The 57,671-nt window shown below is 34.9% G+C and carries 46 protein-coding genes (1 of these 46 running past the window's edge); 4 read left to right on the top strand and 42 right to left on the bottom strand.

All coding sequences use genetic code 11. From position 1 onward, the window contains the following. On the bottom strand, nucleotides 1-159 hold a 159-nt coding region (locus BM183_RS12265), incomplete at its 3' end, for a transposase (protein WP_170847991.1). A gap of 570 nt (nucleotides 160-729) precedes the next feature. Between BM183_RS12265 and BM183_RS12270 the strand changes: the two genes are divergently transcribed. Continuing rightward, nucleotides 730-1,269 (top strand): ECF transporter S component, encoded by a 540-nt coding sequence (locus BM183_RS12270; RefSeq protein WP_091687170.1) that lies wholly within the window; start codon nucleotides 730-732, stop codon nucleotides 1,267-1,269. Here BM183_RS12270 and BM183_RS12275 read toward each other — a convergent pair. The 31 genes from BM183_RS12275 to BM183_RS12425 form a co-directional block, all read right to left on the bottom strand. Then, entirely contained in the window at nucleotides 1,266-1,568 is a 303-nt protein-coding gene (locus tag BM183_RS12275) for a hypothetical protein (protein ID WP_091687171.1), read from the bottom strand. The genes BM183_RS12270 and BM183_RS12275 overlap by 4 nt on opposite strands. Nucleotides 1,569-1,725: 157 nt before the next feature. Then, on the bottom strand, nucleotides 1,726-2,610 hold the full coding sequence (locus BM183_RS12280) for a ribokinase (RefSeq protein ID WP_091687172.1): 885 nt from the start codon (nucleotides 2,608-2,610) through the stop codon (nucleotides 1,726-1,728). Between the two features lie 380 nt (nucleotides 2,611-2,990). Continuing rightward, complete coding sequence (locus BM183_RS12285) at nucleotides 2,991-4,598, bottom strand: glycoside hydrolase family 13 protein (RefSeq protein WP_091687173.1); 1,608 nt, start codon at nucleotides 4,596-4,598, stop codon at nucleotides 2,991-2,993. Nucleotide 4,599: 1 nt separating this feature from the next. Continuing rightward, the gene (locus tag BM183_RS12290; protein ID WP_170847992.1) at nucleotides 4,600-7,620 is read right to left on the bottom strand and encodes a glycoside hydrolase family 31 protein; all 3,021 of its coding nucleotides are present in this window, start codon (nucleotides 7,618-7,620) and stop codon (nucleotides 4,600-4,602) included. 11 nt (nucleotides 7,621-7,631) lie between these two features. Next, nucleotides 7,632-9,512, bottom strand: a complete 1,881-nt coding sequence (locus tag BM183_RS12295) for a glycoside hydrolase family 15 protein (RefSeq protein WP_091687175.1) — start codon at nucleotides 9,510-9,512, stop codon at nucleotides 7,632-7,634. 101 nt (nucleotides 9,513-9,613) lie between these two features. Beyond that, nucleotides 9,614-10,894, bottom strand: coding sequence for an ABC transporter substrate-binding protein (locus BM183_RS12300; RefSeq protein WP_091687176.1), 1,281 nt, complete (start codon nucleotides 10,892-10,894; stop codon nucleotides 9,614-9,616). A 47-nt stretch (nucleotides 10,895-10,941) separates the two neighbouring features. Beyond that, complete coding sequence (locus BM183_RS12305; RefSeq protein ID WP_170847993.1) at nucleotides 10,942-11,787, bottom strand: carbohydrate ABC transporter permease; 846 nt, start codon at nucleotides 11,785-11,787, stop codon at nucleotides 10,942-10,944. Further along, nucleotides 11,780-12,652, bottom strand: coding sequence for a carbohydrate ABC transporter permease (locus tag BM183_RS12310; protein WP_091687178.1), 873 nt, complete (start codon nucleotides 12,650-12,652; stop codon nucleotides 11,780-11,782). Before BM183_RS12310 ends, BM183_RS12305 begins: the two co-directional genes overlap by 8 nt. A gap of 237 nt (nucleotides 12,653-12,889) precedes the next feature. Further along, entirely contained in the window at nucleotides 12,890-13,915 is a 1,026-nt protein-coding gene (locus BM183_RS12315) for a LacI family DNA-binding transcriptional regulator (protein ID WP_091687179.1), read from the bottom strand. A 313-nt stretch (nucleotides 13,916-14,228) separates the two neighbouring features. Next, the gene (locus tag BM183_RS12320) at nucleotides 14,229-14,678 is read right to left on the bottom strand and encodes a hypothetical protein (RefSeq protein ID WP_091687180.1); all 450 of its coding nucleotides are present in this window, start codon (nucleotides 14,676-14,678) and stop codon (nucleotides 14,229-14,231) included. A gap of 148 nt (nucleotides 14,679-14,826) precedes the next feature. After that, entirely contained in the window at nucleotides 14,827-16,758 is a 1,932-nt protein-coding gene (locus tag BM183_RS12325; RefSeq protein WP_091687181.1) for a beta-N-acetylhexosaminidase, read from the bottom strand. Nucleotides 16,759-16,859: 101 nt separating this feature from the next. Further along, nucleotides 16,860-17,375, bottom strand: coding sequence for a cache domain-containing protein (locus BM183_RS12330; RefSeq protein WP_091687182.1), 516 nt, complete (start codon nucleotides 17,373-17,375; stop codon nucleotides 16,860-16,862). Nucleotides 17,376-17,474: 99 nt separating this feature from the next. Beyond that, a complete protein-coding gene (locus BM183_RS12335; protein WP_091687183.1) occupies nucleotides 17,475-17,957 on the bottom strand; it encodes a VanZ family protein in 483 nt (160 codons plus the stop codon). A 282-nt stretch (nucleotides 17,958-18,239) separates the two neighbouring features. After that, on the bottom strand, nucleotides 18,240-19,928 hold the full coding sequence (locus tag BM183_RS12340) for a sigma 54-interacting transcriptional regulator (RefSeq protein WP_091687184.1): 1,689 nt from the start codon (nucleotides 19,926-19,928) through the stop codon (nucleotides 18,240-18,242). Between the two features lie 337 nt (nucleotides 19,929-20,265). Beyond that, entirely contained in the window at nucleotides 20,266-20,754 is a 489-nt protein-coding gene (locus tag BM183_RS12345) for an L-2-amino-thiazoline-4-carboxylic acid hydrolase (RefSeq protein WP_091687185.1), read from the bottom strand. A 56-nt stretch (nucleotides 20,755-20,810) separates the two neighbouring features. Further along, the gene (dhaL, locus tag BM183_RS12350) at nucleotides 20,811-21,458 is read right to left on the bottom strand and encodes a dihydroxyacetone kinase subunit DhaL (protein ID WP_091687186.1); all 648 of its coding nucleotides are present in this window, start codon (nucleotides 21,456-21,458) and stop codon (nucleotides 20,811-20,813) included. A gap of 13 nt (nucleotides 21,459-21,471) precedes the next feature. Beyond that, the gene (gene dhaK, locus BM183_RS12355; protein ID WP_091687187.1) at nucleotides 21,472-22,458 is read right to left on the bottom strand and encodes a dihydroxyacetone kinase subunit DhaK; all 987 of its coding nucleotides are present in this window, start codon (nucleotides 22,456-22,458) and stop codon (nucleotides 21,472-21,474) included. An 81-nt stretch (nucleotides 22,459-22,539) separates the two neighbouring features. Beyond that, complete coding sequence (locus tag BM183_RS12360) at nucleotides 22,540-23,247, bottom strand: ABC transporter ATP-binding protein (RefSeq protein WP_091687188.1); 708 nt, start codon at nucleotides 23,245-23,247, stop codon at nucleotides 22,540-22,542. Beyond that, entirely contained in the window at nucleotides 23,231-24,010 is a 780-nt protein-coding gene (locus tag BM183_RS12365; protein WP_091687189.1) for an ABC transporter ATP-binding protein, read from the bottom strand. Before BM183_RS12365 ends, BM183_RS12360 begins: the two co-directional genes overlap by 17 nt. A 62-nt stretch (nucleotides 24,011-24,072) precedes the next feature. Next, nucleotides 24,073-25,119 carry a branched-chain amino acid ABC transporter permease gene (locus BM183_RS12370; protein ID WP_242960983.1) on the bottom strand — a complete coding sequence of 349 codons (1,047 nt, stop codon included), beginning with the start codon at nucleotides 25,117-25,119 and terminating at the stop codon, nucleotides 24,073-24,075. 4 nt (nucleotides 25,120-25,123) lie between these two features. Beyond that, entirely contained in the window at nucleotides 25,124-25,999 is an 876-nt protein-coding gene (locus tag BM183_RS12375; RefSeq protein WP_091687190.1) for a branched-chain amino acid ABC transporter permease, read from the bottom strand. A gap of 163 nt (nucleotides 26,000-26,162) precedes the next feature. Continuing rightward, the gene (locus BM183_RS12380) at nucleotides 26,163-27,320 is read right to left on the bottom strand and encodes an ABC transporter substrate-binding protein (RefSeq protein WP_242960984.1); all 1,158 of its coding nucleotides are present in this window, start codon (nucleotides 27,318-27,320) and stop codon (nucleotides 26,163-26,165) included. A 63-nt stretch (nucleotides 27,321-27,383) separates the two neighbouring features. Beyond that, nucleotides 27,384-28,664 (bottom strand): L-cysteine desulfidase family protein, encoded by a 1,281-nt coding sequence (locus BM183_RS12385; RefSeq protein ID WP_091687191.1) that lies wholly within the window; start codon nucleotides 28,662-28,664, stop codon nucleotides 27,384-27,386. Nucleotides 28,665-29,222: 558 nt separating this feature from the next. Then, nucleotides 29,223-30,941 carry a methyl-accepting chemotaxis protein gene (locus tag BM183_RS12390; RefSeq protein ID WP_091687192.1) on the bottom strand — a complete coding sequence of 573 codons (1,719 nt, stop codon included), beginning with the start codon at nucleotides 30,939-30,941 and terminating at the stop codon, nucleotides 29,223-29,225. Between the two features lie 408 nt (nucleotides 30,942-31,349). Beyond that, nucleotides 31,350-32,276 (bottom strand): transketolase family protein, encoded by a 927-nt coding sequence (locus BM183_RS12395; RefSeq protein WP_091687193.1) that lies wholly within the window; start codon nucleotides 32,274-32,276, stop codon nucleotides 31,350-31,352. Next, nucleotides 32,264-33,109 carry a transketolase gene (locus tag BM183_RS12400; protein ID WP_091687194.1) on the bottom strand — a complete coding sequence of 282 codons (846 nt, stop codon included), beginning with the start codon at nucleotides 33,107-33,109 and terminating at the stop codon, nucleotides 32,264-32,266. The genes BM183_RS12395 and BM183_RS12400 overlap by 13 nt, the downstream gene beginning before the upstream one ends. Before the next feature lie 61 nt (nucleotides 33,110-33,170). Then, nucleotides 33,171-33,887: an ABC transporter ATP-binding protein gene (locus BM183_RS12405; protein WP_091687195.1), complete on the bottom strand. Its 717-nt coding sequence runs from the start codon at nucleotides 33,885-33,887 to the stop codon at nucleotides 33,171-33,173. Further along, a complete protein-coding gene (locus BM183_RS12410; RefSeq protein WP_091687196.1) occupies nucleotides 33,880-34,641 on the bottom strand; it encodes an ABC transporter ATP-binding protein in 762 nt (253 codons plus the stop codon). Before BM183_RS12410 ends, BM183_RS12405 begins: the two co-directional genes overlap by 8 nt. Further along, nucleotides 34,634-35,632, bottom strand: coding sequence for a branched-chain amino acid ABC transporter permease (locus BM183_RS12415; RefSeq protein ID WP_091687197.1), 999 nt, complete (start codon nucleotides 35,630-35,632; stop codon nucleotides 34,634-34,636). Before BM183_RS12415 ends, BM183_RS12410 begins: the two co-directional genes overlap by 8 nt. Further along, complete coding sequence (locus tag BM183_RS12420) at nucleotides 35,633-36,502, bottom strand: branched-chain amino acid ABC transporter permease (RefSeq protein WP_091687198.1); 870 nt, start codon at nucleotides 36,500-36,502, stop codon at nucleotides 35,633-35,635. A gap of 177 nt (nucleotides 36,503-36,679) precedes the next feature. Then, nucleotides 36,680-37,912 (bottom strand): ABC transporter substrate-binding protein, encoded by a 1,233-nt coding sequence (locus BM183_RS12425; protein ID WP_091687199.1) that lies wholly within the window; start codon nucleotides 37,910-37,912, stop codon nucleotides 36,680-36,682. A gap of 449 nt (nucleotides 37,913-38,361) precedes the next feature. Between BM183_RS12425 and BM183_RS12430 the strand changes: the two genes are divergently transcribed. Further along, a complete protein-coding gene (locus tag BM183_RS12430) occupies nucleotides 38,362-40,140 on the top strand; it encodes a sensor histidine kinase (RefSeq protein WP_170847994.1) in 1,779 nt (592 codons plus the stop codon). Then, nucleotides 40,121-41,671 (top strand): response regulator transcription factor, encoded by a 1,551-nt coding sequence (locus BM183_RS12435; protein ID WP_091687201.1) that lies wholly within the window; start codon nucleotides 40,121-40,123, stop codon nucleotides 41,669-41,671. The genes BM183_RS12430 and BM183_RS12435 overlap by 20 nt, the downstream gene beginning before the upstream one ends. Before the next feature lie 304 nt (nucleotides 41,672-41,975). Here the strand turns inward: BM183_RS12435 and BM183_RS12440 are convergent, their stop codons facing one another. From BM183_RS12440 to BM183_RS12455, 4 genes are all read right to left on the bottom strand, one after another. Further along, complete coding sequence (locus tag BM183_RS12440) at nucleotides 41,976-43,874, bottom strand: alpha-amylase family glycosyl hydrolase (protein WP_091687202.1); 1,899 nt, start codon at nucleotides 43,872-43,874, stop codon at nucleotides 41,976-41,978. Between the two features lie 54 nt (nucleotides 43,875-43,928). Then, nucleotides 43,929-44,804, bottom strand: a complete 876-nt coding sequence (locus tag BM183_RS12445) for a carbohydrate ABC transporter permease (RefSeq protein ID WP_091687203.1) — start codon at nucleotides 44,802-44,804, stop codon at nucleotides 43,929-43,931. Between the two features lie 11 nt (nucleotides 44,805-44,815). After that, nucleotides 44,816-45,706, bottom strand: a complete 891-nt coding sequence (locus BM183_RS12450; protein WP_091687204.1) for an ABC transporter permease — start codon at nucleotides 45,704-45,706, stop codon at nucleotides 44,816-44,818. A gap of 96 nt (nucleotides 45,707-45,802) precedes the next feature. Beyond that, on the bottom strand, nucleotides 45,803-47,560 hold the full coding sequence (locus tag BM183_RS12455) for an extracellular solute-binding protein (protein ID WP_170847995.1): 1,758 nt from the start codon (nucleotides 47,558-47,560) through the stop codon (nucleotides 45,803-45,805). A gap of 413 nt (nucleotides 47,561-47,973) precedes the next feature. On the opposite strand from BM183_RS12455, the gene BM183_RS12460 reads away from it, so the two are divergent. Next, nucleotides 47,974-48,999, top strand: coding sequence for a LacI family DNA-binding transcriptional regulator (locus tag BM183_RS12460; protein WP_091687206.1), 1,026 nt, complete (start codon nucleotides 47,974-47,976; stop codon nucleotides 48,997-48,999). 516 nt (nucleotides 49,000-49,515) lie between these two features. On the opposite strand, the gene namA is transcribed toward BM183_RS12460, so the two are convergent. The 6 genes from namA to BM183_RS12490 form a co-directional block, all read right to left on the bottom strand. After that, nucleotides 49,516-50,541, bottom strand: a complete 1,026-nt coding sequence (gene namA, locus BM183_RS12465) for an NADPH dehydrogenase NamA (RefSeq protein WP_091687207.1) — start codon at nucleotides 50,539-50,541, stop codon at nucleotides 49,516-49,518. 27 nt (nucleotides 50,542-50,568) lie between these two features. Beyond that, complete coding sequence (locus BM183_RS12470) at nucleotides 50,569-51,504, bottom strand: magnesium transporter CorA family protein (RefSeq protein ID WP_170847996.1); 936 nt, start codon at nucleotides 51,502-51,504, stop codon at nucleotides 50,569-50,571. A gap of 183 nt (nucleotides 51,505-51,687) precedes the next feature. After that, nucleotides 51,688-52,446 (bottom strand): CpsB/CapC family capsule biosynthesis tyrosine phosphatase, encoded by a 759-nt coding sequence (locus BM183_RS12475; protein ID WP_091687209.1) that lies wholly within the window; start codon nucleotides 52,444-52,446, stop codon nucleotides 51,688-51,690. 338 nt (nucleotides 52,447-52,784) lie between these two features. Continuing rightward, a complete protein-coding gene (locus BM183_RS12480; RefSeq protein WP_091687210.1) occupies nucleotides 52,785-54,536 on the bottom strand; it encodes a methyl-accepting chemotaxis protein in 1,752 nt (583 codons plus the stop codon). Between the two features lie 164 nt (nucleotides 54,537-54,700). Beyond that, nucleotides 54,701-56,413: a methyl-accepting chemotaxis protein gene (locus BM183_RS12485; RefSeq protein WP_091687211.1), complete on the bottom strand. Its 1,713-nt coding sequence runs from the start codon at nucleotides 56,411-56,413 to the stop codon at nucleotides 54,701-54,703. A gap of 291 nt (nucleotides 56,414-56,704) precedes the next feature. Beyond that, nucleotides 56,705-57,671: the 3' portion of a methyl-accepting chemotaxis protein gene (locus tag BM183_RS12490; protein WP_091687212.1), read on the bottom strand. The gene runs 746 nt beyond the window's last position; the window shows 967 of its 1,713 coding nt (coding positions 747-1,713); the start codon falls outside the window, past its right edge; its stop codon occupies nucleotides 56,705-56,707.

Genomic DNA, 57,671 nt, shown 5'->3' on the forward strand with positions numbered 1-57,671 from the left:
TTCAATTATTTCTATCCCTTTCCTTTTACACAACATACTCAATATGTTCGCTACATCTTGTTTTATTTGTCCATATACTATCTGTCTCCTGTATTTTGGCGCAAAAACAAGATGGTATTTACATTCCCACTTCGTGTGTGATAAACTATTCTTATCCATTTTGGATACCTCCTATGCTATTTTTGTGTGGTTGGCGAACCTACACTTAGTATAACATAGGAGGTTTTTAAACTTGAAGCTAAAGCTAATTGGGAACACACCTGCATAGCAGGTGGTTTATTTTTATTGTGACACAACAAAAAGACCTTTCCGGTAACCGGAAAGGTTTTGTATATATCCAAAATACAATTCACATTCATAAACTATATGAGGAGACACTATATACATTCCTACGCCAGCATTATCCGGATCAGGTACGAAGTTGTTTTCACACACTTCAGGGTTAAAACATTGTGGTAGTTTACTCTCAGCCTAATTCATTAGGCTCCCCTTGTTTCGTAGAAAGTGTAACACAATACCCTTTTTGTGTCAAGGTTTACAGCTTTGAAATCTGGCTCTTTTTAAAATATCTATTTTGGCACTTTTAACAATGCCAAAATTGTTTTATAGTATCAGCAAAGAACAGTGGCTGAATAAAAAAAGCTGGAGAATAGGTTATTCTGCCACTTATACTCCTGTACAAATTGCATCAATATTAAAAAGCGTTAAATCGCTGGAATCGAGGTCAATATGTATTCAAAAAAGACAAAAAAATTAGTCATCGCAGCACTAATGGCCGCAATGACATGTATCGCAACTATGATAATTCAATTCCCATCACCAGTTGGTTATATCCATATCGGAGATGGCATCGTACTTGTATCAGGTATGATTCTTGGCCCCATATATGGAGGAGCCGCTGCCGGTATTGGCTCTATGTTAGCTGACCTTTTATCCGGGTATACCAGTTTTGCACTAGCTACCTTTATTATAAAAGCTCTTGCAGCCATTACTGCACATCATATATATCAATTATTATCCCGTCATTTCAACAATAAGAAGAATAGAATCATATCTGTCATTGTTGCAAGTGTTGGTGGTGGAATTATTGTTACTTCGGGATATTTTATCTTTGAAGGGTATATTATGGGATACGGAGTAGCAACTGCTGCAGCCGGTATCCTTTTCAATATGGTACAAAATATATTCGGTATTATATTATCTATCATATTAATGCCGATACTCATAAGACTTCCAGAAATCAAGTCTGTTATGAATTTGGAAAATTAAAGGAATAAAGAACCTTTAATCGTTCCCATAACTACATCCATTACTCCTGTTTTCTCCTTAACAGGTGCAAAATTTTGATAAAAAACAATTTTTTCATTTGTCTCTTTTTCGAAATTTTCTTTCATTTCGAATATTTTGTAAATATGCTTCTCATATTTACAATATGTACTTACTAAATGAGGATGATTCAATGAAATTCCATTTTCTAACATTTTGTTGATTTTCCTCTGGTAGTAAGTAATCCATCGGTATTTTATCTCCATTAGAAACAATGACTTAACCTTCTGATGTTTTACCATGGATTTCTCCTTTCCTACTCCTTCTCATCCGTATACAAAAATCATTTGTATATGAAAATATTAGCACATATTGTGTAGAATAGGAACCCTTTGAAAGCTTGAAAATATCGCGAATTTCAGCTTTCTTCGACAGTAAAACATAGGAAAACAGTTAATCTTACATGAGACGATTTTCTACTTCATCTTTTGCAGGAATAGAACTGGAGGCACCTTTTCTGGTTACCGCTATGGAGGCGGCAAAAGAACCTATTTTAAGGGCTTCTTCTATAGATTTTCCTTCTATAACGGAAGCCAAAAAGTAACCTGTGAAAGTATCACCTGCTGCTGTTGTATCCACCGCTTTTACTTTAAAGCTCTCTCTAAAATACCTCATTCCATTTCCGCTGTACATAACACCGTCTTTACCTAAAGTCAGCACCACTTCTGCGCTGGGATACTTACTTTCCATCACATTCAGTATATCCTCCGGCTCTTTCTCTCCGGTAATCTGATATCCTTCAATTTCATTCATTAAAAACATGGAAACTTTACTTAAATCGCAAGCCTTTACTTTTTCATTAAAAGGTGAGGGATTAAGTACAATCTTCATTTTCTTTTCATATGCTTTTTCAATAATTTGATCCAAAAGGTTAATTTCATTCTGCAGCAGAATCATGTCCCCTTCTTGAAAATAATCAAGAACTTCCTCAATATGTTCTAACGTATTTAAACCATTAGTACCAGGGAATAGGATAATGCTGTTTTGTCCCTGTTTATCTAATTGAATGATAGTATGTCCGCTTTTTCCTTGTACTTTAGATATATAGCGATAATCAATTTGATTCTCTTTACACATATCAATGAGACTTTCACCGTCTTCCCCAACCATTCCGGCATGATAGACAGATACACCAGCTTTTGCCAAAGCAATGGACTGGTTAAGTCCTTTACCTCCGCAAAATGTCTCCATACTATTGGAGGATAATGTCTCTCCCGGTAAAACCATATGATCTACGCTATAAACATAATCATAATTTAATGAACCAAAATTCACTAATTTCATCAGCACTACTCCTTAATTTTACTAATTTATTTCTACGTTTAATTATGCTTCTATCTTACTCTTAGAGTGGTATAAAGTCAATTAATATGAACATATTCTACCATGAATCAACTAAAAATCCTTATATTATTGAACCTATTAATGTGAAGAATAATTACTCCTCATCGCTCCGAACTAAAACTTATTTCTCTATTTATCCTCAGTTATTTAACTCTTATCATCAAACCAAATAAAGGATGCCGTAATACTATATCTCCGGAATATGAGATAATATATTTTGCGGCATCCCTTTTTAAACTACCATTAAAATCGTTTACTAATGTTAGAATTATGATAGCTGATAGTTTATTGGTACTTTTACATATTCAGTAAGTATTATCTTAAATTGACTTATAGAACATAATTGCTTCATATGGTCTTAAGACATCTTTTACAGTTCTATTTAGGGTATAATTGGTTAATAACACCCTGTCATATTCCGTTGCTATCTCTGATAATCCTTTACATTCTATTTCTTCTCCCGTAAAGTTTGCTACCACCCGAAGTTCTTCTGTTTCACTTTTTCTAGTGTATGCAAATATATTACTATCCTCTTCATATAACAATTCAAAGTCACCAACGGTAATAATTTCATAATCTTTTCTGATTTTAATTAATTGTTGATAAAAGTTAAAGATGGAATTCTCTTGTTTTAATGTGTCTTCTACATTAATTTCTGTATAGTTTGGATTTAATTTAATCCACGGAGTTCCTGTTGTAAAACCAGCGTTTTCCGAAGAATTCCATTGAATTGGAGTTCTGGCGTTATCTCTGCCCTTTGCATAAATACCAGCCATAATTTTCTCCATGGACCAGCCAGCTTCCTGTTTTTCTTTTACCATATTAATGGTTTCAATGTCCTTATAATCTTCAAGAGGGAATTTTACATTGGTCATACCTATTTCTTCACCCTGATAGATATAAGGCGTACCTTGCATTCCATGTAATACAAGTCCTAACATCTTCCCACTTTCAATGCGGTAAGTTGTATCATTACCCATACGAGAAACAATTCTTGGTTGATCATGATTAGACCAGAATAAACTATTCCAACCCTTTTCATGTAATGCTTTCTGCCAGATCTTAAACACTTGTTTTAATTCATTTAATTCCAACTTCTTTAAGTCCCATTTGCCATTTCCTTTGATTTCTTCTAAGCCTAGATGCTCAAAACCAAAGCACATGGTAAGCTCTTTTCTCTCTTTGTCGGAGTATAGCGGTGCACTTTGTGGGGTAGCAAATGAGGTTTCCCCTACCGTGAATACATCCCTGCCCTCAAAACAGGCTTTGTGCATCTCTTGAAGATAGATATGGCTCTTTTCACCAAACATTACGCTTTCTTCTGGAATCTTGCCAATCAGATCAATTACGTCCATTCGAAAACCATCAATGCCTTTATCTAACCACCAATTAATCAGACGGTACACTTCTTTTCTGACCTCTTCATTATCCCAATTTAAATCAGGCTGACGTTTACTAAATAAGTGATAATAATATTCATCCGTTTCTTCGTTATATTCCCATACAGAACCACTAAAAAAGGATTGTTGATCTGTAATGGGCTTATCTTTCCAGATGTAGAAATCATGGTATTTACTATTTTTATCTTTCCTTGCCTCTTTAAACCATTGATGTTCATCACTTGTATGATTTACAACTAAGTCCATAATTAATTTAATGCCTCTGCTATGAAGCTTATCTAACATCTCTTCAAATTGTTCCATAGTTCCAAAGAGAGGGTTAATTTTATAATAATCGCTGATATCATAACCGTTATCATCCATTGGTGATTCATATATTGGTGTTAACCAGATTACATCCACACCCAATTCTTTTAGATAATCTACTTTTTCAATAATTCCACCGATATCACCGATACCATCTCCATTGCTGTCTTTAAAACTCATAGGATAGATTTGATATACAACTGATTTTTTCCACCAATCCATATTAGATATCCTCCTTATTTATCTTAAAATTCTCATTCTCAATTTCAAAATTCCATTTTGATTCTGCCTTTTTAAGAACAATGATCTCATGTACATTGGCTTCTATCGTATATTCTCTTGGACCTTCAAATTCTTCTTTTGTAAAGATATGAACCCATTTACCCCTGGGAACATATACCGTTCTTTTGGTAGCTCCTTCTGTTACGATTGGAGCAACTAATAAGTCCTCACCAAATAAGTACTGATCAAAGATGTTCCATACCTTACTATCCTGCGGAAAATCTAATAATAATGCTCTCATAAGAGGAATTCCTGTGGAGACAGAAATCTCTGCCTGCTCCATAATATATGGTATAAGAGCCATTCTGAGTTTTGCATAATAACGATAGTCCTCAATTACATAAGGAGCTTCTCTTCTTTCTGCAATATTCCAAGGAGTTCTATCCTGATTAAATTCTGCTTTACTTTCTGCGTGATATTGCATAATTGGACAGAAAGTTGCCATTGCAGTGGAACGCACGAAGAGTTCTGCACTTGGAATCTCACCACTAAAACCTGCTAAATCCCAGCCCCAAAATGGAACACCGGAAAGACCAGCATTTAAGCCTGCACATAGATTTCTCTTAAAGGCATCAAAGGTAGATTTCTCATCTCCGGCCCAGTGTGCCGGACTTTGGGCAGCGCCGGTAAAGCCTGCACGGCTAAATACAATGCCATCTCTTGCTTCCTTAATATAATCATAATTTTTTTGAATATATAATTTGGGATATTCGTTTCTCATTTCTTTTCCTGTATTACCATCTGCAAAGCATACATCATCACCGAATACGAATTCTCCTCCATCTGTCTTAAATCCATCAATTTCAATATCTTTTACCAGATAATCTCTTTTTGCAAACCACCAGTCAGTTGCCTCTTTACTTGTATAATCGAATAATAAGCTATCGGTAAACCAACCTTCCGGCATGCGAAATGGTGTTCCATCAGGATTCGTTGCACAATACCCATTCTCTAAAGCGTATGCTTCATCGTTATCCTTCTGAATATGATGAAGGGAATTAATATATTTAATAATGGGAATCTGCCAAAGAATACATTTTAATCCATTCTCATGAAGATAGGATACCAATCCCTTTGGATCAGGCCATCTACCCCACTCTGGGAAATGGAAGTCCTTATAACAAAGTGCATCACCGCCATCATTTTCTTTATAGACAGCATCATTAAAGATATAATACGTAGCTTCATCACTCCAAGCTTCAATTACTAATACTGTGGAAGGAATATCATATTTCTTTGTTAATTCTACCTGTTTTCTAACTTCTGCATCACTATCCCAATTGTTACTTGACATCCATGGCCCAAATGCCCACTCAGGCAACATAACTGGTTTTCCTGTTAGGAGACTGAAACTACTTACTACCTCCTTCGGATTACCAATAAAGCAATATAAAGATAATTCTTTCATTTGCGATTCTATGGTATAAAAATTATGTTTTGTCTTACATAAATCAAACTCTGTATAGCGATTGGTCGGTATATATATACCGTAACCCTGAGAGCTCAAGAAATAAGGCATTGGAAAATAGGTTTTAATTCCTTGATCCTTATACTGATTATATACATACACATCTACTAGGTTACCACGTTGATTAATATGATTGTAACGCTCACCAAATCCGTAGAATCCCTCTTCCTTTGATGACTTAATCTGGATTCCGTAAGAAAATGGTTCGTTACCATTTGTCCACATATATAATTGTTCAACTCCTAATTTGAATTCATTAACCAGGATATCAAAAGCACCATTTCCACGGTTTACGAATGTTATTTCTCCATTCCCTTCCTGAATCATAGGCGGTTTTACCTTGGATATGTCAAACTTAAATTGGTTCCCTACTACTGTCACCACACCATATAACTTATTTCCTTCATTGGTGTTTAACTCAACGATTGAATTGGAATCATTATTCACTATAACATCTGTAACAACTTCCTTACTTAGCACTTGGAACGTAAATTCATTGGAATTGAAACCTTCTGTATGGAACTGATAGGTTACCGTTGTCTTTCCTTTAAATGCACCTAAATTAAATCTATAATTCTCTGTATCCTCAATAAATTCACCAATTATAACTTCCTTATGTCCCTCACTGGTAACATAGCTTAGGGTAATCTCTGATTCATATCGAACCGGCCAAGTTACTGCATATACCGTTACGTTATCCCCATCCTTCGGAAACCACGGTGTTCTTTCGTAATTCTGGGATTCATAACGATTAAAATTACCAAGTGGCACATGGAAGATAGGAGTATCCTTTAAGATACCAGCTAATTTCAATTTTGTTGATACCAAATCTCTTACTGCATTTGCAAATGTACAGTCTCCATCAACTCTTGCCAAATACATCTTTGCTCTTTTATAATCTGATTTTTCTGTAAGATACCAAGCCAGTAGAGCATTATAGGCTTGATGTTTTTTAGGATTCATTTCTTTTAGTGATTCTACTAATACTAAATCCTCTGGATTGAATAATCCAAATGGTACACAAACCCAAAGAAGGTCTATGGTTACCTCTTTACCATGACGAACACTTACTAATTTACCGGCATTGGTATAGTTTGCATAAGCATAGTTTTTCATCTGATTGATGCATTGTGTTATAGTTTGATTTTTTAGATATAAGTTACTATTGTATAAACTGCCATAAGCCATACCTACGATTGATGTATAATAATCTTCCTTCTCATCTTCCAATAGAGAGAAGCCTGGTTTATCCCAACAGCTTAAAATATCTTCTTGTAATTGTTTTAATACTTCCATGTTTTTTGTAACAAAATTCATGTCATTTGCTTCTCTAACATATTCAAATGCTGCAAATAGTAAGAAACACTTGTCCTGGTAATCTAGATTGTTCCTCTGAAATAGTTCTTCAAAACGTTTTGGGATACCATCTAATCTCCTACTAACGCATGCTTCCAATAGCTTAATTAATGTAACCTTCATCTCTAAATTTATCATAAGAAGCCTCCTTATCTGTAATAGCTGGCAACAAATTCTGCACATGCCCAGGTTAACGGATTAATAAAGCTAATGGATTCATCATTGGCATCCACTGCTTCCGGCATTAAACCATATGCATTGGCATGATTCTTTGCCCATAACATTTTCTTTCGATACTCCGAAGCTTCGCCATGTACCTTACAATATTCAGCACAAGCTAAAGTATTGAATAACCATGGCCCATGATGATATTCTTGTTCCGAATAACCAATACCATCTTTAAAAAAGCTTGCATGTTTTAAGAAATATTCATGTGTCTTTTTCATATTTTCATCATTTGGATAACCATAGATGGGACCAAAGTATTGTGGAGTATCATATTTACAAACGACCCTGTCATGGTAATTCACATATCCATAATCGTATCGTTCAAGCTCTTTATTAAATGTTGTTTGTATTCCTTGATAGATCTGTTCACATAATTTCTGACAACGTTTTTCATACTCTTTATTCTCAAAGACCACAAATAATTCCTCCATTGCCTTTATTCCACCATAGATAAACATGTTAGAGGAAGTAATAAATGCTGCACCGAATACACCTTCATTTACACCTCCCTCAGGTCCTACCATGCCGTTCTTATGTTCTGAATTTTCGATTACAGAAACTAATTCCTGCAATAATTCCTCAGAAGCTAAGATCTTACCGGTTCTTTTATAGAATTCATATACAATTCTTCCAAAATATCCGATGGAATCAATTTGATGGCTTACATTGTTATTGGCTCCTTCATTAGGTTCTCCAAGTCCATCATAACGCTGATAAAATTCCCCATTTGATTTACGTTTTCTCTTGATTAAATATTGTATAATTTCTTCACATTCCTCATAATGACCTGCAAGTAAAAAGCCTCTTGCAACCATAATGGAATCTCTTGCATAATAACATGGCATTTTATTGGAATAATAGTGACCAGTTAAATCCGCTGGGATAAATCCATTCTGGCAGACTGCCTTCATAGCAATTCGGTTTCTTGTTACGAAATCCAGGAATTCCTCATCATTATCATTTTTATGGATGGAAGCCACTTCCTGTACTCTTTTATTACCTTTTGCTAACCATCGTTTCCAATACTCTTTCGCTTCAATAGCTACGTATTTAAAATCTAAAGATTGTAAGTCATTGATTAATTCTTCTTTGGTATCTGCAAATACTAATGCCCATTGAAAAGTAATGGATTCTCCTGCTTTAAGCTCATATTCTTTTCCTTTTACACAGCCTACACGACAATTCGTATTAATACCTTTTATCTTTTGATTTCTATTTTTCACATCCAGAAATGTCTGGTAGGAAAAATCAGTGGGAGAGTCTTCTACAATATAGTTCTCATTGGATTCACAGGTGGCCATCCCTATGTACGCCTCTCCAGTCTGAATACAGAGGGCATCATCTGTAAGTACCTCTCCAAGAATAGGTTCCTCATTTCTAACTGCAATGTACCCAAAACAACCTATCTTTTTGGCTTCACTTGCTTTATTTGAAACGGTAGTTTCAAAAACTACACGATTATTTCCATAAGCATAAATAATATCTGTTTTTTCAAGATTATCCTCTTCTAGTATAAAGTTGTCTGTATAACGAAATCCATCCAATACCTCTGTTCTCTCAGGTACCAGATGATGTGGATGTGTATATTCATTCCATTTGCGGTTTCCGAAATAGAGTCTATCGTTAACTCGTATCATGCTCACTGCTGATTGTAACAAATCATGCTTATAATTTTTATAAAATAAGTGATAAATACCAGTTCCATTAATATCTATGATTCCATTGTTAACAGTATAGATAGCCGCAACGTTTTCATTTCCCACTAATCCAACACCGGTATAAGGTTTTCTGTCCATTTTCATTCTGCATTCCTTTTCTTTATAACAATTATTTTAATGCAAGAAAGGATGTCGTTAAACACAACATTTTGATTGTATTATGGACACCCTTTCTAACTAAAGATCTATTTTACTATCTTTTCAACTTTTGCCTGTGCTTCATTTAACCCTTCTTCCACAGTAACTTGTCCAATAACCGCTTTACTTAATTCTTCGTTGATTTTATCTTGAACACGAGAATAATTTAATACTGTTGGAGGTACAATACCTGTTTCTAAGGCTTCAAAAATTACTTCGCGGCTTTCTGGCTTCTCAATATTTAAGAAAGATTCTCTTACTTCTTCATTATCTACTACTGGTAAATCCCAGCCTGATTCCACTCTAAGCTTAGTAGCCGTAGGATCCACAGACATAAACTTGATGAATTTCCAAGCTGCATCTGCATGTTTTGTATTGGCACTTGCAACAATGCCATCTACAAATACGTGATGTACCTTATCTGTATTAGCAGGTTCAAGAGCGATATCCCAGTTAAATGGAGCATCCGCGAATACTCCAAGCATCCAGCTACCGGTTCTAAGCATAGCAATCTCTCCATTTTTAAACATATCTTCTGGAGATTTACCGCTCATTTGCTCTGGTGTAGGTTGAACATTGTATTTGTTCATTTTATCTATCATCCACTGAACAGCTTCAATATTTTCTTTTGAATTAATGGTTGGTTTTCCCTCTGCATCGAATAAAGAACCACCATTTTGTGCTACTGTTTTATATAATTCGTTATATTGTACTGGAGAATATGTTCCATAAACACCGTCTTTTGTTAAAGCCTGCGCTGCTTTTAGCTCATCCTTCCAAGTCCAGTCTGGTTTCGGATATTCTAATCCGGCAGCATCGAATAAATCCTTGTTGTAGTACATAACTACGTTGGAGAATTTTTCGGTTAAACCATAAAGCTTATCTTGGTATTTGAAGTGATCAATTGCACCTTTTGTCAATACACTTTCATCAAATGTTTCATCTGATTTTGCTATTTCAGTAACGTCTTTTAATACACCGTTATTTGCATATGTTACGAAGTTTTCATAATTGATTTCGAAAACATCAGGTAATGTCTTAGATGTTGCTTGAGTTTGTAATTTTGTAAAATAATCATTGAAACCAATTACTTCATATTCTACATTAATATTTTCATTTTGCTTTTCAAACTCATCAATCATAGCTTCCAAATCTTTAATATGATCTGGGCCAGCAGAGTATGTAGCATATTTAATCGTCACTTCTTCATTGGAAGTATTCTTTCCATCATCCACCTTTCCAGATTCATTGGTCTTTCCGCAACCGGTTAACATTGTTGTTGCCACTAGTGTAATCCCTAATAATGTTGCTGCTAACTTTCTTTTCATAATCTTTCTCCTTTACATTTTACTAAAAGTTTCATAAGTACCAAATTTTATTTTATTCCGGTATTTTGAATACCTTCAATAAAATACCGCTGTGCAAATAAGTAAACAATAAGAATTGGAATAACACTAATCAGTGTTGCAGCCATTAATTCACTCCAGTTCACATACCATCTACCTTGAAGCTGTGATAAGAATAATGGCAACGTCGTATGGGTATCATCAGAAGATACTAACAACGGCCATAAAAAATCATTCCATGCAGCCATAAATCCCGTTACGGCCAATACGGAGATACCTGGTTTTGCTAATGGCAGCATAACCTGAAAGAATACTCTGATAAATCCGGCTCCATCCAAACAAGCCGCTTCTTCTAACGCTTTTGGTATGTTGGCAAAATGCTGTCTCATTAAAAAGGTCCCAAATGCGCTAAACATACCAGGTAATACTAAAGCCGTGAATGTATTAATTAAATTCATTTTATTCATCAATATATACTGTGGTATGATTGTTGCTTGAATAGGTATCATCATGGTAGCTAGATATAATAAGAATATTTTATCTTTGTGCTTAAAATCTATCCTAGCAAATACAAAACCAGACATGGAACAAATCAAAATCTGTCCTAATGTAGTAACAATTGCTACAAACATACTGTTAAATAAATATCTACCTGTATTATAGGATGTAAATATGTTTTTAAAGTTATCCAATGACCATGCATTTATAACATTTTTAAATGTCATATTATATGTGATATCTTGGTTGGTAAACGCAACTATTGTCATCCATACAAATGGAATAATCATAACAATTGCTCCAAGAATTAACATAATATAGACAACTACATTGTTTTTCTTAGTTTTCATTTTCGATTCCTTTCCTGCTTTATTCATAATGAACCCATTTCTTTTGCATGACATTCTGGAAAATGGTCACTAGTATAATGATAATAAAGAGTACCCATGACAATGCAGTTGCATAACCCATTTGCTGGTATTGAAAACTATTTTTATAAATCTCAGTAACCATAACTGGTACCAGATCCGCAGTGGGCTCTCCAGAGGTCATGACCCAAATTTGATCAAAAACTTGGAAAGAACTAATTATAGTAATAATAAGGGCATAAAACGTGGTTGGAGATAATAAAGGCAATGTAATACTCTTAAACTGCTGCCATTTACCTGCACAATCAATTTGGGCTGCTTCGTAATAGCTACTTGAAATTCCTTGTAAGCCACCAAGGAAAATAATTGCTAAGAATCCAATATCCTTCCAAACTGTTGTTATGATAATTGCAGGCATAACATAACTTGGATTTTGTAACCAAGCAGGCCCTGTCCCACCAAAGAAACGAATAATTGTATTTACTATTCCGAATTCCGGATTAAGCATTCCTTTCCATATCATAGATACTGCTACCCAAGAAGTAATAACCGGTAAAAAGAACAAGCCTCGAAAGAATGTGACTTTTTTGATTTTACTATTTAGCAGTATTGCCAATCCAAGTGATAGAATTAGTACTAGGGGCAAATATCCAACAATAAAGAATAAGGTATTCTTTAAAGCTAAATAGAATCTTTCATCATGAAGGATTTCTATATAATTTGCTAACCCTATTAATTGGGGACTACCAAATAAATTCCAATCCGTAAAACTAATATAAAGTGAATATAGCATAGCCCCAACTTTAAATACTAACAGTCCTAATAAACTGGGCAATAAGAATGCGATAATAATTTTTTTCTTTGACTTATACATTTTAACCTCGATTCTGACGCTTTAGCGCTTTTTAATTACGATAGCAATTTGTGCCCCAGCACAAAAGCTTGTTTTTTCAACCTAGCTCCCATCGCATGCAGCATCTGCTTGCAGATGTGGCATTGCCACAAATCAGAGTGTGAATTATGCATTTCAATAATTCACACTAACCTCCATGGTGAACCGTTTAACCAATGTAGAAAAAAAAACTTAAAGTTTTTTTCTTTTGTAATGTTTCTACTCAGCGCTTTTAAGAACTTTTGTTGTATCTCTTTTTATTATTTCGCAACTCATTAGAGTTTCTTTTTCCTTTTGTGAATCATGAATGATATTTAGAATAATTTCACCAGCCATTTCGCCACGTTTTGAAATATTCTGTCCTACAGTTGTCAGTTTAGGATACATAATTTTAGCTTGATATGTATCATCAAAACCTATTATGGAAAAATCATCTGGAATCTTCTTTCCATCCAGTTGTAAATAATTCATAATACCAAAAGCCAATATATCCGCAGTTGCAACCACAGCAGTAATATCTGCCTGAGCCACTATCTTTTGAGACACACTAAAACCATATTCATAAGTGACATCACCTTGAAAGATAAATCTTTCCTCAAAGGGAATGTTATTCTCTTTTAGCGCTCTCTTATATCCATCCAGTCGTTTGCTCAGCAACACACTTTTATCAATTTTACCGGTCACTAAAGCAATCTTCTCATGACCATCCTGAATTAAAAGATTCGTTGCCATAAAACTAGCTTCCTCATCTCGTAAATTCATTTTGTAAAAATCTTTATGTGTAATGTAAGAATCAATTAATAGTGTAGGAACTTTATAGCTGCCCAAAATCTGAAGCATTTTATCATTATCGATACCAAATACAACAGCACCATCCAAATTCCACTTCATCATCATATCCGCAAAGCAATTATCACTGTTAACGACCCTTAAAACTATACTATAGCCAGCATTACGTAAATAATACTCAATACCGGATATGAACTCACTGTAGAATGGGTTTTCAAAGATCATTTTTTTACTAACATCCATCTGTGGAATAATGACGCCAATTAACTTAGAACCTTTTCCAGCTAAGGACTTGGCACTAAGACTTGGAACATAGCCTGTTGCTTTAATTGCCTCCTCTACTTTTCTTACCATCTCAGGTGAAACTTTACTCACTCTGCCATTGATGACATAAGATACAGTTGCTTTCGATGTCCCACATATTTGAGCTATATCATTAATTGTTACACGTTTCATATTTATTCCTCCGAAGGTTAACCGTTTAACTCTACATCAATAATATACAACATTTCGATAAAAAACACAATAATAACTTTAATATTTTATTTCAATTGTTATAAATGCACATTTAAAATATGATTATTTGTATATTATATATAGCAATTATTATTTTTTAACTGTTCTTTTTAACATATTCTGTTAATAAGCTCATATAGCATAGTGGGTATAATCTAAATACAGCGAAGCTGAATTCAAGAGTTCCATTAAAATGAATAATGAAATTCTTCTAAATTCAACCTCGCTGTATTTAGTTTCACATAAAATATATCTATTCCTGAGTATGATTTTTTATATTGTCTATGGTATTAATGTCTGAGCTGTCATCTGTATCATCATGGGAAACATCTGCTTCCTGCTCTGCATTATCTTCTCCATTTTCTTCAGCATTCTCTCCAGTATCATCATAATCCTTTGCAATATCAGCGTCTGAATCCTCTGTATCCTCTTTTTCTTCAATACTTTCAACAGTAGGTTCGTTTGGTATTTCTTCCGCTATTTCATCTGTCTCCACTGCATTGTCTCTTTTCATCTTAAATAAGTCTTTCGTTGAAAGTATAATCAAGGTAATTCCCACAATTACAAATAATATAATAAACGCAATTCCCACTGTTTTGTTGCCTGATGTATCCAGTTCGCGCCATAAAGATGTTGATAAGTAAATCAAGTACATCCCGACTATAATTCTAAATATCCTATTCACCTTTAAGTCTTTATGCATATTTTTACCTCACTGTATATTTAATTATAGCTTATGTATCTTAGCACAATAACTTGTAAGTTACAAGGTCTTTTTCATATAATGCTTTATAGAATGCTGGTTGTGTGGCTTTTCCGAAGCAATTGCAGCTTTATTTCAACAAAAGAATTTATCTGTGCCGATAAATACCCGGCTCTCTTAAATAATGGCACAAAGAAGTCATCACATCTCGAATGCGGTACAATTCACTCTCTTTATTGCCAGCTCTCCATAGCTTTTCATATTTTATCAGCCACTTTTCTGTTTGAGCTGCTAAACTTATAGCTTCCTCTCTTAATTCACGATTTTCTAAAGCTTTTTGACCCTCTGGCTCAAAATAGAACTTTTTAATCATTAAGCCAATATGCTGCCAAAGTTTTACCAGCTTTGCCATATGTACTGCTTCCTCCAAATCTCTCTTTCTTGAGAAATTTAGTTTGCTGTACACCTTACCTTTATAATCCTCCAGTTTATCTAATAGAGATTCTAATTCCTCCAGTATGGATCTAAAAAATGAACAATCCGGTTCCTCAATAAATTCATGAGCAGCACCATAAGAGGTATTACCAAAAGAAACATCAAAATACCACTTCATTAAATGTTCCCAAGTAATATGCATTTTATTAGATATATCTGTAAGAAGCGAAAACAGGTTAAGGTGATCCATATCCTCATAGCCCAGATGAGGACTGATTGCCTCGTGGTAGCTTTGAAGAGAATCACAGTTTGAATCTTTGGGGTTCCAAGACATTGCTGCCCCCAGGATTAAGCCCTGTAAAGAGGTACTTAGACAATTGATACTGCCAAAGTCTCCCCAATCTGTTACAAGAACGCCATCCGCTTTATATTTTTCTCCATATCGGATAAGTTTTGTTATATTTTGAAATGCTCCCTCATAATCATTAAGGGCACGGTTCCATCCTATGGTCCCGGGGCATACATACTGAACTACCCCGGCTTTCATAAAGGTATATGTATCATCCTCTGTAACCTCAGGGTCATAATTCCAGTTCATGCATATAACGTCTTTGGGAAGCTCTTCTAAATATTCCGGGTGCTTTATAATCATATCTCCGAAAAACATGACTTTCTTTCCCATCTCTTCCACAATACTCATGACTTCCTTCAGGAAATTAACATAGAGTTCTGTGCCCCCTACTTGCTGTGCCAGTTCCTTATTCTTTCCTTTTCCAATATCAAAGGTTTCGTCTCCGCAAATATTTACGATTGGGGAACGAAACAGGGGAACGAAATTCTTCAGCATATTTCTAACTAATTCTATGGATTCCGGATTGGTGCAATCCAGTGTGTGATGCAGTTGGCGTTTCATCCAGTCATAAGGTTCATTTGGATAATCTTCATACTCACATAAATGTTTATAGGAATCACTTTTTAAGATTTCATATAAATGCCCAAAAGTAGCAATACAAGGTACTAATTGTATCATGTGTTCCTGACAGTAGGCATCCAGGGCGATAATATCCTCTCCCCTTAGGCCGTCCTTACCCACATTAATTTCCGAAGTAAATTCAAACATAAAGGTATGCTCTATATATAATTGAAGCATATTTACCTTAAAATCCGAGGCAAGATCAACAATCTCAAACAGATATTCCAGCTTTGGCACCCTGCCTCTTGTAATATCAATCATCCATCCCCGGTTACTGAATGCAGGCTTATCTTTAATTGTAATAACAGGCAGTTTATTTTTATATTTTACAATAAGCTGTTTTAAAGTTTTAATGCCATAATACAGACCTTTATATTGGCCTTTGATGATAATATTATTATTGTTTATAACAAGTTCGTAGGCTTCCTCTGATTCAGCAGCTACTTCTTCCTGTATTAGAACAATATTCTTTCCATTCTTTACAGGTATTGCACTAATTATAACTTCTACTCCAATTTCATTATAGATAATATCTCTTAAATCAATTAACCATTTTTTCTTCCTTGCCTTATCTTCTTGAATGCTAATAACAGTATCTTCTGTAATGGCAAAATGTCCATCCACTACCTCATAAAATTGAGGACTTGGAACCAGGCCGGGGTATTTAATCATCTTAACCTCTATTCCGTGCTTTAGCACAATTTAATAATGACAGTAATTTTGTAAAGCCGCAAATTACCGGTTGAAAAACTTGTTTTTCAACTATCCTCCTTTCAAATAGTAGTTGAAAAACTATCAAGTAAAAGCCCAATAGCGCCCATAGTACTATAATATTCTCCAAAAGATTTACCCTTTAATGCTATAGCCTTCTGATACCAGGGCGAAGATTTTATCTCCGAAGTTGCCTTCATATAATCCATGTTATCCAATATTGTTTCATTTTCTCCATAAATTCGAATATCCGATATATCAGAATAGGTCAATTCAAATTTATTCAGAAGATTATTTTCAGAATAACTATGAAATACTTCAAGGGGAGATTGAAAAGCTGTCTGCATCACTGTTTTAATTTTCTCATCAGATATAGCAGCATTCTCAATAGTATGAATGAATTGAAGTGTTTCCTCAATCCTGCTTTCAACACGGGCAATCTCTGCTTTTGCTTCTTTTAGTGATTGTTCATAAGCCATTTTACGCATACGAACTGTTAATAATATGCCAATAAATAATATAGGCAACAAACTGGCTGTTCCAAAAGCAAATAAGAAACTTCGACCTGTTTTTTTCATTCCTTTTCTCCCCAACCCCAGAAATAAAAACTTTATTGTAATTCTCTTCTTATAAACTCCAATTAATTACCATTAGTATAACATCAATGGTTTGGTGAATCAATGATAATCCCTGTCTTTTCTAAATTTCTTACTAATAATATAGAACAATAAACATCCTAAAAAAGCTCCTGTTCCATCAATTAAAACATCCGTCACCTGACCTGATCTGCCCGGAATAAATAGCTGATGGAATTCATCTGTTGCAGCATATAATACTGCTATTACTTCTGACCATAATATTAAGGAAATTCCTCTCTTATCATATACATAAAGCCAGTAGGAAAGAGCTATCGCTAACACGGCGTACTCTGTCATATGGGCTGCTTTACGTATTAAGGTCTCCAGCAATTCTAGCCAATGGATTCTCTCTTCTATTGGTAATTCTAAACTAAATATTTTCTCATTAAGTGAAAAGATATTCTCAATAATACCGCCGCTTAATTTTGAAGATTCTGCTGCCTCCTGATGAGAGAAATAAAAAATAATGCACATTATGATAAGTGCTGGTATTACTGATAAAATTCTATATTTTTTCTTCATGTCTTTTTTCACCTTAGTATAAAAACTTAATTTAATGTATGCAATAAAGCTATAATAATCTAATTGATAATAATAATAATTTAAATTATAACATAATACATTTGCCTGAAACAAGAATTTGTACTTAAATTAATATTAATGCAATAAAATTCTAATATTGATCATATCAATAATTTACATTCTAAAGAAATTAAAAAAGAGCTGTAGTATTTAGTCATTTGAAAGTGCAGTAAAACAACTCTTTCAATATATGACATATTCTACAACAGCTCTTTTTGTTCTCTATAACCCATACTCCGTCATCTTCCGATATAACGTAGCACGGCTGAAACCGAGCATTTGCGATATTTGGGTTTTATTATAACCTTCTAACAGCAAATCTTTTATTCTCTCTTTTTCCATATCACTGATGGATACAATCTCTTCTACCTCTGTTTTTAAAAGGCCCATGTGTTCTATATCTTCACCAGTGACGTTGCCATTATTTCTTATTACTATCTGCTCTAATACTTTTTCCAATTCATTAATATTATCATTCCAATTATATGTACTTAATAATTTAATTGCAGAATCAGATAATACAATATCTTCTTTCCGATATTTTGTTTGATAAAACTTAAAACCGGATTTAATAATATTCCGAAGGCCTTCTTTATTGTTATTAAAGGAAGGTATTTCTATTAAGTTTTCTGCAATACGGTAATAAAGTTCATCTAAGAAGACTCCTTGTTTCACCAATTGAAGCAAATCTTGTGTTGTGGAGAACATTAAACGAACATCACTGCAAACTTTGGTTATTCCATAATTACGAATGGTTCTGTTTTTTATAAATTCCATTAGCTTTTTCTGTAGATATATTGGAAGGTGTTCAACATTATGCAATAGTATAGTTCCACCGTCTGCCTTTTGTAGTTCACCAAATTCATCAAATACATAAGGTTCAAAAAGATCCCTATAAATATTGTCACAGTATACTGTAATTAATCCTCTTAAGTTACGGTTGGAATAATTACAGATAGCCTTTGCCAACATTTCATTTAAATTTTGATTTTTCCCATGTATTAATAGGGTATCATTAGTAACCGCTATGGTTTTCGCATGTTCTAAAATATCACTAGGAAACAAATAATCCTTTAACCACTGAAAAGTAACAAGTGAACCCTTTCCGGCAGCACTTGCATCTTGAAGTAAATCATTGGTAGATCGGAAGATAAACATCACTTGGTATTGGGAGCCTTTCGTACGCACAAGCTTACATGAAGCACAGCCATAAAATGTACGATTTCCAAGATCCAATAGTATTTTTTGATTATTAAAAGTATTCCTTGTTTCAAAAAAATCTTCAAGTAACTTATGGGGTAATATATTTTGAAGTTGTTTTCCATTAATGTTCTGATCAAAATTCATACTTGAATAAAATTTTCTATTAGCATATTGAATAATTCCAAAATTATCAGTTAAAACAATAGCATCAGAGATAGTATCTAAAATTGCTTCCCGTTCCTTTATGGTATTCTTTATTTCAAAATTTTCGTTTTTATTTTTCAGCTTCCCAACTAAAACTGCAGCCATATTTTCTATAAATGCTATAGAATAATCTATATCCTGAAATATTGAAGATATCCTGTGTTTTGGTAAAATCATAGCAATTGCCCCAATTACCCTATCCTCGTAATAGATAGGCACACCGATAAAACCAACAATTTGGCACTTATCTATTTCTTTGCATTTTTGACAGATATAGAAATCTCTTTTATCGGCAATAACTACCTTTTCTTGTTTTACTATTACTTGTCCAATCATAGTATCCATTCCGATTTCAGAGTACTGACTAAAATAACGAACCGTTTCACCTATTACATTAAAGTTGTTATCCACTATTAATACGTCAGCATCTACTCTCTTAGAGATTTCATTAGAAAATTCTATTACTGAATCTTTGATACTACCTAAAAGTGTAGAAATAATCATACTAACCCTCCATGCTTCCAACACCTGCGAATTTGGGCGCAAGCATAATATTTGCAAAGCGAATTGTTTTACAATTCACTTTGTGAAAAATCTTGATTTTTCACACTTCTCCCTTTTCTTTCCCATAATAACTATTATATTATTATAGCACAATACAGAATTTTGATAAATAATTACCAAACCTTTTTTATATTTATACATGTGTAATTTTGATACTTGCCGTAGTATAAAGGAGAATACATATATTCATTTTAATAGATAATTTCGAATTATATGCATTCTCCTCTTAATATACTAACAATACGTCAAATATGTATACATTAAATACTATAGCTTATTATTTTTTATCTACTTTCTTAAAGCATACTTCACAGATGTTGTCACCTTTTGCAATAGTTTTTCCTAAATGGAATTCAAAGTTATCAAATGTACTAGCGATACCTCTATCACCATCCATAGCGATATCACATAACATTGCGATTTCTTCTTCATCATCAGTTAATTTCTTCCATGCAGCAACTAATGGACAGTAATGGAATTCAATGTTGAATTCGTCTTCTGTTAATGTAGTATCCATTTCGAAGATATTTCTTACATTATCAGATATAAATTCTGGTGCAAATACTGCAAGATCATCTGTCTTTGTATATTTGTTATTACCATGGAAGCATCCGCAAGCTGTGATTGCGTCTCTTGCGAAATCATAATCTAAACCTCTTTTTTTCGCTTCCTGAACTAAATAATAGAACCAAGTTGCTCTGTGTTCAATGGCATCTCTTAAATCTTTAATATGTTGTCCTCTGTCACTTGCTTCATTCTTAATCATAGTTAATGTCTCCTTTTACTTATATTTTATATTACACTACTTTGTAGTTATAATCGTTATTGTAATTTTTCTAATGCATAATCCATTAAAGTTGATATTTGATAAGACATGGTCACTGCTCCCGGATCTAAATGTCCTAATCCTTTATTAGCCTGATAAGTAGCTCTGCCACGTACCGCTTCCATATTCTTTGTATTTTCTGCACCATCTACAGAAGCTTTCTTTACTAATGCAAGGGTTTCTTCTTCAGATAATCCTTTTTCAATGGACTCTTTAAAACAGGTAACTGCAGGATGCAAGCTGTCAATCATAGTTTTCCAACCAGGTTGTGCATTACCTCTTGCCATAATTGCATCCAGCATTGCAGCAAGAACATCACACAAGTCTTTACTGGTTATAACATCCTTATCTTTTAAAGTTTTAGCAGCACCTAAGTAAGCACTTCCATATAATACGCCTGATGACCCACCGATAACAGACATCATAATTTTGCCGATTTCTTTAAACTCCTCAAATAAGTTCAGAGTCTCTAGTCTATCTGCTTCTTCTACCAGTTTTTCAAAACCCATATTAATGTTGCTCCAATGGTCTCCATCACCGGTTGCAGAATCTAATTCTGTTATATAATCTCCATTTGCATGGATTAATTCATAGGCTCTTTTGATATATTCCACATAATCTTTGCTGGTCAATTGTAATGCCATACTGTAAACCTCCTTATAAAACCTTTAATGCAGGTGTATCGCACGGTGCATCCAGTAATTCTTTTAATTCATCATCCAGTTTCATTAAAGTTAAAGAGCAGCCTGTCATATCTAACGCTGTCATATAGTTTCCAACAAATGTTCTATATACTTTAATATTCTTTTCTTCTAATAACTGCTGTACTTCATTATTTAAGATGTAAAGTTCCATTAATGGAGTGCCGCCTAAACCATTAACCATAAGTGCAACTTCACTATTGCTGTAATCATAGTCTTCCAAAACCTTATTTAATAAAATTTCAGCTAATTCTTTGGCAGTTTTTACATTAGTACGTTCCACTCCAGGTTCACCGTGAATACCCATACCAATTTCAATTTCATCTTCACCTAATACAAATCCTGGCTTTCCAACTGCAGGTAATGTACATGGAGTCATAGCCATTCCCATACTTCTAATATTGGCGATAGCCTTTTCTGCTGCTGCCTTTACTTCTTGCAGATTTGCTCCTGTTTCAGCTTTTGCTCCGGCTATTTTATGTACAAATACAGTTCCTGCAATACCTCTTCTGCCGGTAGAATAAGTACTGTCCGGCACTGCAACGTCATCTTTAACAACAACGGTTTCCACTTCAATGTCATCCATCTCAGCCATGTCTTTAGACAAGCCGAAGTTCATAATATCACCGGAATAGTTCTTAATAATCATAAGAACACCTTTACCTGAATTGGTCTGATTAATTCCTTCAATAATACGGTCCGGACTTGGAGAGGAGAATACATTACCTGAAATAGCAGCATCTAGCATACCTTTTCCAACATATCCTGCATGTGCCGGCTCGTGTCCTGCTCCGCCACCGGATATAACTGCCACCTTATCTGATTTTTCTCTTCTTGTTATGACTTCTAACTTTTCAATGTATTTTAAACTTGGATATGCTTTTTCCATACCCCGTAAAAGTTCACTTACTACATCTGTTGGTTTATTAATTATCTTCTTCATAGGAACCTCCTGTTTTATTTACTTTCATGAATTGTTTTAGGATTCTTCGCCTTCGGCTCTATTAACATGATGTCATATAAACTAGCCTTGACCCAAATAAGCCTTTTTAACTCTTGGATCATCTGCAATATCTTTTGCAATGCCTGACATAGAAACCTTACCATTTTCAAGAACATAAGCACGATGAGATACAGACAGAGCCATGTTTGCGTTCTGCTCAATTAATAGAATGGTAGTTCCCTGATTATTTATTATTTCAATCAAGTCAAAGATTTGTAGAACTATGTTAGGAGCTAGACCTAAGGAAGGTTCATCTAACAGTAAGAGTTCCGGATTGCTCATTAAAGCACGTCCAATGGCTAACATCTGTTGTTCACCGCCGGATAGAGTTCCTGCAACTTGTTTAATTCGTTCTTTAAGTCTTGGGAATAATTCATAAACTCTTTCAAAACCTTCTTGTATCTTAGTTTTATCTTTTATATTATAAGCACCTAATCTTAAGTTTTCTTCTACAGAAAGGCCAGGAAAAACTTCTCTTCCTTCCGGAGAAACACTGATACCTTCCTTGGAAATGTTGTATGGAGGCATATTGGTGATCACTTTATTCTTAAAGGATATGCTTCCTTGCTGGGAACGGACTATACCACAAATGGAGTTAATTAAAGTTGATTTACCGGCACCATTGCTGCCAATAAGGGAAACGACTTCTTTCTCCTTAACATCCATGGTAATACCTTTTAATGCATGAACATTTCCGTAATAGGTATGTAAATCATTTATCTTCAGCATTTTTTCTCCCCCTTCCCAAGTAAGCTTCAATTACTCTTTCATTGTTAGCGATTTCTGCGGGCAGGCCACTTGCAATAGGTTTACCGTGGTCAATTACGTAGATTCTGTCTGAAATATTCATAACAACGCTCATATCATGTTCAATCATGATAATGGTGTATCCTTTTTGTTTTAAGGAACGAATGAATTGCAATAATTCCTCTGATTCCTGTGGATTCATGCCTGCTGCCGGCTCGTCTAACAAAATCAGCTTTGCTCCTGTAGCAATTGCTCTTGCAATCTCCAACTTTCTTTGATCTCCATAGGGCAGATTCTCTGCATAATCATCTCGATAATGATCCAGTCCAATGGATTTTAATATTTCAATTGCTCTAAAAACTTTTTCATCTTCCTCTTTCCTAAACTTAGGGGAACGAATAACGCTTTCTAATAAATTATATTTTGTCCTTATATGTGTGCCAACTAATACATTTTCTACAACACGTAAGTCCTGGAAGAGACGAATATTTTGAAAGGTTCTTGAAATACCACTTTTCACGATTTGCTGGGGTTTTAAATTATGGATTGGTTTTCCATCAAATATGATTTCGCCTTCGTCTATTTTATATACTCCTGTAAGCATGTTAAAAACTGTCGTCTTACCAGCACCATTTGGTCCAATAATGCTGACAATTTCACCTTCATTTACTTCAAAGCTTACTTTATCTACTGCTACAATACCACCGAATCTTTTTGTTATACCATTAACCTGTAAATATGCCATATTTTCATAGCTACTGATAACAGCTAGCTCTCCTTTCTCAATACTTTTTTAAATGAAACCTCTTATGAAGGTGAATTTTCTAAATCTTGCAACCTCTTTTTCACATTCTTTGAAAGCTTATATGGCATCTGAGATTTCCATCCAAGTAAGCCTTGAGGACGAAAACGCATCATGAACACTAGGATTAAACCATATACAACAAAACGATAATCCATTAACTTTCTAGAAACTTCAGGGAAAGAAATCAACACAGCTGCCCCAACAAACATTCCTCTTACAGTTCCCATACCTCCTAAAATTACGATACTTAAAATTAAAGTTGAAATATCAAAGGTAAAGGAGTTTGGATCCACGTATCCGATTAACGTTGCATAGAATGCACCCGCCACTGCAGATATAAAAGCAGATAAAACAAATGCAAGAACTTTATAATAGGTTACGTTAATACCCATCATTACACCGGCCATTTCGTCTGTTTTAATCGCTAAAAATGCTCGGCCTGTTTTTGAATTAATGAGAACGATACAAAAAATAGTGATTAATGCTACTAAAGCCAGCATCATATAATATAGACCATTGTTAGCTAAAGTCAGTTTTATTCCGAATATTTCAGGCTTTGGAATACCTTTAACTCCAAGAGTTCCATTGGTAACAGAATCCCAGTTCATTAAAACAGTTCTAACAATTTCACCAAATCCCAATGTTACTATAGATAAATAAGTTCCTGTCAATCTTAAGGTCGGAAGACCTAAAAGGATTCCAAAAACAGCTGCTAATAATCCTCCTAAGATTGCAGACGGTATAAAATTCATACCGGACTTTATGGCTATGATAGAAGCAGTATAAGCTCCAATGGCTACAAAGCCTGCATGTCCTAAAGATACAAGTCCTGTATAACCGGTCAGAATATTAAGTCCCAGACCCAACATAATATAGATACCTATTTTAATAAGAATATTCATTATGTATTGACTGAATCCCAAATGGGGTACTACTAACAGTATAACAATACTAATGATTCCAATAGGTAGTTTGTATTTACTAATAAATGTTTCTAAATTGTAAATAAAGCCTTTACCAGATTTTTCAGATACCATTTTTTTCACCATATCATTACACCTTAGTTATACCTTTCTTACCAAATAATCCATTTGGTCTAATTATTAAAACGAGAATTAAGATAATAAATGCTGTACAATCTCGGTAGGAAGATCCAAATACTGTTGCTGTTATAGATTCGGAAATACCTACAATTAAACCACCGATTAAGGAACCTGGTAAACTACCAATACCGCCTAATACCGCTGCAGCAAACGCCTTTAGACCTGCCATATATCCCATAGTAGGATATACGATCTGATAATATCCACTGATCAGGACACCAGCTATGGCTGCTGAAACACCTCCTAGGAAGAATGTAAAAGATACTATGAAATTTACATTAATTCCCATTAGATTGGCGGCTTTTGCATTCTGCTGTGAAGCACGCATAGCCAAACCAATTTTTGTTTTATTTACGATTATTACAAGGACTATCATTAGTAATAGAGAAACGAGAAACATAAAAATCTGAGAAGAATTGATTTGAACGGAGCCTAAGTTTACTGTTCCATAATCAAATAATCCTGGAAATGGTTTCTTCTCACTGCCCATAAAAGCGGTTAATAAGTTTTGAATGATGTTAGAGATACCAATTGTTGTAATTAATGACGCGATTGGTATAGAATGTTTTTTTCTTAAAGGTTCTAGTGCTGTTTTATCTATTGCAATTCCTAGTAAACCTGTTAATAATAAACTTAAGGCAACAGCAGGAATTATTCCAAAGTTCATTCCAACAAACAGTAATGCCATATGGGCTCCGAAAGCATAGATAGAACCGTGAGAAAAATTAACTAGCCGTAATATACCAAAAACGAGAGAATAACCAACCGCAATCAACGCGTAAGCCATTCCAATTGACAGCCCATTAAATATTTGTTGTATAATCATTTTTCCACAATTGCAGGAAGCCTCCTGTCAATATACTCCTTTCAAGCAAAGTTAAATTAAGTAATTTATTCGAGCAGAAGCGGATAGTGGGTTGTTTTTGAGGGAATGAAGGTATCCGCTCCGCTCTTTGTAAACTTACAAAATGCAGTAAAAATATACTTAATTACTTCATTTGAACAAATTTACCGTTTTCAATAGTAACTTTAACGAATTCTTTCTGAACATCACCATTTTCATCGAATTTCGTATCGCCAGCTACACCTGGATATTGAACCCCGGTTAAGGCTTCTCTTACTTTAGCAGAATCTGTTGTTCCTGCTTCTTGAATAGCTGTTAATAACATACCAACTGAATCATAAGCCTGAGAAGTTAATGCACTTGGTTCATTTCCGAATTTTCCTTTGTATTTTTCTACATATGCCTGGATTGTTGGATCTTCAGAACCTGAGAAGAAAATAACAGGGAATCCAACACCTTCTACGTCTTCTCCACCTAATTCAATTAATTGCTGACTATATGCATTGGAGAAACCTACAATTTTGATATCAGGATTTACACGTTTATATTGTTTTGCAACTGGAGCAACTAAATTGTACATACCAGCACAAATTACAACATCTGCACCTGCTTCATTTAATTTTGTAATAGCCGGGCTGTAATCATCAGAACCTTCTACTACTTCTTCATGAGCAACAATTTTAACTCCATCGCCCTCAAGTTCTGTTGCTAAATCTTTGATAACTTGAGCTGTACCGGTACCCCAGTCAGTTTTAATAGATATAATACCAATGTTTTTCTTACCAAAATCATTTACAGCAATATCAAGACTGGCTTTTGCTTCTGTACTGATTACTGTATTATTTCTGAATATGTAATCACCGATACCGGAGTAATCTTTATGTGAAGCTGAAGGAGAAATTTCAATAATATTATTCTCATTGTAAACAGGAGCTGCTGTCATACAGACACCGGATGCAAAATGTCCGATAACACCTATAATATCTTTTGAACTTACAATTTTTTGAGCTATAGTTGCAGCTTCTTCTGAAGAGTTCTTATCATCGTAGGGTACAATATCAATTTGTTTACCTAGTACTCCACCTTTTGCATTCCACTCTTCAGCCATCATATTGGCTGCATTCAGGAAACCTTGTCCATACTCAGCGTTATCGCCTGTCATAGGGGCAGCAACTGCGATTTTAATAGTGTCAGCTGATGAACCTGTTTCTTTGGATCCTTCCTTTTTACCGCACCCTGCAAGGAGGGAAATTGTCATTGCGGAAATCATCGCCAATGATAAAACTTTTTTCATTTTTTTCATAAAACACACCTTCCCTTTTTATATTTTCCCAATCTTTAGTAACCTTAATGTTTCCTTTACAGATTATTTTTCAACCATAATCTTTAAAACTACATCATCTGTTTCTCTCATACCCTCCTTTGCCAGTCTGACTACTCCATCGACTGTTCCTTGTATGTTATCTTTAACTATGCCATCACCTGGAGCAAATGCCTTACCTCTTAAAGACATCATAGTTGCTACAATTGCTGCATCTACACTAGAGGCAATTTTTGCTGCGCAAGAGGATTTTGCACCATCACAAATGATACCTGAAACATTAGCTAAAGTATTGGTAATGGTTTGTGAGATCTGTCCCAAATCTCCTCCGTAAAGATATGTGATACCAGCTCCTGCACCTGCTGCTGCACTAACTGCACCGCAGTAAGCTGATAGTCTGCCGATTCCCGACTTTTGATAAATTGCTATCAAATTGCTGATACATAATGCACGATAAATCTTTTCATCAGAACAGTCTAATTTCCTTCCGTATTCTACTACTGGTAAGGAAGCTGTCATTCCCTGATTACCACTTCCGGAGTTAATTACTACCGGCAGTTCGCAACCGCTCATGCGGGCGTCAGAACCTGCTGCAGGCATTGCCTTTGCACGAACTTTAATATCATCACCATACACCTCTAAAAGAGTGGCCCCAACATTGGCCCCGTAGGGACGTCTCAAACCTTCCTTAGCGATCGCAGTATTATATTCAATTTGCTTTGCAAGGACTTCTTCTACTTCTGAAATATCTACAATATTAGCAAATTCCACTATGTCTTCAACATTTAATAAATCATAGTTAATATCACTGTCTTCCTCGGCTTCCACATCATGAGGAACATCCAGAAGAACTTCGCCGTTTTTTTCAACACGAACGATTCCAGTGTGGGTATGTATGGTTTCAACTAAGGAGTAATTATTCCCTTTGTACATTTTAATAATGATATGAAGTTTAGCAGGAGACTCCAGAATTTTTGTCTCACAAATATTCTGTTCCAATAATCTTCTGGTTTCTTCAACATCATCTTCTTTTACATTACTTAAAACTTCCAACCCCCTTGTAGGATCTCCGCCAACTGCACCTATAATAGAAGCTGCTTCGATACCTTTTAGGTTCTTGGTAGTGGGTACAATAACTCCCTTAGCGTTTTTAATAATGTTACCACTGCATTCTGCAACTATTTTATCCGGAAAATCACCTAAGATTTCTCTTGCCTTAGCCGCTGCATAAGCAATGGCTATTGGCTCAGTACAACCTAATGCAGGAACCAACTCGCGTTTTAAAATACTAACATATGTAAAATACTGTTCTTGTGTTATGCTCATACTATTGCTCCTTACAAAGTATTTATAAAAGTGTGTCATTTTGATATATGTTTCTCTCTATGTACAAATTATAACATATCACTAATTTTTTTCAAGTATTTCGACACAAATTATGCACATCCAACAACTTTTCTACTGTATTATACAAATTAGCTATTGTAGAACGGAGGTTTTTTGTCAATTATATATAAATAGTTTCAAAATTAATGTACTATTCTGAAACACATGAATAAAACAATCCTTTATACCCTTTTTAAATTTTTAAATATTATTCTGTTTTTTATATTAATAAAGCAAATTTTTATTACTTTGTACAACAAAAATGGTCATAACTGGTAAACCCCTGTTAAATACAGCCTTTCACCACTTATTAATACTTATTTTTGCATTATATTTCTTCCTGATGTTACACTATCCTATATTTGTGTATCATTTTAAAACAGTGTATATTTCAATAGAACTCTTGTAACAAAAAAGGTGCCTGATACGTTAAATTTCAAGCGTTAATCATGCACCAATATTTTTTTATTAGAATTATATTTATATCATTACATTAAGTTACTTCTTAATCTTAAATTTTAATACCGTATCGTTTAATATCGCTGCAAGTTCTGCCTGACTTTGGGTTGTGGACGCTACCTGCTGTATCGCTATGGAAGCTTCACTTAGGTTATTTTTAATAACTTCTGCTTCTTCATTAGATTTTTGTGTGGTTACCGCTATATTTTGTATAGCTGCACTTACTTGATCAATAGAAGCTGCTAGTTCTTCTGTCATGGCTGCAATCTCTTCAGACATCTGGCTGGTATTATCAGAATCTTTATAATACTGCTTTCCAACATTTCCGAATTCTTCAAATTTAAGATCAACATTTTCGTTAATGAACTTTAAGGTTTCATTACCGTTTAAAGATAAATTTCCAAATGCTTCCTGTACTTTTAATATTGTATCCTGAATAGCAGATACTGCCTGTGAAGACTGTTCAGCCAGCTTCCTTATCTCATCTGCAACTACAGCAAAACCTTTCCCCTGCTCTCCTGCTCTTGCAGCTTCTATAGCCGCATTTAAAGAAAGTAAATTCGTCTGCTCTGCTATACTTGCTATGGTTTCTGCCATAACACGGATATTATCTACTACTTTTCCATCTTCAATAGCTTTTAATACCTTCTCACGTTTTTCAGCATATAAAGCTCTAACCTCTTCGATGGCTTCAGTTCCTTTTCTTTCAACTTCCCTTGCCCTTTGTTTCGCTTCGCTGGCATTACTGCTGCCTTCTATTGCTTTATCGGATAATACATTAATACTGGAGTCAACTTCTTCTACAGAAGCAGTTATTTCTTCTGAAGTTGCACTGGTATCTTGAATACCCACTACTATATGTTTCACTGCATTATCTATGTATTCAACTTTTGCAGTAATTTCTTCAGCAGTAGCAGAAAGTTCTTGACTTGAAGCACTCATTTCCTGAGAATTTTCCATAATTAGTTTTACTAAGTCACTTACATTATCCTGTGCTTTATTTAATGCAGCACTAGTTTGTCCAAACTCATCTTTTCTCTTCATGATAATAGGAACAGAGAAGTCATATTGAGATAATCTGGTGGCAAGTTCTCTAATTTTGACCAATGCGGAGTTTATATTGTGTATCATAATAAAACTTACAAATAATGCAACTAATACTCCTATTACTCCAGAGATTGTCATTATCATGTTGGAACTTACATATATACCTTGGTTTTCCTCATTAAATGCTTTGGCGTGATCAAAATTAGCTTGAATCATAGTATCTAAATTAGTCATCATAGCTACTCTGACCGCAGATAGTTTTTTATAGCTTTCTACTGCGTTAGTGTAATCACCGCTATCCAGAGATCTTCTTATGGCTAGCCTTTGATTTCGATACTCTTCAAACTGACTTTGGAAAATCGGAAGGATTTTTTGTTCCTTCTCTGTTAAGTATAAAGATTGATAACTTTCAAGAAGCTCCATGATCTGGGATGTATTGGATTCAATCTCGTCTAATAATTTAGATTTAACTGACTCATCTTTTACATATATAAGCTTCAAAAAATTGCTTTCGATTTCCACAAGATTTATATTTATTTCTTTTAGTTTACTGACTCCATGTACTTTATCCTGATACATATGCTGTGAGTTATTTGCTACCCTTTCTAAAGCACTGGTGGCATAAAACCCGATTATAAAAATGATCACAGCTAATATAAGGTAAGAAAAGATCAACTTCGTTCTTACCTTTAAATTATTAAAAAACTTCATAATTATGTCTCCTCCTATAATGTTTTCACTTTTTTACCCCTGATTATTATGAAGTAAAAATAAAATGTTCGTATGAGATAGCATACAAACATAAACTTTGTAAGGATTTTAAAATAAAGAGATTGGATTTACATAGTACAAAATGACATTTATACTAAAATTTTACACTATTTTTTACCATATTGCAATCGTTTTCGACAATTATTTTCCATTTTTGTTTTATTTTTAAACTAAAAGCGATTTTTATTGACATTAAAGTAAAGGCTGTTACAAAACAAGGAACCGTCAATCTTCAGGTTAAAGATGACGGTTCCTTGCTTGTTACAGCCTCTTGTGGGTTATTTACGAAGCTTATTTATATAAGGTTTATTTGTGGGCTATATTTTATAAATCCTCTATTCATTCTTATTATTGTAAAAATTTTATAATATCTTCATATACACTTTTAGAATCCAGCCGGTAACACTCCAATAATTCCTCCGGAGTTCCTGACTGACCAAATTGATCCTGTACTCCAAGTTTCTTTATTCTATAACCGCCTTCTTCCAAAAGCACTTCTGCTACAGCATCACCAAGCCCGCCTATTACAGAATGTTCTTCTAAGGTAATAACATTTTTGCATTTTGCTGCATAGGTTTTTACAATTTCTTTATCTATAGGTTTAATTGTATGGATATTTATTATTGCTATATCTATTCCATCTGATTCTAACCTGCAAGATGCTTTTAAAGCGCTGTCGACCATGGTGCCGCAGGTAAAAATTACTGCATCTTTACCATCTTTTATTACATTGGCCTTACCGATCTCAAATGGCATATCCTTATATACTGCTGTTGGCATTCTGGACAATCTTACGTAAACAGGGCCCTCTATTTCTGCTGCTGCTTCGATGGCTTTGTAAGTTTCATTGGCATCGCAGGGAACGATTACAGTCATTCCAGGCAATACACGCATAAGTGCAATATCTTCTATTGTTTCATGGCTGCCGCCGTCTCCCCCTAAGGTGATTCCGGCATGAGTCATAGCCAGTTTTACATTATTACCGGGATAACAGATTGAGTTTCTTACCATTTCATAAGCTCTTCCGGTTCCAAACATGGCAAAGGTGCTTATAAAAGGAATAAATCCTGCATCTTCCAGTCCTACTGACATACAAGTCATATTCGCTTCAGCGATTCCCACATTAAAAAATCTTTCCGGATATTTCTCAGCAAAATTACAGGTCATAGTTGCATGAGACAGATCCGCATCTAATACGACTATTCTTTTATTTTTTTCACCAAGTACTGCAAGGGCTTCACCATATGCGGCTCTGGTTGCAATTAGATTTGACATTTTAACCTCGATTCCGGTGCTTTAGCACCTCCCAACTCTGTTAATGCTTTTTCCAGTTCTTCATCATTTAGAGACTTTCCATGCCAGCCTACAACATTCTCCATAAAGGATACGCCTTTACCTTTAATGGTATGGGCTACAATACATTTTGGTTTTCCATGAAAGGGTGCATCTAAAGCTTCTATAATTTGTTCCAGATCATTGCCGTCTGCTACATCATATACGGTAAATCCAAAGGATTCATATTTCCTTCCAATATCGTCCACCCCCATAACCTGTTCACAAGAACCATCTATTTGTAAACCATTATTATCAACAATAACAGTCAAATTGTCTAGTTTATAGTGACTGGCAGCCATAGCCGCTTCCCACACAATACCTTCCTGCAGCTCTCCATCACCAAGCACTGCATATACATGAACACCGTTATTTAATGTTTTTGCCCCCAGAGCCATACCCGTTGCCACAGAAACTCCTTGTCCCAAAGAACCGGTTGAGGCATCCACCCCGGAAAGTTTTTTCTTATCGGGATGTCCTTGCAGGGGGCTATGGAGCTTACGTAATGTTTTTAGCATTTTCTTGTCAAAATATCCTTTATCCGCTAATACAGCATATAGAATAGGTGCTGCATGTCCTTTAGAAAGTACGAAACGGTCTCTGAAGGGATCTTTTGGATTTCCCGGGTTTATATTCATTTTGTAATAGTATAGAGATACCATAATTTCTACCATAGATAAAGAACCGCCGGGATGTCCGGAACCAGCTTCATAGATTTCATTTAAAGTATCCACTCTTAATTGGTTACATTTTTCTTTTAAACTTACTATATTCATCTTTAGCTCCCATCTGCGTGCTTTAGCATTCCAGCCCTTTAGCACATTTAATACATACTAATTATTTTTTACCTAAATAACTGGCCTGTATTGTTTCATCATTCATAAGATCTTTTGCAGAGCCGCTGGTAACGATTTTACCGGTTTCAATCACGTAACCTCTGTGAGCGATCTGCAATGCTGCTTTTGAATTCTGTTCAACTAACAATACGGAGATACCGTCTTTATTAATTGCTTTTATAATTTCAAATATTTCTTTAATAATCAGTGGTGCAAGTCCTAAGGATGGTTCATCCATCATTATGATTTTAGGCTTTTGCATAAGTGCCCTGCCTACTGCCAACATCTGCTGCTCACCACCGGACAGGGTTTTGGCACTTTGCTTTTCTCTTTCTTTTAATCTTGGAAACAAACCATAAACATAATCCAAATCATCAGAAACACCTTTATCTTTTCTTTTATAACTTCCCATCATTAGATTTTCACTTACGGTTAAATTACCAAAGATATGCCTTCCTTCCAAACATTGGGCAAGACCTATAGATGCTATTTTATGAGGTTTCAGGCCGTCGATCCTTTGTCCCATAAAATATACTTCACCGGAAGTTATTTTACCAAGGAGGCCGGAGATAGACCGTAAAGTTGTAGTTTTACCCGCTCCGTTACCTCCAACCAAAGTAACGATTTCCCCTTCGGATACATCCAATGAAATTCCCTGTAATGCATGAATTTCTCCATAATGGAAATTAAGCTCCTTTACTTCTAACACTTTAGACATCTATATCACCTCCTAAATAAGCCTCAATAACTTCTTCATTGTTCTGTACGTAATCCGGTTCACCAACACATAATCTTTTACCATAGTTCAGAACACATACGGTATCGCAAATATTCATTACAACCTTCATGTCATGTTCTACTAAAAGAACTGTAATACCAAGTTTATTCATCTTCTGAATGGTGTCGTTTAATTCTAACTTTTCATTCGCATTCATGCCGGCTGCAGGTTCATCAAGAAGAATTAATTTGGGTTCCGAAGCCATTGCCCTTGATATTTCCAGTCTTCTTTGTTCACCGTAAGAAAGATTGCTGGCCTTATAATAGGCTTTATCCTTTAATCCCATGAATTCGAGAATATTCATACTTTTTTCTATAATAGCTTTTTCTTCGGATTTTTGCTTTTTGGTTTTAAATACTGCATCAAATATTCCTGCTTTACTTTTTGTGTGACACCCTACCATAACATTTTCAAGAGTAGTCATTTTTTTAAATAGATTAATATTCTGATAGGTTCTTGCAATTCCCAATTCATTTACTTTATAAGGTGTTGTTCCTTCTATTTCTTTCTCCTGGAAATAGATTTTGCCGCTTGTAGGTTTATACACACCGCTGATCAAATTGAATAGTGTAGTCTTACCTGCACCGTTTGGTCCAATGAGTCCAAATATGCTTCCCTCCGGTATTTCCAGTGAAACATTATTTACAGCAGTGAGACCGCCAAATTTAATTGTAACATCTTCCAGTTTAAGCACGGGGTTCCACCTTCTTTCCCTTCCTCTTTGCAATTCTTGATTTTATATTGGCAATTACACCTGATACACCATTTGGCATACAGAATAATACAAGCAGAATAAATATGGCATATAATAACATCTGATAACGAACAAATCCTTGCATCACTTCTGTTACAATAGTTAAGATGGTTGATCCAATCAAAGGCCCAAAAGAAGAAGCAATACCGCCAAATAATAACATAGTCATAAAGACATTGGATTGATTATTATTAAAGCCATCCGGACTGATAAATCCTATAAGGTGGGCATAGAACGCACCTGCTAAGCCGGTTAATAAGGCACTTAGAGCAAACGCCATAACTTTATAGTATTTTACGTTAATACCCATTCCGGCTGCTGCATGAGGATTTTCCCTGACTGCAATTAAAGCTCTTCCGAATCTGGAATGAATCAATCTTTTCTTTCCGATTAGAACTAAAATAGCAACCGCTGCGAATAAGAAGAAATAGCTTTGATTACTTTTAAATCGAAAACCAAATAGATTTAAGTTTGGAATATTTAAAATTCCGCTGAATCCATTTGTAAGGTCTTTTGTAACAGATAAAAATATGTATACCATATTACCAAAAGCAATGGTTAATAAGGATAAAAAGTGTTTTACCAACTTAGATGCCGGTATTGCAATTACAAATCCAAAGAACATGGACACCAAAGCTGCAATAATCATACTGATTACTACCGGAATACCTAACTTTATGGACAAGATGCTGGAGGTATATGCTCCAATGGCATAGAAGCCTGCATGTCCAAAAGAAACTTGTCCTGTATAGCCAAATAAAATATCAAGTCCTGTTACTGCTATTGTATTAATACATATAAAACACAGGATAAGAGAAGGATAGGTGCCTCGAAGCATATATGCTGTTATCAAAGCAACAATTATAATTTCTAAGATCAAGAACTTCTTCTCGTTAATAATTTGCCCTGCCGACTTTTTATTTTGTTCCATTTATTCCATTACCTCCTCATTGAAAATTCCCTTTGGCATTAATATCATAACAATAATCAAAATACCAAATGTAATGAAATCTTTATAATTGGAGGTCAGATATGCAGAAACAAATGTCTCTAAAAATCCAAAGAATACACCGCCAATAATTGCTCCGAACATATTACCGTATCCGCCCACTACGGCTCCGGCGAAAGCTTTTTGCCCTATCATGGCACCCATGGACATATAAACACCAAATACCGGCCCCACTACAACACCAATTGCACCAGCCAGCATAGAGGCAATTCCCCAGGCAGTTCCCTTTGTAAGAGGTACATTGATTCCAAGTGCACTGGCTGCTACTTCATCTTGAGCAGCGGCTCTCATGGATATGCCGAACTTTGTTTTTGTTAAAAATAATTGGAGGGCAACCATAATAATAATTCCCACTCCCAGTACTAGTAAATTCTCCGGTGCAACGCTAACTCCAAAAATTTTAACGGATGCAGAGTTGAAAATTGCAGGGAACTGTAAAACATTACTTCCCCATGTTAACATGGAGGAATTTTGTAAAATCATTGATATGGATATGGTACATAAAATTATGTAAACCGTCTGAGCACCTTTTTCGATTAATTTAGTAACCATAACCCGCTCTATAAACATACCCAGCATAAACATAATAATCATAGTTAATAACAAAGCAATTATGAAAGGTAATTGAAGATATTTATAAAACGTGATTCCTAAAAATGCACCAAACATAAGCATGTCGCCCTGTGCCAGGGACATAAGCCCTGAGGCTTTATATATTAAGCCATATCCGATTCCAACTACACCGTATACACTGCCAATCATAAGTGCACCGATAATTAATCGAATAACCATATTGACCTCAATTCCGGTGCTTTAGCACCTTAAAATAATAACCTAAAATCATCATGTCATTCTGAGCACATGTCCGGCTATATTATGTCTTAAACTAAATAAAGCTTATTTTCCGCCTTTCAGTCTCAGAATGACATATTTGTAACAGTCTTAATTCTTTAATATATCATTAACTTTTTACTTTTCAGGATTTGCTTTTCTCCATTCTGCAAAGGAAACATTTTTTCCATCCTGTATGATGTAATTACGGGCTGTTGATAAACCATCTCCGGTAGCCTCGGAAAAATCATAAATTCCCTGAATCAGTTCTTTTCCTTTTACATTAAGCATTGCTTCACGAATAGAATCCGGATCTTTAATGTCTGATGCATTTTTAAGTGCTTCAGCAATTAACATAACAGAGTCATATCCTCTATAAACAACATCTGACACCGGTAATTCCCCATATTCTGCAATAAATGCCTCCAGGAAAGCTTTTTCTACATCGTTAATCGCGTCTTCCACTGTTGCAGGAATAACTGCTGCTGAACCAAATATTACATTATCTGCCGCTTCTCCGGCTACTTTAACTAAATCAGGTACACCCATAGCTTCCGGTCCGTAGATAAATCCTTCATAACCATTTCTCCTGAATTGCTTAATTGCAAGTGCACATTCATTGGTCATACCATAGATCAGAACCCCATCTGGATTGGCTGCAAGAATTTTATTAACTTGTCCGGTATAATCGGTATCTGTAGGTTGATACGTCTCTTCTACTAAAACTTCTACATCATCTCCCATGAAGCCTTTGAAACTTTTAACACCGGATTCACCATTTTCAGCAGCTACACTTAAGATACCAATTGTTTTAACGCCCATTTCTTTCATGGCATCTACTGCTGCTGAGTTTGGCAAACTGCCATTTGCAGTGCCTCTGAATAAATATTTAAAACCTGCATTGGTATAAGATGGACTTGTACCACCGCCAACCTGGAGAAGTTTCGCTTCTTCAGATAATTGAGTTGTAGCTAAGATGTTAGGTGATGAGTTAGATGCTGCAATAGCAACAACTTTATCAACTTCGATTAATCTTGTAACTGCTTTTAAAGCACCTTCCGGTGAAGATTTATCATCATAAACAATAAGTTCAATAGGAGTACCATTGACACCTCCTGCTTCATTAATTTGCTTTACTGCTAATCTTCCACCCTTTTCAAGCATTTCGCCGGCTAAGGCATTAGGACCTGTAATTGTTCCGTATAAGCCAACTTTAATTGTTTCACTGGAATTTTCCTCAGTGCCTCCCGTCTCTTTACCGTTTTCAGATGTTGTATTTTCTTTTGTTTCTTCTTTCCCTGCATTGCCACATGCTACAAGAGATATACTCATAGCAAGTACTAAAAATAATGCTGATAACTTTTTAAACATACCTTTTCCTCCTTTTACACTCAGTATCCCATCTGTTTACAGATGAGACACTTACAAATAAACAGGTTGAAAGAATCCTGTACAGATTCTTTTTTATTTTATTTTCTTTCAACCTTTGTACCTCAATACTTTATATATTCAAGTAATACCAATTATAAAGATTTTTCAACAAAAAGATACTCATTTTGGTTGGGTCTATGTACACTTTATTTATAATTTACCGATTTTTTGAGATAATTATAGCAATTTTTTTATTATTTTAGTAATTTCTTTATAAACTTCTTGATAAATGTCGTAAATGTTTTATAATTATAATGGTAACTTTCTTATTTTATTCATTAAGTTGACTAATACAATTAAAAGACTTTATTAATTAGCTCATGCTGGAAGTACCGAAAAAGTTAAAAATAAAGTTCTATCAACCGACGAAAGGAGCACGGTTATTATATATGCAAAAATTCAGACAAAGACGTGTTACCATTAAAAAAAAGTTGATACATAGTTATCTGACAGGTGTTATTATCCCTTTTCTATTATTTAGTCTGGCTCTTTTTCAAATTCAAAAAAACACTATGAAAAACACCGCTGCTGATATAGCTTACAATGAGTTAATGCAGATTACCGGGTTGATGGACGGAGAGTTTGAACAGCTAAAGTCTGTATCGAATCTTTTATATTTAGATAATGAACTTAATGACTTTATTAAAGAATATAATCAGAATATTCACTTCAATCCTGATATAGAGTACCTAAATCATATACTTGGCAAATATAATGCTGGAATCAGTAATGTTAATTTTAGTTCTGTAATTATTACAAACCGGGGGCAATTCTTAGGTGATGCCACCCTTATTCATAAAGCGGATTCCCTTGAAATTACTGATAAGAACTGGTATCAAAGTCTATTAGACAAGCCTTCCGGTATCCTATGGTTAAAAGACGAAACACTTGATAAAATATTTACAACACCAGGACAAAACTACATTTACTTAATTAGAGAGCTTCAAGACCGGGTGACCTGGGATAAGACCGGAATTTTGATATTAGGAATATCAGAAAACGAATTGCGTAAGCTATATTCCGGCTACATTGATGAGTATTCCAGCATATATATATTGGATGAACAGAATAATTTAATTTCAAATATAGATAATCTGAATTTCAATATAATACCCCAAATGGTATTTAATTATATGTATAAGTATTCCGGCAGTAATATAGTAAGTAAAGTAAATAATGAAAAGATTTTAATGACTCATTATACTATAAAGACCACCAATTGGAAGGTATTCCTTATGGAGGATCTGAATAATTTATTATCTTATTTTAACTCTATCAATTACCTGTATTTATTGGTTATCGGAATCTATTTTATCATTACTATTATGCTATGCTCCGTATTTTTAACAAAGTTTACAAAACCAATACAAGTTTTATATCAAAATATGGAGAAAGTAAAAGCGAATAATTTCGATGTAACAGTTCCTATTTTATCCAATGACGAAATCGGAGACCTGTCTCATAAATTTAATTCCATGATAGAAAGAATCAAACAACTTATGGACAACCTTTTGAAGGAACAGGAAGAGAAAAGGCAGGCAGAACTTATTACATTGCAAACACAGATCAATCCTCACTTTTTATACAACACTTTAGCCTCCATTCGTTATTTGATCTATACAGAAAAAAAAGAAGATGTGGATAATATTATCCTTTCCTTAATCAGAATTCTGAAAAACAGCCTTTCCGATACCGAAGAATTCGTGAGTATTCAAAAAGAGATCAGTATTTTGGAAGATTATATCTTCATTCAGAAATTTGCATTTTCTAATAAGGTAACCGTTGATATACATATGGAAGATGACATTCTGGATTGTAAAACAATTAAATTAATCCTTCAACCATTGGTGGAAAATGCATTTATGCATGGATTGAAGCCTAAGAACAATGATGGATACCTATCTATCAAAGGTTATTCCCAGGAGAATATGGTATATATTGAAATATATGATAATGGAGTAGGCTTTGTTTCAAAGGCTGACATTAAGAAAAAGCACAGAAGAGGCATTGGATTACAAAATGTGAAAGACCGTATTGAACTTACTTTTGGTAAAAAATATAGTTTAAATATCGAGAGTGAACCTGACAAATTTACAAAGATAAGGATCAATATACCTAAAATTACAAGCGAGGAGGAGTTCCTGTATTATGAACATTTTAATAGTTGATGATGATTTATTAATTCGAAACTGGCTGAAAATATTATTACAGCAAATTCAAAATATACAAACATTCATATTTGAAGCTTCCAATGGACAGGAAGCTTTGGAAGCCTGTAGAAAGAATTCAATTGAGCTCGTTATAACAGATATAAAAATGCCAGTTATAAACGGCCTGGACCTGATTGAGTCATTAAAAAAGGAGTTTCCGGCCATACGTTTCTGCGTATTAAGTTCTTACGATGACTTTGACTATGTAAAAAACGCTCTCAAAGCAGGGGCTCTGGACTATATACTAAAAGCTGAAATGCAATTGGATGATTTATCTCAGATTTTAGTGAAAGTACAAAACAGTATTCGTATGGAGAAAAAATACACCCTGGATAATTGTGAAGAGAATAACCAGATACCGGCATTTACAGCCCTCTATAAAGAATATACAAGGAATGAAGAAGGTATTGATTCTCTCTCATTTTTACAAAGGCTGAGTCCGGCCTTATCCTTAGATAATCTTATGATTGTTATCTTTACGGTACTTACCGAGAATGATACATCCGGTGAACGTATTGCCTCTTTGGCTATGGATACTATACTGGCAAACAATTATAATGGGATAGCTTTCCCCCTAAGTCATGATTCCTCAGTTATATTTTATAACTCTGCCGCAACTATACTGGAGGATCAGGAAGAAGAATATATAAAGCTTATGTCCATATTAAGCAATAACTTATCAAGCTATGAGCAGTTGTCTTTAAGCGACAGCATTCTTCTTCCGTATAAATCCAATAAATCTATAAAGAGTACCATAGATTCCGGGGTTGAGACAATTGACTTTTGCAGTTTTTATAATACCAATTGTAAAAAGCTAAAGTTAGTGATAGAACAACATTCCAATAAATCAGTTCTATATACATTGATTCAAAAACATCTGGATTTAAGAGATTATGACAAGATTACAGAAGATACGCTGTTATTTATAGAAAATGCATTTAAAAGACAGCTCATTCCTGCCAAATTAATTTCCGCTATCCGGGGAGCTGTTAGGATCCTTTTATCAAGCGACATTATCATTAATTCTACAGATCAACAAATTGTTGAGAAACTGGATGGCCTGTCAGAAGATATTAATAATTCCAAAACCTACGGGGATTTAAAAGATACCGCCACACAATTTTTAAAAGAATATACCAACTATGCAAAATCAAGATTGTCCGGCAGAACTTTATCCATACAAACTGCCCTACAATATATTGATGATAACTATATGAATAAAATCACTCTTGACGATGTGGCTAAGTATGTATATTTAAACAGTTCTTATCTTAGCCAGCTCTTTAAAAAAGAAATGAATGTACCTTTTAGTGATTATATCGAAGATGTGCGGATAAAACGTGCCAAATTACTTCTTAAGGAAACCGATTATTCTATGAATCAGGTTGCGGAAGCTGTAGGTTTCTCCACGCAGAATTATTTTACAAGAATCTTTAAAAAATCTACGGGGTTAACACCAATAAAGTATAGAAATATACATAGCAAATAATATAGTTATATTACGTAATCAAAGAAAGCACCGATTTCAAACAATAAACTGTCATTCTTCTTTTTTGCATATTTGAATTTACGGTAAGAATGACAGTTTTTCAGTGACTCTGCTAATCATTTTATCATTATATCATCTCTATTTCATCATTTACCTTAACTTTGCTTTTTCTTATTGCTTAGGCCAAGTAATCTCATCTCTTAACTCCTTAGCCGCCTGTAAACACCAGTAAGGATTTCTTAGAAGTTCTCTTTCGTGTAAATACCAGTGCTACCATTATCCGCTTTTATTATAATCACCGCATTTAGTTGAGTTCCAATATATAACTGCTATGTGGTGGAACGTAAATATTTAACTTATTATTCAATACATCCCAGTTTACTTTCGCACCCAGCGCATCCGTTACCTTCTCACAACTTGTATATCCATAATAGGTATACGGTATCTTAACCACCCTCTTCATGTCATCAGCAGAGGCAATTATAAATATCGTCTTCATGTCTGAACATCTTGCATATACCAGAACATAATCATTGCTGGATATAAACTTCAGACCCCCATACATCAATGCATCCTTGGTCGTTTTTAGTCTGGTAAGATTCTGATACAGCTGATAATATTTGGATCGTTCCTTACCGTCTTTCCACGGCATTGGATATCTACTGCCTTCCACATCATGAATACGTCCTTTAATTCCCACTTCATCACCATAATAGATACTTGGAGTTCCCGGAAGTGTAAAGTACAAAATTACCGCTGTTTTATAATCTTCAAACGAAATTCTGACATTATTATGTAACCGGCTAATATCATGGGTATCAATCATATTAAACTGTACTTCTTGCATAGTAAAAGGTAGTTTACCCAGATATTGAGCAATTCTATTACGAAGATTATCTGCTGTCATTTTAGACAAATAAAACTGTAATTCTTCTTTCCTCTGCTGAAATAAATCTATCTCTCCTACAAACTCCCGAATTGGCCTTGCACATGCAAAATAATTCATTGTTGCATCCCACTCATTTCCACGAAGATGTTCCACGCAGTCTCCCCAATCTTCAGCTAAAATATATGCATCTTCTTTTTCCTCCTTAACACTGTTACGGATTTCTGGCCATATTTCTTTATGAAGCTGGAATTTATTATTTCTTGCCATTACATCTGCTACGTCAAATCTCCAACCATCAATACAATATGGTTCTTTCAGCCATTTTTTAATAACAGAATCCTGAGCCCGGTATACCTTATCTCTCAGTTCCTGGCTTGTATAGTTTAGGACAGGTAATGACTCTACGCCATACCAACCAAGATAACTATTGTCATCATTAATAAAATAATACGACCGCTCTTTGGCATCTTTATTATGATAAGCACCAATTGACTCAGGATAAAATATACATTCTTTATTAAACCACCTGCTTGCACTTCCCGTGTGATTAATGGAAATATCCAGAACAATCTTCATCCCATTCTCATGTAGAACTTGGGATAGTTCAGCCAGCGCTTGGTTACCACCCAGATGCTCATCAATTTCAAAATAATCAATGCAATCATACTTGTGAACCGTTGCGGCCCGGAAGATTGGGTTAATATACAACGCAGTTACCCCAAGTTCTTTCAAATATGGAATTTTATCCTTAATCCCCTTCAAATCCCCTCCATAGAAATCCAGACCAAAGGAATGTAAATAATCCATTGGTTCCATGTTCCAATCTTCAATATGAATTGTTCCATGTCCCTGAAACTGGTATTCATCTGTCTTAACATCATTAGATGGATCTCCATTATAAAATCTGTCAGGAAAAATCTGATAGAATACTGCCTTCTTTACCCATTCCGGCTGCTGATAGTTGGTGAGAATACAGAAATCATAGATTTCATCAGGAACATAATCCGTAATCCTGTATTGTGTATAATAATAGATTTCTTTCTCTGTTACCAGATAGAATTGATATCTTAGTTCATCCTCCCAAATCCTTATCTCACAAGAATAATATATAAGACCATTTACTTCTTTATATTCATTCATTGTTATCAGTTGTTCCGCACCATTTACTTTTGCACGAAGAATAACACATTTCAATTCCTCATTTCGAATGCACCTCAACAAAATCCGTATTGTCTCTCCCTTTTTAGGAAGCGGATTACTTACAAAATATCCACTTCCATCAGAGTATGCACTATTAAGCCATTCTTTCATCATGTCTACTCCTCCTATCCTAATTTGCTTTATCTAAACTACAGTCTTTTACCAGTCCTATTCTTTTACAGCTCCCATTACAATACCAGTTACGAAATACTTTTGAAGAAAAGGATATATTAGTAATAATGGTATTACAGAGACTACAATCTTTGCAGAATTCAGATTTCTTGAAGATACCTGTAAGTACTGCTTTAAGAGTTCTATGTTGGTAATCTTGGACATATCAAAGGCAGCTGTTATCTGTCTTATATAGGTCTGTAGAGGATAATTTACTGTTCTATTAATATAAAGAATAGCTGTAAAATAATCATTCCAGTGTCCAACTATGCAAAACAGCGATAACGTTGCAAGTGCTGGTAATGACATGGGAAGCATAACTTTCCATAATACTTGGAATGGAGAAGCTCCATCAATCTCTGCTGCTTCTTCCAACGATTTTGGTATTCCACGGAAGAAGTTCATTAATAAAATAACATTACCTATAGGAACCGCCGCAGGTATAATCATTGACCAGATAGTATCCATTAATCCTACATCCTTTACAACCATGAATAACGGAATCATACCCGCCGGAAACAGCATGGCAAAAATTGCCAGCTTCATATAGATACCCTGAGCTCTGAATTCTTTTTTACTTTTTGATAATGGGTATGCCATCAAAATTGTAAGAAGCATATTAATTACTGTTCCAAGAATTACTCTTACGACAGATATCATAAAAGATTTCCAGAACTGTGCATCCTCCATGATTTTTTTATAGGCATTCAGATTAAAATTAACCGGAAGGAATCTAACCCTGTTTGCAGTGGCAGAAGCACTGTCACTGAATGAGAGTGCAACTACATTCCATAATGGGAGCAAACAGGATAAACCCATCACTAGTACAACCAAAAATATGATAACGTCTGATATATTTATCTTTTTACGCATAATTCCACCTCCTAGAATATCTTACGGTCCGTTAATTTTCCAGCTAACTTATTTGCCGATAAGATTAATACCATACCAACTACCGATTTAATCAAACCAACAGCCGTTGCAAGACTATACTGCCGCTCTACCATACCAACCCGGTATACGAATGTATCAAGAATATCACCTGTCTCATATACCAGTGGATTATAAAGGTTGTAGATCTGGTCAAAGCCTGCATTCAAAATATTGGGTAGACTCATTGTCGTCATCAAAATAATCATTGGCAGAATACCTGGAAGTGTTACATGAAACATTTGTTTCCACCTTCCTGCCCCATCAATTGCTGCTGCTTCATATAAACCTGGGTCAATGGATGTAAGTGCTGCTAAATATATGATAGAACCGTACCCAAATTCTTTCCATGTTTCAGTGATAATCATCAATGGCCTAAACCAGTTATTACTTGCCATAAACATAATTGGATCTACTCCAAAAAGAGATAAAATTGCATTGACTGGACCATCATAACCAAATATAAATTGTACAACAGACGCCAGAATTACCCATGATAAAAAGTGTGGCAAATATACCACTGTCTGAACCGTCTTCTTAAACCATTTTATACGAATTTCATTTAAAAGCAGTGCAAAACAAACGGGAATAACAATGGCTAGTATCATTTTTCCCAATGCTATTATCAAGGTATTAATCAGTATTTGCTTACTATCTGGAAGGACAAATAAAAACTTAAAATTTTGTAAACCTACAAATTTAGAGCCACTTATTCCTTTAGCAGGTACATAATTCTGAAATGCCATAACAAGACCGAATAACGGCACAAATGTAAAAAGAACAAGAACAAGCATTCCTGGTAACAGCATAAGATGATAACTCATTTCCCGCTTCAAATGTTTCATGTATAATCCTCCATTTCATCTTTAAATCTTATGCAATCTTTACCTAGCGGGAGCTGTTAAAAGACGACTTGCCCTTTAACAGCCCCTAGATAAACATTATTTAGCAATTGCCGCATTTACTTCTTGTGTAATCTGATCTCCACCAGCCGCTTTCCAATCCTTAACAAATTTATCAAAGTAGTCTATGTTTTCCTGGTTTGTAAGAATCTTTAACATTGTTTCTTCTTCCATCTTCACAAGAGTAGCCCATTTAAGCTTCATCGTCTCGGTCTGATTATAGAATACAGGATCCACAAGATTCATCTGTGTATCATTCAGGACTTTTCCTCCGGCGATACGACACTGATAATTTAACCAATCATCCGTTTCCGGTTTCTGATTATTATCGATTGCTTCCTGATATCTCTTACAGGATTCATATAATGTATTTTCATACATTGTCATATCATGTTCATCCCTTTTACCTTCAAGGGCTTCTGATATATGCTGATAGGAAAGCTGCGCCGCATTGTAGTAATCAAACCCACCCAAAGGGTCCAGTCCGTACTGACCGTTAACCGTATCACGGTAGTACTTAACAGTATCACTGGTATCTGAAAATGCCTGAGAACTCTGGTTGTAAGCAAGTGATACGTTCTTACCTTTGATTAACAGTTCCGGATGTTCGTAGCCTTTTCTTACTACAAAGTAATTCTGAACCGGGTTATTTGTATATGCAGTTACTTTACCATCTTTACCTACTGGAACTGCATATGCTCTCCACTCAGCATCGGGATTCAAGGTATAAGAAGAAACTGTATGATATGGTGCCCACCACCCGGCGAAGAAAGAACCACACTGACCATTGCCAATAAGTCCTTTCAAATCGTCTTCTGTGCGCACTGCAATCTGCTGGTCAATTAACCCTCTCTTATACCAGTCAGACAAAACAGCTAAGCCCTGTTTCATTTCAGGCTGTACAGAGCCATATACCGCACTGCCATCGGCTTGTGCAATCCACTGTTTGGGGAATGCTCCATATATCGTAAAGATATTATTAGCCTGATATCCGCCAGCATAGCTGCCATATAAAAATTGATTATTGTACTTAGGAATCAATGCAAGGCCAACTGTTTTACCAGAGCCATTTTTACCCGGATCTTTCTCTATAAACTCTTGAATAATATTTGCTATGTCATCTAATGTCTTTGGCTCTGATAAACCTAACTTATCCATCCAGTCCCCACGTAACCATAACAGTTCTGGACCTCCTGAAATCTGAGTAGTAGGGATAGCATATAATTTGCCATCAACAGTTGCCATATCAAGTGCTTTGTTATTGTTTGACGCATAAATCTCTTTCATCAAGTCACTTGCACAGTTGTTATAAGCATCTGTCAGATCCTCAATCAAATCATTGTCCACAAGTTCCTTGAAGGTGGCATAATCATCTACCCGCATAATATCTGGCAAATCTCCGGTTGTAATTGCCATTGACACTTTCTGTATGTAATCTTCTCCATCTGAAGCTTCAAATTTGTTCGTATTCTGAATGTTAATCTTTTCCTTGTAAAGCCGGGTATAACCATTATCAGTTGTTGTATCATTGGAGCCTTCCGGAAATTTAATACTTGAAGTAACAGTCGCACCTACTGTATAAATAACAGTTTCCGGATATGGTGCATCAGGGGTTGTTTTTGCAAGCATCCAAGCATCTTCTGTTGAATCTCCCGATGTGTCAGATGTGCTATCTTTCTGCCCTATTGCTGACTTTGAAACTTCCGAATCATTATTACTACATCCAACCAACATTATACTTGTCATACATGTAACTAATAAAATTGCAGTTAATTTTTCTCTGAGATTTCTTCCCATACATAATCCTCCCTGGTCATTTCGTTTGAAACTTTGAGATTCTTTAAATTGATTTAGCGCTAAACCTACTAGTATAATATTACACATCATATTTTGTGTCAAGCAATAAATTAATTATTTTATGTTTTAATTTATAATTTTTGTTAGTAATAAACAACTTTATATTTCATTGCTTCTGTTCAGACGAGGTCTTTTAACATTTTTTTATGAAGAAAACAAATATATTGCTTTATTTTTTTAATACTATTTACTTTTACAATGATATTAGATAATATATATCTAGAGCTATTATTTGATTTCAATAACAGTTATTTATTAAATATTTATACTCTATTAAATATTTTATAATATAGAGTTTACCGTTAAATCTTTTAAATTATTTGAACTATTTTCTTTTAGGAGGTTATTCTCATATGGCTACGTTAAAAGACATCGCGGCGGAAGCCGGAGTCAGTGAAATGACAGTTTCTAATGTCATTAATGGAAAACACAAAAGAGTTTCAGAAAAGACTATACAGAAAATAAACGATTTAGTTAAAAAATATAATTATGTACCTAATTTCAATGCCCGTAGTCTTACTTCTAAATCTTCCAAATTAATCGCAATTATTCTATCCTGTAAGGATTCATTATGTAACTACTTTACCGATCCATACTTAAGTGAATTATTTGGTGAAATCGAAACGCTGATTCGCAGAAATGGCTATTTTACCATCATCCGCTCAGTTTCAGATCAAGATATGGATAATATCTCATATATTTTAAAGAATTGGAATATTGATGGCGCAATCTTTTTAACCTATCAGGAAGAACCGGTTATTAACCATATATTAAATACATCTCCATTCCCAACTGTATTTATAGATAGTTACGTTGAACCTAGCTCCCAGGCATTGACCGTTGGAATTAATGACTATAAGGGTGGTTATATTGCAACAAAATACCTTATTCAAAATGGGCACCGTAAAATTGCTTTCGCAGGACCTTATTCTGAGACAAATAAAATTATTGCCCATCGTTTTAATGGTTATCTCACTGCTTTGCAAGAAGCCCAGATTCCATTTACAGATGATATGATTATTAAGACAGATACTTTTTATGAGGATGGACTTAATCTTGGCCGCCGAATCGCTAATCATGAATTCAACTGTACTGCTGTATTCGCAACTGCAGATATTCTGGCTATCGGTATAATCAATGGTGCTAAATGTAATGGTTGTTTTGTTCCGAACAACTTATCGCTGGTTGGTTTTGATGGTCTTCATATTGGCGAACTTATAACACCTATGTTGACTACAATCTCCCAGAATGTTAAGCAGAAAGCTGAGGCAAGTGTCAGACTTCTGTTGGATTCCATTGAGAGTAAAAATATTGAAGACCCTAACATAACGTTGGATGTTGAACTTGTTCCCAGACAGTCCTGTAATCAATATCAATGAAGTTGTATTTTATGACAATTTCGTACTTTTTCTATCCTAATTAATAAAAAAGTATTAATCACAGCACTAAAAATGTAGATGTTCATTCATAGTGTAATAAAAAAATGCAAAAGTGTGATCGTAATAACCATTTGTTAATAGAGCACACTTTCGCACTATAATATAACTAATTCATCTGATTCATTACTAGAAATGCTTTCATTCTCTATAAGTGTCGCTCAAGGAGCACTATCTTATGGATTCCCGGAATAATAGAGCAAAGCTGAATTATGCATTTTTAATGAATTTACTTTAAGAATTACATTCCTTTACTTACAGATATATTTTTGTTGATATTTCAATACCTTATGTACTATCGTAAGCACCTATTTCCATATATGCTGTTTCCTCTTGGAATTGGACCAAAGCTCCTTTTGTGGACATATCGCATCTTCAAGCAGATGCGATATGCAATGGATGTAAAAATGAAGAGTATTAGTATCCTTGATAACTGTTCATTTAAAGTTTAACATTTTTTTATTTTAACTTTGCTCTTTCATATTGCTTAGGCCAAGTAATCTCATCTCTTAACTCCTTAGTCGCCTGTAAACACCAGTAAGGATTTCTTAGAAGCTCTCTTCCTAAGAATATGAAATCTGCCCTTTCGTTCTGGACAATCTCTTCCGCCATGGAAGGAGAGGATATTAGTCCCCCTGCCATTACCGGCAGTCCGGTAATCTGCTTTATTGTTTCGGCAAATTTTACCTGATAGCCCGGATATGCCCTTGGTACCACATTAATTACGCCGCCTGAACTAACATTAATCAGATCCAGTCCTTCTTCTTTTAAATCTTTGATCATGTTGGCTACATCAACATCATGGTTTCCTTCTTCCCCATATTCTTCAGCAGATACCCTGAGGATAACAGGCTTTTCTTCAGGCCATACTGTTTTTATAGCCTGTAAGATTTCTTTTAAGAATCTGCTTCTGTTCTCTGCATTTCCACCGTACTCGTCGGTTCTCTTATTGGTTAATGGAGAAAGGAACTGATTGATAAGATAACCATGTGCTCCATGAAGTTCTATAGTATCAAAGCCTGCCAGATCAGCCCTTCTTGCTGCCTCTTTAAAAGCCTCTGCTACATTTTTAATATCTTCCTTTGTCATTTCTACCGGAACTCTGTAATCATCACTATAGGCAATGGCACTAGGTCCGATATTGGGTTCTGACATAGCTTCTGATTTTCTTCCTGCATGGCCTAATTGGATGCCCACTTTTGATCCATGGGCTTTACATAAATCCACAATCTTTTTCAGTCCTTCTACCTGTTCTTCCTTCCATATCCCAAGGTCATGTTCAGAGATGCGGCCTCTTGCTTCTACTGCTGTTGCTTCCAGTATAATAAGTCCCACTCCGCCTACTGCTCTGGCGGCATAATGAGTAAAATGCCAATCATTTGCATGACCATTGGTATCAGCACTGAACATGCACATTGGGGCCATTACAACTCTGTTTTTTAACTCCAGATTCTTAATCTGATAAGGTGTAAATAATTTAGACATTACTTTCTCCTTTCTTCCGGCGCTATATTAGAACCACTTATGTTTCTTAAAATAAATTATAATCAGCAGCGACAATACTAAACTGCCTACAATCACCATAGGATATCCAAAACTCAGATGATACTCCGGCATATCAAAATTCATGCCATACCAGCCTGCAACCAGTGTCAACGGCAGAAAAATCGTAGTAATGACCGTTGACAGTTTCATGATGCTGTTAAGATTAATATCCACCTGGGTCTGGTATGCCTCTCTTATCTGGGACAGATAATCTTGCAGAAAACGCAAACTTTCTAAAAGTCTTCTGTTTCGGTCAGTAATAATTTGAAAATAACGCATTTCTTTCTTAGAAAGAAGACCATTTACATTCTCCACAATAGCCTCTGTAACAGACAACAGTCTGTCATAATATCTTTTATATCCCATAAGCTTTTTACGCAAATGTACGATTTCTGTAATATAATTTTTGTTTCGGGAAGTCATGATAGATTCTTCCAAGGAAGAAATCTTTTCTTCCAGATGATCTAATTTTACTGAATCGGTCTTGGTTAAATAGTCAAAGAACAGTTCCAGGATTCTTCCAAGGGAAAGATTATCCTTTTCACTCTCCTCATTCTCCAGGTCTGATTCAATTCTTTCTAAAATAGTAAGTTCTTCCGGATTAGCACATACAAATATAAGCAAATTTTTTCGAAAATATATGGTTATGTGATTTAGAAAACTGCCTGTATCTGTTACAGTAGGAATGTTCAATGAAATTAGATCGAACCCTTCATAACTTTCGAATTTAAAACTATGCCCCTCCAGAATATCTTTTACGATTCCATTACTTATATGAAATATTTTAGAATAGTGAAGTAATTCTTCTTCATTAAATAAACATAAATATGGTTCTTCCTGATTAAAATGAAATTTTGAGCCTCCGCCCTCTAAGAGCTTTCCCTTATCAACATAATATATCATGATTCCATCCTTTAATAATATCTGTTTTATTCCAGCCTGACTCATTCTGATTCAAATAAACAAATGAGTTTCATTCTATGCATGCCAATCCATCTGCATGTATGAAAAAAGAATTTCACTAATTGATAATACTATACTCGCCCAAACCACTCAATAATATTACCATTTTTTCAAGTACCAGGACTACTCACTCCATTTTATCTTTTTATGCACTTTTATATCATACTCTTTGCGGATTACCTTACCTGGATTCTCTATTAATAATCTGTTGACATAAGCTTCTCCGTATCTTCTTCGAATAGTGTCTACACACTCAAACAACCTTGGAGCACGAATACCATCACTATGGCAATCTGTGGCTATAAAATGAACATAATCTCTCTTTAACAATTCATTGGATATAATCTGCTGAGGTCTTCCATTATCTCCGGTTACTGTCATAGCATTCACTTGTATGTACACTCCCATACAGATCAATTCATAAAACCGCTCCACTTCACATGTAATATTCTTATACCGTTCTGCATGTGCTAATATAGGTAGATATCCCGCGGCACAGAGGTCATTAAGTCCATTCTTAATATAGGTATATTCTGAAGTAGGTGGAAATTCAATCAAAACATATCTTGAATCTGCCAAAGTAAGAAGTTGATTTTCCTTTAAGAGCTGTACGGTATCATAGGAATAATAAATTTCACTTCCCATATAAAGAGTAATTGGCAATGAACCGGAGTTTATATGTTCTTGTAATTCATTCATATGATATTTTATCTGGGTATTGGTAATTCTGTATTTACCCCGTTGATTGTGAGGTGTTACTATGATGGAACGAATACCATCTCTATAGGCAATTCTTAACATGTTAACGGTCTGATCCATATTGGGTGAACCATCGTCTAAATCAGGTATTATATGGCTATGGATATCTATAAAACCTTCCATAATTAATATTACTCCTTTCGTATATAAGAATCAAATGATTATATCCGACAAACAAAAACAGATTACGACATTCTTACTTATAGTCTAGAATACTGATGTCAAAGGATCTATCACTATTTTCACTTACTTTATTGTACCAAAATATACAGAATTTTGTCAAATAATATCGAATATATATAGCTCTAAACAGAATAAATTATCATTTTGTCAGCGTTTTTATTCATTCTGCAATTCCTTGAGCCAAATTTGCTGCTAAAAGTTCTCATTTCATAAAAATCCACTGAAAGAAACTCTTCAGTGGATTCATATTTATAAAACACCCTACAAGAAGCCTTGTATTACAGTTTAAATTTATCCACTGCTTCTTGAAGTGTAAAGGCTAAAGATTTCAGTTCATTAGAATGGCTGGCTACTTCTTCCATCTCAGCCAGTTGTTCTTCTGATGAAGCAGAAACTTCTTCCGTTACCGCGGATGTCTGCTGAACGGAATCGGATATATTACCGATGATATCTATAATTTCATTCTTACTGTCTTTGATGTAATTATTTTCATCCTCGATTTGATCTACACTTTGGAATAACTCTTTTACGGATTTTGATATATCCATAAATGCATTTTTGGTATCTTCTACAGAGCTGGTTTGCTCCATGGATACTTCTTTAATATTTTCAACCGCTTTCACAGAGGAATTAGAATAGGATTGAATTTCATTAATTATATTCTTAATTTGATTTACCGATTGGCTGGATTGCTCTGCTAACTTTCTTATTTCATCTGCCACAACCGCAAAACCTTTGCCCGCATCCCCTGCTCTTGCCGCTTCTATGGAAGCATTTAAGGACAGCAAATTAGTTTGCTGAGATATTTGTGTAATGGTATCAGTGATAATATTAATATTTTGGCTGCTTTCACTAACTTTATTAATAATATTACTGATTTCAGCAACCGTTTCGTTATTGACCTCTGTATTCTGTATTAATTTTTCAACTGCCTGTAAACCCACATCGCTTAATCGATTGGTTTCTGTAGCAAGTCTTAAAAGGTCTTCCGTGGATTTTGCTACGTTTTCAATACTATTTGATAAAGACTCTATTTTTACTACCGCATCTTCTGAGCTGGAGGCCTCTTCACCAACAGCTTGTGCAATTTCCTGAATAGATGCAGCCACTTCATTAATTGCTGTGGAAGTTTCATCGGTAATCTGTGCCAATGAATTAGAGTAATCCATAACCGTATCTGCTGATTTTTTAACTGTTCCTAATATTCCTTTCATATTACCAAGCATTGTGTTAAAGGACTGGGCTAACATTCCGGTTTCATCTTTATTTGAAATGCTTAATCTGCTGACTGAAAGATTACCTTTGGACACCTCATCTAGATTATTCCTGATTTGTTTAATTGGTCCTGTAATATGTTTGGTGAACAAAATGATAATAAATAAGCCTAATACTGTAGTGATCGCTGTAACAGGAAGAAGTATTTTCAGAATTTCCACAGATCCCTTATTATAATCTTCCATATAAGAACCTGCTATAACAATCCAGTTCCAATTAGGATCTTTTTCCTGATATGTGATTTTGGGCCCAAGTCTTTCGGAATTCGGTAGATTCCAGGTATAATATACAAATCCACCCCCGTTTTGTGCTACTTTTATCTGATCCTGAACAAAAAGATATTCATTGCCGCCCAAATCCTTGGTTTCCCATACATTTTTTCCTTCTAAAGTAGGATGGGCTACTTCTGTACCTGTTTCATCGTATACAATAAAGTAACCATTTTCACCTAAGTCCAAATTGTTAGTGATAGGCCTTTTACCGTCACTTCCCATTTCTCCGATTAAATAGGTCTTTACCTGCTCCTGGGCTTCTTCTAGTGTAAGATGACCTTTTTCCACTTCTTTCTGTTTTAGATCTATAACTTCCAAAGCCTGTTTTACACCATTTTTTAAAATAACCTGACCTTTTTTATCTAGTTCCGATTTTGCAATCTGATAGCTGAAAATTCCAGCTATTAATAATGGTATAACTAAGAGAATAGTTGTTACAGTTATCAATTTAATACCAATAGATTTTTCTTTCGATTTTCTCATGAGGTATTCCTCCTTTGTATTTTTATTTACAATCTTTCGTCTGATTTATAAGCATTTAAACCCTATATTTCATGGATTTTATTATAATGGATAATCAGGACTTAAGCAACAAAAAAGGTGTCGAAATCCGCTCTATTATAACAGTTTTCGACACCTTCCGTCATTTAAATTTTAAATCTTAATACTGTATCGTTTAGTTGTGCTGCAAGTTCCGCCTGACTTTGTGTTGTAGCTGCTACCTGCTGTATTGCTCTGGTGGTTTCACCGAGGCTGTCTTTTATCAGTTCTACCTCTTCATTTGATTTTTGAGCAGTTACTGCAATATTTTGAGTGGCAGCGCTGACCTGATCTATGGACGCAGCCAGTTCTTCCGACATGGAGGCTATTTCCTCAGACATTTGACTGGTTATATCGGAATCTTTATAATATTGGATTCCAATTTCTCCGAATTCTTCAAACTTTGGATCCACATTCTCATTAATGAACTTTAATATATCATTACTATTACCAGACAAGTTACTAAATGATTCCTGTACTTTCAATATGGTATCCTGAATTGCGGATACTGCATGGGAAGATTGTTCCGCCAATTTTCTTATCTCTTCTGCAACTACAGCAAATCCTTTTCCCTGTTCTCCTGCTCTGGCAGCTTCAATGGCTGCATTTAATGAAAGTAGATTAGTCTGTTCCGATATACTTGCAATAGTTTCTGCCATAACCCGAATATTATCAACTACTTTTCCGTCTTCAATGGCTTTAAGCACACCCTCTTGTTTTTCAGCATACAGGGCTCTTGCTTCCATTATGGCATCCGTTCCTTTTTTCTCAACTGACCTTGCCCTTTTTTTCGCTTCACCAGCATTATTGCTGCCTTCTCTTGCTTTATCGGATAATACGTTTATACTGGAATCCACCTCTTCTACGGAAGCGGTAATTTCTTCTGATGTTGCACTGGTATCCTGTATTCCTACCACAATATGTTTTACTGCATTATCTATGTATTCTACTTTAGATGTCAACTCTTCCACAGTAGCAGAAAGTTCCTGGCTGGCCGCACTCATCTCCTGTGAATTCTCCATAATTAATTTTACTAAACTACTTACATTGTCCTGTGCCATATTTAACGCAGATACAGTCTGTCCAAATTCATCTTTTCTCTTCATATCAATGCGGGCGGAGAAATCATATTCCGATAATCTGGTGGCAAATTCCCTGATTTTAGTCAATGCAGAACTCACATTTCCTGACATAATAAGGCCGAGTATAATGGCAATTACTAATCCCAAAACACTTAAAACAATCGTTAGCCTATTGGCATTGACAAATATGCCGTGGTTTTCTGCATTAAATGATTTTGCATTCTCTAAATTAGCTTTAATCATAATATCTAAGCTGCTTAACATAGCAGTTCTGATTTCGGATAATCCTTCATAAAGTTCTTCTGCCTTTGTATATTCTCCATTATTCACATATTCTATTAACTTTTTTCTTTGATTCCTATATTCCTCAAGCTGGCTTTTAAAAAGGGGCAGATTCTTTTGTTCCGTCTCTGTTAAAAATAGCTTCTCATAACTTTCAAGGAGCTGTGTATTCTCAGATGTATTTAACTGTATTGTATTAATCAGTGCTGATTTTTCTGCCTCATCTTTTACATATATCAGCTTTAATAAATCCTTTTCCACTTTTTCCACATTTATATGCATTCCTTTTAATTGACTGATGCCTTGTACTTTATCCACATACATATAATTAGAATTGGCTGCTACTTTTTTTAATGAATTGGAGGCAAAGAAACCAAGTATTGGTATCAGTACAGCCAAGGCAATATAAGAAATAATTAACTTTGTCTTTACTTTGAAATTACTAAAAAACGACATAGAACATTTCCTCCTAAGGTATGTTAGTTTTGTTTTTCATTCGAATGTTTCCAGTAAAAATTGATCTGTCTGTATTTGTAATTGAATACAAACTAAAATCTTAGTATGAATTTATTATAACTTTTTAACAAGTTTATAGAATATTATGGTAATCCTATAAAATTGTACATCAGTAAATTGGCTAATGCAACTTCTTTTAGGGAATATCTCGCTGATAATACAGCATACAACAGCCTACGGCAAAAAGGTATCGAGCTCTGCTGTATATGCAGTATTCGATACCTTCCCTTTTTAAATCTTAAATTTTAATACTGTATTGTTTAATTTCGCCGCTAGTTCAGCCTGGTTTTGTGTTGTGGATGCTACTTGCTGTATTGCATTGGAAGTTTCATCCAGACTGCTCTTTATCACTTCCACATCTTCATTTGATTTTTGTGCAGTTACTGCAATATTTTGAATAGCAGCACTGACTTGATCAATGGATGCAGCCAGTTCTTCAGACATGGCTGCTATTTCTTCAGACATTTGACTGGTAATATCGGAATCCTTATAATACTGGGTTCCTACATATCCGAATTCTTCGAACTTTGGATCCACATTCTCATTAATGAACTTTAACGTATCATTACTATTATCTGATAAATTACTAAATGCCTCCTGTACTTTTAGTATAGTCTCCTGAATAGCCCATACTGCGTGGGAAGATTGTTCTGCCAGTTTTCTTATCTCTTCTGCAACTACAGCAAATCCTTTTCCCTGTTCTCCTGCTCTGGCAGCTTCAATGGCTGCATTTAGTGAAAGTAAATTGGTCTGTTCCGAAATGCTTGCTATAGTTTCTGCCATAACCCGAATGTTATCAACTACTTTTCCGTCCTCAATGGCTTTTAATACACTCTCTCGTTTTTCAGCATACAGGGCTCTGGTCTCCGTTATAGCATCGGTTCCTTTTTTCTCGATTTCAGTTGCTCTTTTCTTTGCTTCTCCGGCATTATTGCTGCCTTCTCTTGCTTTATCCGACAATACGTTGATGCTGGAGTCTACTTCCTCTACGGAAGCGGTAATTTCCTCTGATGTTGCACTGGTATCCTGTATTCCAACTACAATATGTTTTACTGCATTATCTATGTATTCTACTTTAGATGTCAACTCTTCCACTGTAGCAGAAAGTTCCTGGCTGGCTGCACTCATTTCCTGCGAATTCTCCATAATCAACTTTACTAAATTGCTTACATTATCTTGTGCCACATTTAATGCAGAA

Origin of the sequence: Anaerocolumna aminovalerica (genome assembly GCF_900115365.1) — a bacterium.
Lineage (GTDB): Bacteria > Bacillota > Clostridia > Lachnospirales > Lachnospiraceae > Anaerocolumna > Anaerocolumna aminovalerica.

What these genes read in the sequence shown, in the direction of transcription:
- BM183_RS12270 (WP_091687170.1), top strand. Translation starts at nt 730, where the DNA reads ATGTATTCAAAAAAGACAAAAAAATTAGTCATCGCAGCACTAATGGCC.
- BM183_RS12275 (WP_091687171.1), bottom strand. Translation starts at nt 1,568, where the DNA reads ATGGTAAAACATCAGAAGGTTAAGTCATTGTTTCTAATGGAGATAAAA.
- BM183_RS12280 (WP_091687172.1), bottom strand. Translation starts at nt 2,610, where the DNA reads ATGAAATTAGTGAATTTTGGTTCATTAAATTATGATTATGTTTATAGC.
- BM183_RS12285 (WP_091687173.1), bottom strand. Translation starts at nt 4,598, where the DNA reads ATGGATTGGTGGAAAAAATCAGTTGTATATCAAATCTATCCTATGAGT.
- BM183_RS12290 (WP_170847992.1), bottom strand. Translation starts at nt 7,620, where the DNA reads ATGATAAATTTAGAGATGAAGGTTACATTAATTAAGCTATTGGAAGCA.
- BM183_RS12295 (WP_091687175.1), bottom strand. Translation starts at nt 9,512, where the DNA reads ATGAAAATGGACAGAAAACCTTATACCGGTGTTGGATTAGTGGGAAAT.
- BM183_RS12300 (WP_091687176.1), bottom strand. Translation starts at nt 10,894, where the DNA reads ATGAAAAGAAAGTTAGCAGCAACATTATTAGGGATTACACTAGTGGCA.
- BM183_RS12305 (WP_170847993.1), bottom strand. Translation starts at nt 11,787, where the DNA reads ATGAATAAAGCAGGAAAGGAATCGAAAATGAAAACTAAGAAAAACAAT.
- BM183_RS12310 (WP_091687178.1), bottom strand. Translation starts at nt 12,652, where the DNA reads ATGTATAAGTCAAAGAAAAAAATTATTATCGCATTCTTATTGCCCAGT.
- BM183_RS12315 (WP_091687179.1), bottom strand. Translation starts at nt 13,915, where the DNA reads ATGAAACGTGTAACAATTAATGATATAGCTCAAATATGTGGGACATCG.
- BM183_RS12320 (WP_091687180.1), bottom strand. Translation starts at nt 14,678, where the DNA reads ATGCATAAAGACTTAAAGGTGAATAGGATATTTAGAATTATAGTCGGG.
- BM183_RS12325 (WP_091687181.1), bottom strand. Translation starts at nt 16,758, where the DNA reads ATGATTAAATACCCCGGCCTGGTTCCAAGTCCTCAATTTTATGAGGTA.
- BM183_RS12330 (WP_091687182.1), bottom strand. Translation starts at nt 17,375, where the DNA reads ATGAAAAAAACAGGTCGAAGTTTCTTATTTGCTTTTGGAACAGCCAGT.
- BM183_RS12335 (WP_091687183.1), bottom strand. Translation starts at nt 17,957, where the DNA reads ATGAAGAAAAAATATAGAATTTTATCAGTAATACCAGCACTTATCATA.
- BM183_RS12340 (WP_091687184.1), bottom strand. Translation starts at nt 19,928, where the DNA reads ATGATTATTTCTACACTTTTAGGTAGTATCAAAGATTCAGTAATAGAA.
- BM183_RS12345 (WP_091687185.1), bottom strand. Translation starts at nt 20,754, where the DNA reads ATGATTAAGAATGAAGCAAGTGACAGAGGACAACATATTAAAGATTTA.
- dhaL (WP_091687186.1), bottom strand. Translation starts at nt 21,458, where the DNA reads ATGGCATTACAATTGACCAGCAAAGATTATGTGGAATATATCAAAAGA.
- dhaK (WP_091687187.1), bottom strand. Translation starts at nt 22,458, where the DNA reads ATGAAGAAGATAATTAATAAACCAACAGATGTAGTAAGTGAACTTTTA.
- BM183_RS12360 (WP_091687188.1), bottom strand. Translation starts at nt 23,247, where the DNA reads ATGCTGAAGATAAATGATTTACATACCTATTACGGAAATGTTCATGCA.
- BM183_RS12365 (WP_091687189.1), bottom strand. Translation starts at nt 24,010, where the DNA reads ATGGCATATTTACAGGTTAATGGTATAACAAAAAGATTCGGTGGTATT.
- BM183_RS12370 (WP_242960983.1), bottom strand. Translation starts at nt 25,119, where the DNA reads ATGGTGAAAAAAATGGTATCTGAAAAATCTGGTAAAGGCTTTATTTAC.
- BM183_RS12375 (WP_091687190.1), bottom strand. Translation starts at nt 25,999, where the DNA reads ATGATTATACAACAAATATTTAATGGGCTGTCAATTGGAATGGCTTAC.
- BM183_RS12380 (WP_242960984.1), bottom strand. Translation starts at nt 27,320, where the DNA reads ATGAAAAAAATGAAAAAAGTTTTATCATTGGCGATGATTTCCGCAATG.
- BM183_RS12385 (WP_091687191.1), bottom strand. Translation starts at nt 28,664, where the DNA reads ATGAGCATAACACAAGAACAGTATTTTACATATGTTAGTATTTTAAAA.
- BM183_RS12390 (WP_091687192.1), bottom strand. Translation starts at nt 30,941, where the DNA reads ATGAAGTTTTTTAATAATTTAAAGGTAAGAACGAAGTTGATCTTTTCT.
- BM183_RS12395 (WP_091687193.1), bottom strand. Translation starts at nt 32,276, where the DNA reads ATGTCAAATCTAATTGCAACCAGAGCCGCATATGGTGAAGCCCTTGCA.
- BM183_RS12400 (WP_091687194.1), bottom strand. Translation starts at nt 33,109, where the DNA reads ATGAATATAGTAAGTTTAAAAGAAAAATGTAACCAATTAAGAGTGGAT.
- BM183_RS12405 (WP_091687195.1), bottom strand. Translation starts at nt 33,887, where the DNA reads ATGTCTAAAGTGTTAGAAGTAAAGGAGCTTAATTTCCATTATGGAGAA.
- BM183_RS12415 (WP_091687197.1), bottom strand. Translation starts at nt 35,632, where the DNA reads ATGGAACAAAATAAAAAGTCGGCAGGGCAAATTATTAACGAGAAGAAG.
- BM183_RS12420 (WP_091687198.1), bottom strand. Translation starts at nt 36,502, where the DNA reads ATGGTTATTCGATTAATTATCGGTGCACTTATGATTGGCAGTGTATAC.
- BM183_RS12425 (WP_091687199.1), bottom strand. Translation starts at nt 37,912, where the DNA reads ATGTTTAAAAAGTTATCAGCATTATTTTTAGTACTTGCTATGAGTATA.
- BM183_RS12430 (WP_170847994.1), top strand. Translation starts at nt 38,362, where the DNA reads ATGCAAAAATTCAGACAAAGACGTGTTACCATTAAAAAAAAGTTGATA.
- BM183_RS12435 (WP_091687201.1), top strand. Translation starts at nt 40,121, where the DNA reads ATGAACATTTTAATAGTTGATGATGATTTATTAATTCGAAACTGGCTG.
- BM183_RS12440 (WP_091687202.1), bottom strand. Translation starts at nt 43,874, where the DNA reads ATGATGAAAGAATGGCTTAATAGTGCATACTCTGATGGAAGTGGATAT.
- BM183_RS12445 (WP_091687203.1), bottom strand. Translation starts at nt 44,804, where the DNA reads ATGCGTAAAAAGATAAATATATCAGACGTTATCATATTTTTGGTTGTA.
- BM183_RS12450 (WP_091687204.1), bottom strand. Translation starts at nt 45,706, where the DNA reads ATGAAACATTTGAAGCGGGAAATGAGTTATCATCTTATGCTGTTACCA.
- BM183_RS12455 (WP_170847995.1), bottom strand. Translation starts at nt 47,560, where the DNA reads ATGGGAAGAAATCTCAGAGAAAAATTAACTGCAATTTTATTAGTTACA.
- BM183_RS12460 (WP_091687206.1), top strand. Translation starts at nt 47,974, where the DNA reads ATGGCTACGTTAAAAGACATCGCGGCGGAAGCCGGAGTCAGTGAAATG.
- namA (WP_091687207.1), bottom strand. Translation starts at nt 50,541, where the DNA reads ATGTCTAAATTATTTACACCTTATCAGATTAAGAATCTGGAGTTAAAA.
- BM183_RS12470 (WP_170847996.1), bottom strand. Translation starts at nt 51,504, where the DNA reads ATGATATATTATGTTGATAAGGGAAAGCTCTTAGAGGGCGGAGGCTCA.
- BM183_RS12475 (WP_091687209.1), bottom strand. Translation starts at nt 52,446, where the DNA reads ATGGAAGGTTTTATAGATATCCATAGCCATATAATACCTGATTTAGAC.
- BM183_RS12480 (WP_091687210.1), bottom strand. Translation starts at nt 54,536, where the DNA reads ATGAGAAAATCGAAAGAAAAATCTATTGGTATTAAATTGATAACTGTA.
- BM183_RS12485 (WP_091687211.1), bottom strand. Translation starts at nt 56,413, where the DNA reads ATGTCGTTTTTTAGTAATTTCAAAGTAAAGACAAAGTTAATTATTTCT.